General features: G+C 60.5%; 49 protein-coding genes and 6 pseudogenes. 33 read left to right on the top strand and 22 right to left on the bottom strand.

The annotated features are described in order from the left end of the window. Positions 1-573 (top strand): zinc-binding dehydrogenase (locus NKH03_RS24605; RefSeq protein WP_502913557.1); only part of this gene is annotated, 573 nt, incomplete at its 5' end. 40 nt (positions 574-613) lie between these two features. On the opposite strand, the gene NKH03_RS24600 is transcribed toward NKH03_RS24605, so the two are convergent. The 3 genes from NKH03_RS24600 to NKH03_RS24590 all read right to left on the bottom strand — a co-directional run bounded on the left by NKH03_RS24600 (position 614) and on the right by NKH03_RS24590 (position 2,945). Next, on the bottom strand, positions 614-1,033 hold the full coding sequence (locus tag NKH03_RS24600) for a GlcG/HbpS family heme-binding protein (RefSeq protein ID WP_352872548.1): 420 nt from the start codon (positions 1,031-1,033) through the stop codon (positions 614-616). A gap of 38 nt (positions 1,034-1,071) precedes the next feature. Continuing rightward, positions 1,072-2,112, bottom strand: a complete 1,041-nt coding sequence (locus NKH03_RS24595; protein WP_352872549.1) for a LacI family DNA-binding transcriptional regulator — start codon at positions 2,110-2,112, stop codon at positions 1,072-1,074. Between the two features lie 470 nt (positions 2,113-2,582). Next, entirely contained in the window at positions 2,583-2,945 is a 363-nt protein-coding gene (locus tag NKH03_RS24590; RefSeq protein ID WP_352872550.1) for a helix-turn-helix domain-containing protein, read from the bottom strand. Between the two features lie 214 nt (positions 2,946-3,159). Here NKH03_RS24590 and NKH03_RS24585 point away from each other — a divergent pair, with 214 nt between their 5' ends. Together NKH03_RS24585 and NKH03_RS24580 are read left to right on the top strand one after the other, a co-directional pair. Further along, positions 3,160-3,651, top strand: coding sequence for an ATP-dependent DNA ligase (locus tag NKH03_RS24585; RefSeq protein WP_352872551.1), 492 nt, complete (start codon positions 3,160-3,162; stop codon positions 3,649-3,651). 32 nt (positions 3,652-3,683) lie between these two features. Continuing rightward, positions 3,684-3,833 carry a hypothetical protein gene (locus NKH03_RS24580; RefSeq protein WP_352872552.1) on the top strand — a complete coding sequence of 50 codons (150 nt, stop codon included), beginning with the start codon at positions 3,684-3,686 and terminating at the stop codon, positions 3,831-3,833. A gap of 363 nt (positions 3,834-4,196) precedes the next feature. Here NKH03_RS24580 and NKH03_RS24575 read toward each other — a convergent pair whose 3' ends face one another. After that, positions 4,197-4,388: a hypothetical protein gene (locus NKH03_RS24575; protein ID WP_352872553.1), complete on the bottom strand. Its 192-nt coding sequence runs from the start codon at positions 4,386-4,388 to the stop codon at positions 4,197-4,199. Positions 4,389-4,758: 370 nt separating this feature from the next. Here NKH03_RS24575 and NKH03_RS24570 point away from each other — a divergent pair, with 370 nt between their 5' ends. Then, positions 4,759-5,019, top strand: a complete 261-nt coding sequence (locus tag NKH03_RS24570; RefSeq protein ID WP_352971100.1) for a hypothetical protein — start codon at positions 4,759-4,761, stop codon at positions 5,017-5,019. 166 nt (positions 5,020-5,185) lie between these two features. Here NKH03_RS24570 and NKH03_RS24565 read toward each other — a convergent pair whose 3' ends face one another. From NKH03_RS24565 to NKH03_RS24555, 3 genes are all read right to left on the bottom strand, one after another. After that, the gene (locus tag NKH03_RS24565) at positions 5,186-6,847 is read right to left on the bottom strand and encodes a DNA polymerase/3'-5' exonuclease PolX (RefSeq protein WP_352971104.1); all 1,662 of its coding nucleotides are present in this window, start codon (positions 6,845-6,847) and stop codon (positions 5,186-5,188) included. Positions 6,848-6,955: 108 nt separating this feature from the next. Beyond that, a complete protein-coding gene (gene ligD / locus NKH03_RS24560; RefSeq protein WP_352971098.1) occupies positions 6,956-8,869 on the bottom strand; it encodes a DNA ligase D in 1,914 nt (637 codons plus the stop codon). Positions 8,870-9,253: 384 nt separating this feature from the next. After that, positions 9,254-12,115, bottom strand: coding sequence for an ATP-binding protein (locus NKH03_RS24555; protein ID WP_352971096.1), 2,862 nt, complete (start codon positions 12,113-12,115; stop codon positions 9,254-9,256). A 405-nt stretch (positions 12,116-12,520) separates the two neighbouring features. Between NKH03_RS24555 and NKH03_RS24550 the strand changes: the two genes are divergently transcribed. From NKH03_RS24550 to NKH03_RS24515, 7 genes and pseudogenes are all read left to right on the top strand, one after another. Further along, positions 12,521-12,937, top strand: coding sequence for an organic hydroperoxide resistance protein (locus tag NKH03_RS24550; protein WP_352971093.1), 417 nt, complete (start codon positions 12,521-12,523; stop codon positions 12,935-12,937). A gap of 67 nt (positions 12,938-13,004) precedes the next feature. Further along, positions 13,005-14,066 carry an alpha/beta fold hydrolase gene (locus NKH03_RS24545; RefSeq protein WP_352971091.1) on the top strand — a complete coding sequence of 354 codons (1,062 nt, stop codon included), beginning with the start codon at positions 13,005-13,007 and terminating at the stop codon, positions 14,064-14,066. Positions 14,067-14,090: 24 nt separating this feature from the next. Further along, positions 14,091-14,603: a cytochrome P460 family protein gene (locus NKH03_RS24540; protein WP_352971089.1), complete on the top strand. Its 513-nt coding sequence runs from the start codon at positions 14,091-14,093 to the stop codon at positions 14,601-14,603. A gap of 510 nt (positions 14,604-15,113) precedes the next feature. Beyond that, positions 15,114-15,887, top strand: coding sequence for an alpha/beta fold hydrolase (locus NKH03_RS24530; RefSeq protein ID WP_352971086.1), 774 nt, complete (start codon positions 15,114-15,116; stop codon positions 15,885-15,887). Between the two features lie 15 nt (positions 15,888-15,902). Beyond that, a pseudogene (locus NKH03_RS24525) lies at positions 15,903-16,065 on the top strand (SAM-dependent methyltransferase); the annotation flags it as partial. Positions 16,066-16,176: 111 nt separating this feature from the next. Beyond that, the gene (locus NKH03_RS24520) at positions 16,177-16,548 is read left to right on the top strand and encodes a nuclear transport factor 2 family protein (protein ID WP_352872561.1); all 372 of its coding nucleotides are present in this window, start codon (positions 16,177-16,179) and stop codon (positions 16,546-16,548) included. Positions 16,549-16,988: 440 nt separating this feature from the next. After that, positions 16,989-18,881 (top strand): ABC transporter ATP-binding protein, encoded by a 1,893-nt coding sequence (locus NKH03_RS24515; protein WP_352872563.1) that lies wholly within the window; start codon positions 16,989-16,991, stop codon positions 18,879-18,881. Positions 18,882-19,234: 353 nt separating this feature from the next. Here the strand turns inward: NKH03_RS24515 and NKH03_RS24510 are convergent, their stop codons facing one another. The 3 genes from NKH03_RS24510 to NKH03_RS24500 form a co-directional block, all read right to left on the bottom strand. Beyond that, on the bottom strand, positions 19,235-19,747 hold the full coding sequence (locus tag NKH03_RS24510; RefSeq protein ID WP_352971084.1) for a DEAD/DEAH box helicase family protein: 513 nt from the start codon (positions 19,745-19,747) through the stop codon (positions 19,235-19,237). A 143-nt stretch (positions 19,748-19,890) separates the two neighbouring features. Continuing rightward, positions 19,891-20,277 (bottom strand): hypothetical protein, encoded by a 387-nt coding sequence (locus tag NKH03_RS24505; RefSeq protein ID WP_352872597.1) that lies wholly within the window; start codon positions 20,275-20,277, stop codon positions 19,891-19,893. A 233-nt stretch (positions 20,278-20,510) separates the two neighbouring features. Then, positions 20,511-20,723 (bottom strand): hypothetical protein, encoded by a 213-nt coding sequence (locus NKH03_RS24500; RefSeq protein WP_352872566.1) that lies wholly within the window; start codon positions 20,721-20,723, stop codon positions 20,511-20,513. A 567-nt stretch (positions 20,724-21,290) separates the two neighbouring features. Between NKH03_RS24500 and NKH03_RS24495 the strand changes: the two genes are divergently transcribed. From NKH03_RS24495 to NKH03_RS24485, 3 genes are read left to right on the top strand one after another with little or no spacing between them, the layout of a single operon-like run. Further along, on the top strand, positions 21,291-22,319 hold the full coding sequence (locus NKH03_RS24495; protein ID WP_352872567.1) for an ABC transporter substrate-binding protein: 1,029 nt from the start codon (positions 21,291-21,293) through the stop codon (positions 22,317-22,319). 54 nt (positions 22,320-22,373) lie between these two features. Continuing rightward, complete coding sequence (locus NKH03_RS24490) at positions 22,374-24,611, top strand: ABC transporter permease (protein WP_352872569.1); 2,238 nt, start codon at positions 22,374-22,376, stop codon at positions 24,609-24,611. Then, complete coding sequence (locus NKH03_RS24485; RefSeq protein WP_352872570.1) at positions 24,611-25,687, top strand: ABC transporter ATP-binding protein; 1,077 nt, start codon at positions 24,611-24,613, stop codon at positions 25,685-25,687. The genes NKH03_RS24490 and NKH03_RS24485 overlap by 1 nt, the downstream gene beginning before the upstream one ends. Here NKH03_RS24485 and NKH03_RS24480 read toward each other — a convergent pair. The 3 genes from NKH03_RS24480 to NKH03_RS24470 all read right to left on the bottom strand — a co-directional run bounded on the left by NKH03_RS24480 (position 25,677) and on the right by NKH03_RS24470 (position 27,174). Further along, positions 25,677-26,471, bottom strand: coding sequence for an inositol monophosphatase family protein (locus NKH03_RS24480; protein WP_352872571.1), 795 nt, complete (start codon positions 26,469-26,471; stop codon positions 25,677-25,679). The genes NKH03_RS24485 and NKH03_RS24480 overlap by 11 nt on opposite strands. A gap of 303 nt (positions 26,472-26,774) precedes the next feature. Continuing rightward, positions 26,775-26,954, bottom strand: a complete 180-nt coding sequence (locus NKH03_RS24475; protein ID WP_352872573.1) for a hypothetical protein — start codon at positions 26,952-26,954, stop codon at positions 26,775-26,777. Next, entirely contained in the window at positions 26,923-27,174 is a 252-nt protein-coding gene (locus NKH03_RS24470) for a hypothetical protein (protein WP_352971080.1), read from the bottom strand. The genes NKH03_RS24475 and NKH03_RS24470 overlap by 32 nt, the downstream gene beginning before the upstream one ends. Before the next feature lie 393 nt (positions 27,175-27,567). Here NKH03_RS24470 and NKH03_RS24465 point away from each other — a divergent pair, with 393 nt between their 5' ends. After that, positions 27,568-28,092, top strand: coding sequence for a hypothetical protein (locus NKH03_RS24465; RefSeq protein ID WP_352872575.1), 525 nt, complete (start codon positions 27,568-27,570; stop codon positions 28,090-28,092). A gap of 115 nt (positions 28,093-28,207) precedes the next feature. On the opposite strand, the gene NKH03_RS35065 is transcribed toward NKH03_RS24465, so the two are convergent. The 6 genes from NKH03_RS35065 to NKH03_RS24440 all read right to left on the bottom strand — a co-directional run bounded on the left by NKH03_RS35065 (position 28,208) and on the right by NKH03_RS24440 (position 32,158). Further along, complete coding sequence (locus tag NKH03_RS35065) at positions 28,208-28,375, bottom strand: sunset domain-containing protein (protein WP_502911050.1); 168 nt, start codon at positions 28,373-28,375, stop codon at positions 28,208-28,210. Positions 28,376-28,647: 272 nt separating this feature from the next. After that, positions 28,648-29,079, bottom strand: a complete 432-nt coding sequence (locus NKH03_RS24460; protein WP_352971078.1) for a Ros/MucR family transcriptional regulator — start codon at positions 29,077-29,079, stop codon at positions 28,648-28,650. Positions 29,080-29,356: 277 nt separating this feature from the next. Continuing rightward, positions 29,357-29,704 (bottom strand): PAS domain S-box protein, encoded by a 348-nt coding sequence (locus tag NKH03_RS24455; RefSeq protein ID WP_352971076.1) that lies wholly within the window; start codon positions 29,702-29,704, stop codon positions 29,357-29,359. Positions 29,705-29,903: 199 nt separating this feature from the next. Further along, complete coding sequence (locus tag NKH03_RS24450; protein WP_352971101.1) at positions 29,904-30,386, bottom strand: GNAT family N-acetyltransferase; 483 nt, start codon at positions 30,384-30,386, stop codon at positions 29,904-29,906. Then, positions 30,289-31,095: a tetratricopeptide repeat protein gene (locus NKH03_RS24445; protein ID WP_352971106.1), complete on the bottom strand. Its 807-nt coding sequence runs from the start codon at positions 31,093-31,095 to the stop codon at positions 30,289-30,291. Before NKH03_RS24445 ends, NKH03_RS24450 begins: the two co-directional genes overlap by 98 nt. After that, on the bottom strand, positions 31,079-32,158 hold the full coding sequence (locus NKH03_RS24440) for an adenylate/guanylate cyclase domain-containing protein (protein ID WP_352971074.1): 1,080 nt from the start codon (positions 32,156-32,158) through the stop codon (positions 31,079-31,081). Before NKH03_RS24440 ends, NKH03_RS24445 begins: the two co-directional genes overlap by 17 nt. 285 nt (positions 32,159-32,443) lie before the next feature. On the opposite strand from NKH03_RS24440, the gene NKH03_RS24435 reads away from it, so the two are divergent. The 4 genes and pseudogenes from NKH03_RS24435 to NKH03_RS24420 form a co-directional block, all read left to right on the top strand. Then, the gene (locus NKH03_RS24435; RefSeq protein WP_352971072.1) at positions 32,444-33,355 is read left to right on the top strand and encodes a tyrosine-type recombinase/integrase; all 912 of its coding nucleotides are present in this window, start codon (positions 32,444-32,446) and stop codon (positions 33,353-33,355) included. A 10-nt stretch (positions 33,356-33,365) separates the two neighbouring features. Next, positions 33,366-34,220 (top strand): annotated as a pseudogene (locus NKH03_RS24430) (IS91 family transposase); the annotation flags it as partial. 71 nt (positions 34,221-34,291) lie between these two features. Beyond that, positions 34,292-35,461: an IS110 family RNA-guided transposase gene (locus NKH03_RS24425; RefSeq protein WP_352971070.1), complete on the top strand. Its 1,170-nt coding sequence runs from the start codon at positions 34,292-34,294 to the stop codon at positions 35,459-35,461. Positions 35,462-35,771: 310 nt separating this feature from the next. After that, positions 35,772-36,134 (top strand): annotated as a pseudogene (locus NKH03_RS24420) (transposase); the annotation flags it as partial. A gap of 537 nt (positions 36,135-36,671) precedes the next feature. Here NKH03_RS24420 and NKH03_RS24415 read toward each other — a convergent pair. Further along, positions 36,672-37,706, bottom strand: a complete 1,035-nt coding sequence (locus tag NKH03_RS24415) for a LacI family DNA-binding transcriptional regulator (RefSeq protein WP_352872582.1) — start codon at positions 37,704-37,706, stop codon at positions 36,672-36,674. Positions 37,707-37,897: 191 nt separating this feature from the next. Between NKH03_RS24415 and NKH03_RS24410 the strand changes: the two genes are divergently transcribed. From NKH03_RS24410 to NKH03_RS24350, 13 genes and pseudogenes are all read left to right on the top strand, one after another. After that, positions 37,898-38,992 (top strand): sterol desaturase family protein, encoded by a 1,095-nt coding sequence (locus NKH03_RS24410; RefSeq protein WP_352971068.1) that lies wholly within the window; start codon positions 37,898-37,900, stop codon positions 38,990-38,992. A gap of 62 nt (positions 38,993-39,054) precedes the next feature. Beyond that, positions 39,055-39,999, top strand: coding sequence for a sugar ABC transporter substrate-binding protein (locus NKH03_RS24405; protein ID WP_352872599.1), 945 nt, complete (start codon positions 39,055-39,057; stop codon positions 39,997-39,999). A gap of 68 nt (positions 40,000-40,067) precedes the next feature. After that, positions 40,068-41,150 carry an ABC transporter permease gene (locus NKH03_RS24400; RefSeq protein ID WP_352971067.1) on the top strand — a complete coding sequence of 361 codons (1,083 nt, stop codon included), beginning with the start codon at positions 40,068-40,070 and terminating at the stop codon, positions 41,148-41,150. Next, positions 41,150-42,169, top strand: coding sequence for an ABC transporter permease (locus NKH03_RS24395; protein ID WP_352872600.1), 1,020 nt, complete (start codon positions 41,150-41,152; stop codon positions 42,167-42,169). The genes NKH03_RS24400 and NKH03_RS24395 overlap by 1 nt, the downstream gene beginning before the upstream one ends. A gap of 122 nt (positions 42,170-42,291) precedes the next feature. Then, a complete protein-coding gene (locus tag NKH03_RS24390) occupies positions 42,292-43,137 on the top strand; it encodes an ATP-binding cassette domain-containing protein (RefSeq protein ID WP_352971065.1) in 846 nt (281 codons plus the stop codon). Between the two features lie 85 nt (positions 43,138-43,222). After that, positions 43,223-44,227 (top strand): Gfo/Idh/MocA family oxidoreductase, encoded by a 1,005-nt coding sequence (locus NKH03_RS24385; RefSeq protein WP_352872589.1) that lies wholly within the window; start codon positions 43,223-43,225, stop codon positions 44,225-44,227. Next, a complete protein-coding gene (locus tag NKH03_RS24380) occupies positions 44,224-45,183 on the top strand; it encodes a sugar phosphate isomerase/epimerase family protein (RefSeq protein ID WP_352971063.1) in 960 nt (319 codons plus the stop codon). Before NKH03_RS24385 ends, NKH03_RS24380 begins: the two co-directional genes overlap by 4 nt. 11 nt (positions 45,184-45,194) lie before the next feature. After that, positions 45,195-45,503: a MocE family 2Fe-2S type ferredoxin gene (locus tag NKH03_RS24375; protein ID WP_192180180.1), complete on the top strand. Its 309-nt coding sequence runs from the start codon at positions 45,195-45,197 to the stop codon at positions 45,501-45,503. Positions 45,504-45,509: 6 nt separating this feature from the next. Continuing rightward, a pseudogene (locus tag NKH03_RS24370) lies at positions 45,510-46,291 on the top strand (TIM barrel protein). 136 nt (positions 46,292-46,427) lie between these two features. Then, the gene (locus tag NKH03_RS24365) at positions 46,428-47,252 is read left to right on the top strand and encodes a 3-methyl-2-oxobutanoate hydroxymethyltransferase (RefSeq protein ID WP_352872591.1); all 825 of its coding nucleotides are present in this window, start codon (positions 46,428-46,430) and stop codon (positions 47,250-47,252) included. A gap of 582 nt (positions 47,253-47,834) precedes the next feature. Beyond that, positions 47,835-48,595 (top strand): annotated as a pseudogene (locus NKH03_RS24360) (DDE-type integrase/transposase/recombinase); the annotation flags it as partial. A gap of 449 nt (positions 48,596-49,044) precedes the next feature. After that, complete coding sequence (locus tag NKH03_RS24355; RefSeq protein ID WP_352971060.1) at positions 49,045-49,197, top strand: hypothetical protein; 153 nt, start codon at positions 49,045-49,047, stop codon at positions 49,195-49,197. A gap of 1,228 nt (positions 49,198-50,425) precedes the next feature. Continuing rightward, on the top strand, positions 50,426-50,725 hold the full coding sequence (locus tag NKH03_RS24350) for a DUF1236 domain-containing protein (RefSeq protein ID WP_352971057.1): 300 nt from the start codon (positions 50,426-50,428) through the stop codon (positions 50,723-50,725). A 34-nt stretch (positions 50,726-50,759) separates the two neighbouring features. Here the strand turns inward: NKH03_RS24350 and NKH03_RS24345 are convergent, their stop codons facing one another. Both NKH03_RS24345 and NKH03_RS24340 read right to left on the bottom strand, forming a co-directional pair. Further along, on the bottom strand, positions 50,760-50,903 hold the full coding sequence (locus NKH03_RS24345) for a helix-turn-helix domain-containing protein (RefSeq protein WP_352971054.1): 144 nt from the start codon (positions 50,901-50,903) through the stop codon (positions 50,760-50,762). Beyond that, positions 50,890-51,423 (bottom strand): annotated as a pseudogene (locus NKH03_RS24340) (Dyp-type peroxidase); the annotation flags it as partial. The pseudogene NKH03_RS24340 and the gene NKH03_RS24345, both read right to left, overlap by 14 nt. Before the next feature lie 824 nt (positions 51,424-52,247). Here NKH03_RS24340 and NKH03_RS24335 point away from each other — a divergent pair. Further along, positions 52,248-53,390: Ig-like domain-containing protein (locus NKH03_RS24335; RefSeq protein WP_352872596.1), on the top strand; the 1,143-nt coding region annotated here is incomplete at its 3' end.

The raw sequence follows: 53,390 nt of genomic DNA, 5'->3' as shown, positions 1-53,390 counted from the left end.
TGGGGGGGCCCGCGGACGCCCACCACGCGGGCGGCGGGGTGGGGGGCAATCGGGTTGCGGGCCCGGGGTGGGGGGCCTTTGGGGGCGTTTTCCTTGGGCCCGGGGCCCCCCCCGGGGGCGCGCGAGATCGTCGCCACCGATGTCATGGACGGCGTGCTGGCGAAGGCGCTTGAGATCGGCGCCGACCGCGCGATCAATGTCGCAACGAACAGCGAAAAGCTCGCCGCCTATAATGTCGATAAAGGTACCTTCGACGTGATGTTCGAGGCCTCCGGCAACGAGCGCGCCGTGCGGGCCGGCCTCGATGTTTTGAAGCCGCGCGGTGTGCTGGTGCAGCTCGGCCTCGGCGGCGACGTGTCCCTGCCGCAAAACCTCATCGTCGCCAAGGAGATAGAGATGCGCGGGAGCTTCCGCTTTCACGAGGAGTTCGCGCTCGCCGTCGACCTGATCAACAGCCGTCGGGTAGATGTCAAACCGCTGCTGACCGGCGTCTACCCCCTCGACCAAGCGGTTGCGGCTTTCGAGATCGCTGGAGACCGCAGCAAATCCATCAAGGTCCAGATCGCGTTCTGAAGATCCTTTGGTTGCACCGGAGGCGCATCGGCAGATTGCCTTAAATGACGTCGGCGCCGATCGCCGCCAGCGCGGCGCGTGCCACGTCGGAATCCTGCTCGCCGGTTCCCGAGCCGACACCGATGCCACCCGCCAGGCGTCCGCCGAAGCGGATCGGCAAGCCGCCAGGCAAATTGGTCACACCGCCCTGTGAGGCGATCGCGGCCGAGAGCGCCGCCTCGAACGCCATGCCGCCGGTGGCAGCATTGATTGACGCCGCCGTGCGCGCCTTTGCCTGCGCCGTGCGCAGGCTCAAGAAACGTGCGCCGTCCATACGCAGGCTGGCGAGGGTCTCACCGCTCGCATCGACGACCACAAGACATTGCGGCACGCCCATCGTGACGGCGCGCGTGGCTCCGGCAGCGACGGCTTTCAAGGCGCCGTCATATGTGAGACTGATGGTCTCTCGAAACATCACCATTGGAGCCGCCTTCGCCGTCTCAGATTTTGATGCAGGGCTCAGGTGCTTTCGCGCTCGACGACGCGATAGCCTGTGAGGACGATTTCCTGTTGGTGCTGCTTCTCGCCGCCGCGGATGATCTGGATAAGCCTGCGGGCAGCCTGTCGCCCGATGCCATAGCAGTCCACGTTCACGGTGGTGATGCCGGGATGGCAGAAGGCGGCAACCTCATAGTCGCCAAAGCCGGCAATGGCGATGTCCTGCGGGACCCGCATTCCACGACGCTTGCATTCCATCAGCGCACCAAACGCCGAGAGATCCGAAACGCATAGCACTGCTTCGGTGTCCGGCCAGCGTTCCAGCATGCTGACAACCGCCTGGCCGCCTTGTTCGATGGAGATCGGTGGCACGCCAAAGGAAACGAGGCGGCCGGTCGGCAGGCCGAGTTCTTCGATAGCTCGAATGAAGCCTTCGCGCCGCTGACTGCCGCGTGTGTCGCGCGAGGTCGTGCCACCGATGTAACCGAATTTATGATAACCCTTCTTGGCGAGCGTCTTGACGAGAAGGCCCATGGCCTCTTCGTTGGAGAATCCGACCACCTGATCGATGGGCTTCGCGGGCAGCTCCCAGGTTTCGACTACAGGGACGCCAGCGTTTTTAAGAAGCCGACGGGCGCGCTCCGTATGGGCGCCGCCAGTCAGAATGATGCCTTCCGGCCGCCGACGGAGCATCGCTTCGATTAGCTTTTCCTCCTTCTCGACCGTATAGTCGGTGTAGCCGAGCAGAAGCTGGAGCCCCGTGCTCTCCAGTTCATCTGTAATGCCGCGCGCCGTATCGGCGAAGTTGGAATTGTTGAGTGACGGAACCATCGCGGCGACAAATCCAGTCTTGCGCGAGGAAAGGCTGCCGGCCGATTGGTCGAGCACGTAGCCGAGGTCGTTGACCGCGACCATGATCTTTTCCCGCGTCGCCTTGGAAACGCGACCCCCTTCCTTCAGGGCCCGCGAGACCGTCATGGTCGACACGCCCGCCCGCAGCGCCACGTCGACCATCGTCGGGGCGTAGCTCTCGCCCGGTCTCGATGAGGCTGCCTTGGCCATCAGCGCTCTCCACCGGCCGGCCGCGTCGATCTGACCGAGGCAAGCGCCAGACACTCAGTTACGAGGTTTATCTGGCGTCCTGCCGCGTTCATGAGCCACCTCTTAGAATCGGATCGAGTTCGATATGTTATCGATATCACCGAGAGCTGGCAACAACCAGGTCGTCAGGTCCGCCTTTGGTTCCGGTTCGTGGAAACTTCTCCCAATTCCAGATCGCGGTGCGGTGCAACTCAAGAACCTCGCCGATCCGGTCCGAGTTTATTCGCTGCAAGTCGGAATCCCCGCTCAGGCGAAGCCCGCGCCGCCCCCGGCGGTACCCAGACAGAAGAAAGAAGTTCGTCCACCTGCCATCCAAATTCGATCTCAGCGAAGCGACCGAGAAATTCCCGGCGGCGTCGAAGGTCGATAGATCAGGTCGGCGTACTGGTATGCGGACATGCGACCGCTGTCCCTATCACTGACTCGAGAAATTAGTTGCGATCGACAGGCTTCTGCCAAATGCGGCCTACCTCGTTGAGCCGATCACGCCGGACATCATCTTCAGAGAGATTGGCGAGCGACGGCCCTTCAGAGGTAAAGACCACACCTGCGGCTTCCAATGCTCGTCGCATGCGAGTGAGGTTGCCGGCGCGCGGAACTCTGTTGCCATTCTCAAACTCGCGGATGGTGTCTGCGCTCACATCGGACCTGCCGCCTAGTCGCACACGGGACCAGTTCAAGAGGGCTCGTGCTGCTCGCGACTGCTCTGCTGTGAGGATTTGCAAAACGACCCTTCTCGCTACTGACTTCCCGCAGAACAGCGTGACGGACCGAAGGTTCCGATAGAATTTCATCAACTGCTAATGGAACGGCAACTCCGAGTTTTATGGCCTCTATCGCGTTGGGAGGTAGCCATGCCTTCGGTGAGATTGCGAGACTTAAGTCCTGTGCTGAACGGCAAAGGTCCCAAGCGCGAAACATTTGGCTCGGTCACTCATTACGGGGCTGCCGGCGAACATCTGTCCCTTCATCGTCGGTTGATGAGCGCCCGTCCTTGTAGCACGCCTAGTGGCGGCTGCTCATCATCGGGAGGTTGGACATGGGAAGCCGCCGGTCAGCGACGACTGGATCCACAAAATCAAGTATGACGGCTTTCGCACCCAGATGGTGCTCGATTGGGCCGGCGGTCGCGCTTTTACCAAGATGGGGCACGATTGGTCCAAGCGCTATTGGCCGATCGTCACGGCGCTGGAAAAGCTCAAGGCGAAATCACTGATCCTCGACGGCGAGATGATCGCGCCCGAGGAGGGCGAGGATTTGCGCCCGCGGCCGGCGATCGAGCGCAAAGCGATCCTGTGGGATCTGATCAAGCCGGCTGACGGCATTATCCAATACAGCCAGCATGTCGAGGGCGGCGGTGCGGAGTTCTTCGAGGCGGCCGAGAAGATGGGTCTCGAGGGCATGGTTTCGAAACAGTACCGCAAGGGCGTATTGATGCTGGCCGCTGCCTTGTTGCTTGCATCGGCTGCGTTCGCGATCTGGTGGGCCATCTTTCGATGAGCACGCGCCGGGTCAACTTTCTGGACAAATGGATGGCAGAACATCTTCCAAACGCCATCACCGACGATCCTGTGGCCATCAGCGACCTTGCAGACGAGGCGATAAAGGCGGCCGACAGAGAAGGGATTCCCGCCGACGAAATCAACGAAGAAGTCTTGAGCGTGCTCGAGGTCATTTTTTGATGCCATGCAGCATCGCGGCAGCATCGCGCCGACGGCTTGGCAGGCTGATGGGCACGGCAGGGAAAAGCCGGCGGACGTCGTCTTAGGGAAGGCGTCGCCGGCAAGTGGCAGGCAGTTGGGCGGGGTGGGCGGTAGCCTGCCAATTCATTCGCGCCGGCACTATGATCTCAACTGACCTGCTTAGCTAGTGGTAAATTAGCGCGGCCCATCTGGTCTCAGATTGCCGGGACAAAGTGCCCGAGAACTCCTCCCCGGCCATGCGGCCCGACACCCTTTTGACAGAGGGAATGCCAACAAGGCGCCGGGCCTAGCCGACGAGCTGTCTGCGGAATCGCCCGCCGCCATGCGCTGGTCGGTCACGCCCTACAGCCGGACGAACTCGTCGAGCTGCAGGCGTATTCGCTGCCCTTCCGCGAAGGCTAGGGCGAGCGATTCCAGTTCGAATGACCGGGTTAGTTCCTGGTCTTCCCCGACCACCCGGACGAACCATTCGCCACAGGCTTCGACCACTTCGATGCAAGGATGCCTCTTGCCGTTTGGTATGTCACTATCCATCGCATTGCCTCCCGCAACATGAGGACAATCGCGAATTTATATGAGTGCTCAAATCGACCACAAGGCTTGGTACAGATCGTACAAATCGTAGGGAGCGCAACCCCTGGCTCCCGATCGAGGACGTCGGCCGGCAATTGGTACCAACCCGTCCGCTGGAACAAGAAGGCGGCTCCGAGATGGGCATGTCGAGTGACCATGTGCGGTCCTCAGCGATGGTCAGTGTTCGGTCACCGTGTGCCTCAGTCCATAGGAACTCGACGATCTGCCCGGCTCGACGGCCAGCTGATAGCAGCCGTTGTCTTGCTTCTCGTCGCCGGCTAGGAGGCGGAGCGCCCAGCCATCGCCTTGCGCCCCGGCGATGACGCGCTCGATGGGCCTCGGGGCTGTCGAGCAGCGTCGGGTTCATTTCGTCAAGCCAGGCGACAGGGAGCCACCGCCGGCCGCGCACGCCCTCGTCGGCCGCGACACAGGCCGAGCACAAATCGTGCTCGACCCAATGGCACGCTATGCCGTCCGTGACGCAGGCGTTGTTTTCGGTGCAGCCGCACATCCGGCAGGCGCGGATGTGCTCGACCACGACCTGGTTACGGTCTGGCGCGAACAGGACGCAGCGACCGCTGCCAGAGAATAGGCGGCGAGCCGCGAGGGAGGCCGCTAAGAAACATGCTAAGAAGCGGGCCCGGACCTGCAGCTTCAGTTGGCTATGGCCCCGATGAGAACTCGCACTCCAGATTGCGCGGCTGGTAAGATTTGAGAATGACGGACTCCGGCGCTGATAGGCCGGGCGTACAAGCAGGTTAGAACGTTTGCCTGCGGCGTGCGAGATGCGCAAGGAGGGCCGTCAAATGCATCGCATTCAGGACCCGCTTCGCAGGGACTCCGCCCTTGCGCCCCATCTCGACACCCCAATGCATGTGGTCGAGCTCGCGGATCGAATGAGCATCCGGATTGATGCTGAAGATGCAGCCCTGATCGAGTGCCTTTTGATGCCAGCGCCAGTCGAGGTCGAGTCGCCACGGATGTGCGTTGATTTCGACAGCGACGCCGTGTTTCGCACACGCTTTGAGGACTTTGTCGACGTCAAGATCATAACCGGGCCGGCGCAACAGTTGGCGACCGGTCATGTGCCCGATGATTGTCGTCCGAGGATTTCCGATCGCCTCAATGATACGCTCCGTCTGTTGTTTCTTTGGCAACTTGAAGCGGCTGTGCACGCTCGCGACGACGAAATCGAACTGCTCCAGGATATCATTCGGGTAATCGAGCGAGCCATCCGCCAGGATGTCCGCCTCGATGCCCTTCAGTATGCGAAATTTTCCATTGTATGCCTTGTTCAGCCGGTCAGCTTCGCGGTGCTGTTCAGCAATCTCCTGCAACGAAAGGCCGCCTGCGTAGTGAGCTGACTGCGAATGATCGGCGACACCATAGTATTCGAAACCGCGCTTGCGCGTGGCTTCAGCCATTGCCTCAAGCGTTTCAGTACCATCGGATGCGATCGTGTGAGAATGCAGGATGCCATGCAGATCTTCATCCCGAATGAGGACGGGTAGCTTCTGCTTTGCCGCTCGCTCAATCTCGTCCCTGCCCTCGCGCAATTCAGGCTCGATAAACTGCAAGTCTAGAGCTTGGTAGATTTCTTCTTCTGTCGCTGACGCGATCAGCTTTCTCCCGCGATGAAGCCCGTCGGCGTTTAGGGTGAATCCCTTGTCGGCGGCGAACGTCTTCAGTTGTTCGAGGTGGTCTGCCGAGCCGGTTGCTTCGAGCAGGCTCGCGCCAAAGTGCTTCCTGTCCGTGACAACAAGCCTGAGGGTCGTATCCTGGATACCAGTCGACTTTCTGGCCTGCGCTACCAGGGCGAAGTCGGAAACGAGCTCGCAACCGCGCCGGAAGTCACCGGCAATTTCGACGCGCGAAAACTCTGGATGCTCTTGCTTCACCGATATGACCGCATGTTCGAGAAGAGCGGCGGCCTTATGCAGGTGAAGTTGCGGTTCGCCGCTTCGTACGATGGCCAGGTTCTGCAGGAGCTTTGTCTGAAGCGCGGCGCCGAGGCCTTTGACTGGGCGTATGCGGTCTTCTCTTGCTGCCGCCTCGAGCTCCGCCAGCGAGTTCACGCCGAGCGCCTGGTGAAGCTTGAGGATCTTATCGGGACGAAGCCCGGGAATGGCAAACAGCTCCATCACGCCCGCTGGAACATCCTCGCGCAGCTTCTCAAGGCTTGGGTGCGTGCCGGTATGGTAAAGCTTGGTCACGATGTCTGCGATCGCGTCGCCGATCCCCGGGATCTTGGTGAGGGCGCCGGCGGCGATGATCCGATCAAGCGGCTGCGACAGCGCCGTCAGACTGTCCGCCGCGCGCAAGTAAGCCTTTATGCGATAGGGATTGTCGTCGCGCAGGGACGATCGTTGCGCGTATTCCCTCAAAAGACTGGCGACGGTCCTCGCATCGATTTTTGCCATGGCTTCAGCCAAACGAGGCCGATCTCCGCAGGTTCCAATCAGGCAAGGCCATGAGCGCCGCGTTGCCCTTTGAAACCCTGGCTTTACTGCCTCTTCCCGTGTCGGATGCTACAGATCGGGCAAGGATTGGTCAGCGCGACCCCATCCCGCCAGAGCTTTGGAGGCTGCGCGTTTCTTTAATTCAGGGGCATCGCCCACATGGAAATGAGAGGGCGCATCTATTGTCTTCATCTCCGCCCACGTGATCGGTGCCGCGACAGGAGCGCCCGGACGTGATCTTGCGCTGTAGGGCATGATCGCGGTCGCCCCGCGCTGATTGCGTAGATAGTCCACAAAGATGCGACCCTTGCGGCGCGCCTTTGACAACACGGCTGTGAAATGCGCGGGATCGCTCTGGGCAACCGCTTGCGCCAGGCGAGACGCGAAGTCCTTCACCTCTGGCCACTCGGCGTCAGGGGTGAGTGGCGCGATGACGTGCACTCCTTTGCCTCCCGTCAGCATCGGGAAAGTCGTAAGCCCCAGCGATTTAAGGATGGCGCGGAACTGAAAGGCAGCTGCACGAACGGCCTCAAAATCGAGGCCCTCATCGGGGTCGAGGTCGAACACGAGGCGGTCGGCCTTTTCGACATCTTCGATCCGAGCCCCCCATCCATGCAGCTCAATCGTTCCCATCTGGACGCAAGTCATCAGTCCGTCGGTATCGTCGATATAAAGATATGATTCCTCGTGCCCATCCTTCTCCGTGATGCCGACGTGGTGGACTTTGTCGCCAAAGCTGCCGGCGTCGTGTTTTTGGAAGAAACACTTCTTCGCGCGGCCCTGTGGGCATCGAACCAGACTGATCGGCCGGCTGCCGACCCAAGGAAGCATGATCGCCGCGACCGCTGCGTAATGGTCGGCGAGCTGTCCCTTGGTGATGTTGGACTCCGGATAGATGACGCGTTCACGGTTACTTATCGCGATGGCGGTTGTCGCAGACGCGGCGAGATCGGCTGCATGACGTTCCGTCTCAAGCACGACCGCCTCCGGCTTCTTGTCTTCGCGGAGACCAAGGTAGCTCGGATGTCGTAACGTCCCTTCATTTGTCATTTCGGTGAAGGCAATCTCAGCGACCAGCTTCGGACGGAGCCAGTGTGCGCCGCGCACTTCGGCGCGTGGTGCGTCGACGGTCGCTGCCTTCTGCTCAAGCGGCGCCATGATCTTCAAGAGACGAAGAAGTTCAGCGGTATCGAAGCCGGTGCCGACTTTGCCGGCGTAACGCAGCTTGCCGCCGTCATGAACGCCAAGGATCAAGGACCGAAACGCTCGGACCTTGTCCGACGGCGTCCAGCCGACAATCACAAATTCCTGCCGCCTGACGCATTTGATCTTCAGCCAGCTTGCGCCCCGGGACGCCACATAACTCGAATCCGCAAGCTTTGAGATGACGCCCTCAAGACCGGCTGCGCAGAAGCGATCGAGCAGCTCTTCTCCGCGGCCGACGATATGGTCGGAGTAACGAAGGACCGGATTTTTCGCTGGCAAGATCGCCTCCAGCTTCGCCTTGCGCTCAAGAAGAGAAAGCCTTGTCAGATCCTCGCCGTCGAGTTGCAGCAGATCGAACGCATAAAAGTCGATAGTCGTTGGGGCACCCTTCAATGCATTCTGAAGCGCCTGGAAGTTAGATCTTCCTTCCGCATCGACAACCACTGCCTCGCCGTCAATCAGGGCGGAGCGTACCTTCAGCTTGCGAGCCTCGGAGAGGATCGAGGGAAACCGGCTAGACCAGTCCAGACCAGATCGAGTGTAGGCTCGCGCCTCGCCACCGCCGACGGCAACGAGAATACGATAGCCGTCGTATTTCATCTCATGGATCCAACGATCGCCGGCAGGGACCGTGTCCACGAGCGTTGCAAGCTGCAACGGCCGGAAAGCGGGCGGCGCTAAAGTGACCTCGTCACGAGCGGGCGACTTCGCTTGACTAGCGCTCGACCCATTGATTGCCTTACGCGACGTCGGCTTGACCACTCTGACCTGAGCCATACTCAGACACGAAATAGCGTTATCAGCGTCCAACGCGCGACCAATGCTTTAGTTTCGCTGCAGGCCGTATTGCTTTTCGCGATCATTGCCGATCCGCTTGATTAGCGCCGCGGCCTTAAGGCCTGTGCTTCCTGCCTCCGGCCCTTCCAACTTCCCGATTTGCGCGCACTGCTCACTGCCAATAATCAAGAGCAGGAACGCGCGCCCCTTCTGCCATCGGCTTTAGAAGCCCGACATTCCGGTTCCTGCCCCCTAAACGGCCTGTCAACTTTGCGCCCAATTCTCTGCCGTTGGTTGCAGCTTGGTGCTTCCTGAAAGCAGACACGTCCCGGCGACCACGCTGGAGTGTAGTCGCGCTGAAAGCGGCTTGGCAGCCAAGCTGTGCTAGTTCAGCGTTGCCAGCAAGCGTGCGGCCGCCTGGAGATCTGCTGTCTGCAGGCCCTCCCTGAATTGCTCGAAAATCGGGTGGAGAAGGGCCCGAGCGTCCTTGTGTCGTCCACGAGCGGCCCACAGAGAAGCAAGATCGACTGCTGTTCGCAACTCCCATGCTCGTGCCCCCTGATGATCGCTAAGTTGAAGTGACCGCCGATAACAGAGTTCTGCTTCTTCGGCGGCGCCAGGTTGCAAAGCTGCAAGAACAAGGTTGCCTTTTACGCGCAGCAGCTCCGGCAAATAGCAAAGATCGCCGTTTGCATCGACCTGCCTGATCGTCTCCTCAATCAGGGAGAGCGCTTCCGCTGACCGGCCCGTCGTGGCGAGGCCCTGAGCGAAGGAGGTGTTGAGCGATGTGGTGAGCATTTCATAGGGGGCGGCGTGGAGCTCGGCGAGTGAGTATCGAAAACTTTCGACACCGTCGCTCGCATTGCCCTGACGGGTGGCAATCTCCCCTCTGAAACCTCGCCCCAGCGCGAGATAAGGCCCGAGGGAATGAAATTCGGCCCGGGAGAAAAGCCGTTCGATGTGTTCTTCCGCGCTCTTCGTGTCTCCGACCCACAGGAACAGCGAAACCGCCCAGACAAGTGCGATGGAGAGCGTCAGAGGATGGTCTAGAATCTCCGCTTCCCCGATCGTCATCAGCGCGCGCGCCACTGCCCGATCGGGATGGCCTTGCAGCCAGAGTGTCCTTGCCAGGATCGCACCGGCGAGAATCCTGCCGTCGAAGCCGAGATAATTCGTCGTGGTTTGGTTGGAACGCGGCCCGTGCCGCAATGCTGTTTCGAGCGCGGTCCGGGCCCGATCGAGTTCTCCGCTGAGGTGAAGTGAAATCCCCATCAGGGAATGCGCCAAAGTGGTGGAGACATGGTCCTCCAGGGTTTCGGCGATGACGGAACAGCGTTCCGCATAGTGCAGCGCGGTTCTGAATTCTCCCGTACGCATATGGAACATCTGCATCGGACCTAGAATCCGAAGCTGGTCGAATGCGTCGCCACGCCGATCGGCAATGGCGAGACTTCTGTCCAAAGCCACGCGCGCCGCATCTCTTCCACCGCGCGTGAACATCAGCGAAACGCCGAGCGCTGCCTGAAGATGCATCTCGTCCAATCCGCCGCTGGTGGTATCGTCGAGGGCAAGCATCGCCCGCGACGCCCAGCGATGACATTCGGTGAGCAAGGACATCGACAAAAAGAACGGCGCCGCGGCCGCAGCCAGCCGGACACCCAATTGCGTATCGCCGTCGCGTCCGAAACACCAATCCAGAGCCACTCTCACGTTGGCCAGGCCAGCGAGGTGAAGCGACCGTTGCGTGGCGGTTGCCAAGCTCGGCCACTCGGCTCCCGTTTGCTCCAGCCAGTGCAGGTAATGGGTCGCGTGACGTGCGGCCAGGGTCGCGAGCTCAGTCTTGTCGGCATTGAGGCGAAGGGCGTAAGCCCGGGTCGTGTCGAGCAGGCGATAGCGCATCGTTGCCCCGGCAGGCCTGACCGCTACCATCGACCGGGCGACCAGGCTGTCTATGGCGCCAAACACGAGATCGTCATCGACGTTTGCGCTTGTCACGACCTCGAGGACCGCATCGATCGAGAAATGGCCGACGAAGACCGCAAGCCGACGAAGCAGATGGCGTTCGAACTCGGACAACAGCCCGTAGCTCCAGTCCAAGGTGGCCTGGAGGGTCTTCTGCCTCGGCGGCGCGGTCCGTTGTCCCGGCCACGATAGTGTTAGCCGCGCGCCGAGAAGTTCGGCGGTTTTTTGCAGGCCGTAGCTGGCAACCCGCGCAGCCGCCAGCTCGATCGCGAGCGGCAGACCGTCGAGCTTACGGCAAATGTCGGCAATGATGGCTGCATCCGCGTCTTCAACCTCAAGGCGAGCGCCGCTGGCTGCAGCGCGTTCCAGAAACAGCTGGGTCGCCGGGTAGCTGTTCACCAGGGTCACGGTGAGGTCCGGATCGTCCGGCGCGCATGCAAGCGGCGCCAGCCTGTGAACGTGCTCGCCTTCGACCTGAAGGGGCTCCCGGCTCGTTACCAGCAGGTGGACTTGCGGCGCAGAGGCGAAGATGCGCGCCGCCAGGTCCGCCGCCGCGTCGATGACATGCTCGCAAGTATCGAGGATCAGGAGGATCCGACTGTCGGCCAGATAGGCTGTCAGACTGGACGCCGGGTCGTCGGATGGGAGGGAAAGCCCCAGCGTCGAGGCTATGGTCGTCGCAATCAGGCTCGGATCGCTCAGCGCCCCGAGATCGATGAAATGCACGGCGCCCGCGAATGCTTCGACCAGGTCATGACCCACCGCCACGGCAACGGTGGTCTTGCCGACACCGCCGGCGCCGACGATCGTAACGAAACGCGCGCCGGCCAATTGCGTTGAGAGGGCGGCGGCATCATCGGTCCGGCCCACCATCCGGATCAGGCGGCTTGGCAGATTGGCCCGCGGATAGCTGGCGGCGATCTCGCTCTGTACACCGTTTTGACCACCCGATCGAGAGACAGGAGCTACAAAGCAGTAGCCTCGCCCCGTCAGGGTGGCGATGTAGCGCGCGCCGTCCTTTCCGTCATCCAACGCCTTTCTGAGATTGGCCATGTGAAATCGCAGACTGCCTTCTTCGACGGTAACGTCGGGCCAGACATGGGCCAGTAGATCCGCCTTGCTGACGATCTCGTTGGGACGCACAGCCAGGGTTGCCAGTAGATCGAAGGAGCGCGCGCCCAGGTTTACAGGCATGCCTTGCCGAAGCAGGAGCCTTTCGCCCAGCGCTAACGTAAAGGGACCAAACAATATCTTGTCGCTCGTCTGCGCGGCCGGCAATCTCATGACATCATTCTTCGCTGCATCCTGAAGACTTGGGAATATCCGGGCTGAGGTCTAAGACCTGTACCGCATAGCCGCCGGCAAGCGCGGATTTCGTCGCGTCGACCAGCGATTCGAGGCGGGACGTCAGGGCAATCCTGCCCCAAGAGGTGCGGTTACTGGCGGGCGCTAACACTCCATCACAGTGCATAACGGGCGCCCCAGGCAATCTTTCTCTATGTGTCGAGGCAGCAGAAGCCTCTGCTGGCCGGCGCAGGAGAATGACCATGCCTGAAGTGTCGTCGTTGCTCACAAGGCGAAGCCTGCTTCGGCTGCAGGTTTCATCGCACTTGCGCGCTTACCGGTAGCAAAGCCACACCCCGATCTCCCAACGATTTTCCAGGTACCCTTCCAAGGAACATAGACATCATGACCCAATCTGAAAAGCTATTGTACACCGCCAAGATCCGCACCACTGGCGGCAGGGATGGCACGTCGCGCAGTTCCGACGGCCGACTGGACATCAGGCTTTCCACGCCGGGCGGCCCAGGTGGCGGCACCAATCCGGAGCAACTGTTTGCAGCCGGCTGGTCGGCCTGTTTCGAGGGCGCAATGGCAATCGCTGCCCGCAAGATGAGCATCATGCTGCCTGCAGGCCTCGCAATCGACGCGGAAGTGGATCTGAACGTCGCCGACGGCGCCTTCTTCCTTGGCGCACGGCTCAATGTGAGCCTGCCCGGGCTCGACCGCGACATTGCCCAGGCCGTCGTGGACGCAGCGCATCAGACCTGCCCCTACTCGAAGGCCACGCGCGGCAACATCGACGTCGCGATCAACCTGATCTAGCCCGCCGATCATATTAACCGATCGGCGCAACCACTCTCGGCAAATGTCGTCACGACAAGGTGCACCAATGGACGCATTCAAGACCCCGGAAAAAATCGACCATCATCGTCGTCATCTCTTCGGCATCGCTGCCGCGACGGTCGCGGCAGCGCAACTCGGCGCGATCGGCATTGCGCAAGCACAGGGCGGCGGAACGGAAACGACCGCTTCCCCCACACCAAGGCCACGCAGCTCTTTCTCCTCGATGAAGCAGATCGACGCGGGCTTGCTGAACGTCGGATATGCCGAGGACGGTCCCGCGGATGGCGCCCCGGTCATCCTCCTGCACGGATGGCCTTATGACATCTACAGCTATGTCGACGTCGCGCCACTGCTTGCAGAGGCAGGGCACAAGGTCATTGTGCCGTACCTGCGCGGCTACGGTACGACGCGGTTCCTGTCGGACGTAACGCCCAGGAACGGTCAGCAGGCGGCGCTTGCGTCAGACATCATTGCCTTGATGAACGCGCTGGACATCCAGAAGGCAGTCGTCGCCGGCTATGACTGGGGTGCGCGGACGGCCAACATCATTGCCGCGCTCTGGCCTGAGCGCTGCAAGGCGATGGTGTCCGTCAGCGGCTATCTCATAGGCAGTCAGGAAGTGAACCGGACGCCGCTGCCGCCGGAGGCAGAACTGCAATGGTGGTATCAATATTACTTTGCCACCGAACGGGGACGAGCAGGTTACGAGAAATACACCCGGGATTTCGCTCGCCTCATCTGGGAGCTTGCCTCGCCGAAATGGGCTTTCGACGATGCCGCTTTCGAACGCTCCGCAGCTGCATTCGACAATCCAGACCACGTCGCCATCTCGATCCACAACTATCGTTGGCGGCTCGGCCTGGCGGCAGGCGAACCCAGATATGATGCCTTGGAAAAGAAGCTGGCGGCGTTTCCGGAGATCGGGGTGCCGACGGTGACCATGGAAGGCGACGCGAACGGCGCGCCGCATCCCAATCCAGCGACCTACGCCAAGAAGTTCTCCGGCAAATACGAACATCGGCTGATCTCGGGCGGCATTGGCCACAACCTGCCGCAGGAGGCCCCGCAGGCCTTTGCGCAGGCGGTCATGGACGTCGACAAGTTCTGACGGCCAGTCAAGCGGAGCTTTCCGATGAACCCTATCTACCTCGTGCCGTGCGTGTTTGCGATCCTTGCGTCATCCGGCCTGGCGGCTGTGGCCGTTACAAATGAAGATGCGAAGCCGCGGGCTTCATCGCCGATCTATGGCGTCACGATCCCCGATGGATATCGGCAATGGGAACTGGTCGCGCCGGCCGAGGAAGCAGAGCCCCTGAACGAGCTTAGAGCGGTCCTCGGCAACGTCGTGGCGATCAAGGCATACCGCGACGGAACGTTGCCGTTCCCTGACGGGACCGTTCTCGCAAAGCTTGCTTGGAAGCATATCCAGTCGCCCGAATTCGAATCCGCCTCCGTTCCCGGCGCCGCCACGACCGTCCAGATCATGGTCAAGGATTCGAAGAAATACGCCGCCACCGGCGGATGGGGATTCGGCAGGTTTGTCGATGGCAAACCGGCCGACGAGACCCAGCATCGAACCTGCTTCGCCTGTCATGAGGCGCGCGTCCAGGGACTTGACTACGTCTTTACGCGGTACGCGCCTTAACGGGCTCACTGGAGTCCGGCCCGAACGCCCCTGCGGGGTTAGGCAACCTATGGAAGGAGACAGCCATGTCCCAAAGATGGCTTATCACTGGAAGTTCGCGCGGCATCGGCCGTGCCTTGTCGGAAGCGTCCTGACCCCCGGCGTCGTCTGGTGGCGACCGCACGCGTGCCCGCGCATATGGCCGAGCGCGGAGCGCTACGGCAACGCCGTCCGAACGGCCGCACTCGACGTCACAGACCCGGCCGCGGCACAGACAGCTATCCTGCGGCTCTCGCCGCGTTGGATCGTGCGCCTGCCGCTCGGAAGCGATGCTGTGAAGATCATCGGGCAGGCCGACACCGCGAGGCTGGAGGAGCTTGAGAGATGGCGCGAGTTGAGCGCGTCCACGGATTTTCCACCGACAGGCAACGCCGCCCAGGTCCAGTTCAAGGAGACTCCGGAACATCTCCGTTCCTCGCCTGCGTCAATCACGATAAAGCCGCACCAATCAAGATCATCGAAAGGATATGTATGATGAAGAAATTACTTGCAGGGCTGGCGATCGCCGCAACGATATTCGGCAGTGCGCATGCGCAGTCCGAGAAGCCCACCGTCGTTCTGGTTCATGGCGCCTTTGCCGACACCTCGAGCTGGAACCGTGTCATCGAAATCCTCGAGAAGGATGGTTATCCCGTCGTAGCCGTCGCCAATCCCTTGCGGGGCGTCAGGAATGACGCCAAGTATGTTGCCGATATCCTTTCTGGCATTGGATCACCCGTCGTCCTGGTGGGGCATTCCTATGGCGGGTCGGTCATCAGCGAAGCCGCCAACAGCGATGCCAACGTCAAGGCGCTGGTCTATGTAGCTGCGTTTGCACCGGAAGCTGGCGAAACAGCTGCCGGGCTGTCCGGCAAGTTTCCCGGCAGCACGCTCGGTCCCACCCTTGCTCCACCGGTTTCGCTTTCAGGCGGCGGCAAGGATCTCTACATCCAGCAGGACAAGTTCCACGATCAGTTCGCAGCGGATGTCTCCGATGCCGAGGCGAAGCTGATGGCCGCGACGCAGCGGCCCATCACCGAAGCGGCGTTGAACGAGCCCCAGACCGCGCCGGCTTGGAAGACAATACCAACGTGGTTCATCTATGGCGACAAGGACAGGAACATCCCCCCGCAGGCTTTCGCATTCATGGCCGCGCGGGCGCACTCGCGACAGACCGTCGTGGTCAAGAGTGCCTCGCATGTAGTGATGGTATCGAACCCCGAACCCGTCGCAAGGCTGATCGAGAGTGCAGCCGCGGCAAAGTAGCCGGTGCGCCCGCCGGAGGGCGGCTTTCCTGAAGGCAACGTCAAGGTCCACGGCTGGGGCAACAAGGCCTGCACCAGGACCATATCGGTGGCCCGTGCGCGCCTACGGCCTGTGGCGGGATCTCAGCAACGACGAGGAATACCCGCTGATGGTCTGGGCGTTCGCCAAGAAGGGTTGAGTGGCGGAAGCTGCGCTTCATCGCGGTCGTGGCCAGGGGGGCTTGAAAGCTTGGACACTTGACCGGGTCCGCCGCCAATGACCTACTTCGAATTCGAGGAGGCGTTGGCGAATGGACATTCGAGCGACACTGACGGAGATATGCGAAGCCTTCAACGCGCACGATCTTGATCGCATCATGGCGTTCTTCGCCGACGACTGCGTTCTGGAGATGCCGAGGGGACCCGAGCCCTGGGGAACTCGTTGCGAGGGCAAGCGCAGCGTAAGAGACGCGCTGGCGACGCGCTTTGAAGGCTTGCCCGATGTCTATTACGGCAAGGCTGAGCATTTTGCGGACGAGGCTGCCGACACCGGCATGTCGAAATGGGCCCTCACCGGCACCACCCGTGAGGGCACGAGAAGGGAAGTCCAAGGTTGTGACTTCTACACGTTTCGCGACGGAAAGGTGATCCGCAAGGACTCATACTGGAAGATCGTGGAGTAGGAGTTGGCATTCCTGTCTGATCTTTTCGTCGCCCCAAATCCCACCACTAAGTGGGACTACGCGATGCGCCTTGCCGCTCTCTTCTACGAGATGCCAATCAAGCGCGGAAGACATTCGAAGCCGCTGCCAGGAAAGATGTTCCTCCCTCATGGTTGGGTCTCCTGGACCAAGCCCGACTTTACTCCATGTCCGGCACGTCGCCACCAAGGTTGTCAGCTCGCCATATTCACCCACCGAGGGGCTAGCTTGAGCTGACCTTCGCGTTGTGGCCGCGTCCGCGGACAGCCGATGCCGGACCGCTTTGGTTATGGAAAGGGTTGATTTTCGATGGAGCGCATTGCACATTTCGCCCCGTCGCAGGCGTCCGAACGGGGAGAGCACGATGAGAGCGTTCATGTCCAACAAGAATGGAGCTGATCACAAACAGGACATGAAGCGTAATGCAAACACGACTCCGCAGCGCCGCCTTGCAAGCAGGCACGCCCCGTAGCGACCGGAAACCCTGGCTGCCGAGTGCAGCGAATATCGGCCCAACGGCTGAAATCGATTCAACTGATAACCCGCTTCCCAGAACGCGACCTACTCGCAGCAAGCCGTATTCGCGTGCCAGGAAGTTCCTGTCCTATTACAGGCCGCATCTGCCGCTGCTGGCGGCCGATCTCGCCTGCGCGCTGCTGGTTTCGGTGACAGCGCTCTTCCTGCCTCTCTGCGCCAGCTACGTCACCAAACATCTGGTCCAGCTTCCCGGCGCACCGGAAGCCCTCAATCAGATCTATTTGATGGGCGGGGCCATGCTCGCCCTGCTGGCGGTGGAAGTGCTCGGCAGCCTGTTCGTCGACTATCAGGGCCACGTCATGGGCGCGAAGATCGAGAGCGCGCTGCGTAAGGAGCTGTTCGAACACTGCCAAAAGCTCGCGTTCAGCTTTTACGATCGCCAGCGGGTCGGCCAGTTGATGAGCCGCATGACCAACGACTCATTTTCGTTGGGCGAGCTCTTCCATCACGGGCCTGAGGATATGGCGATCGCGGTTTTCAAATTCGCGGGCGCAATTCTCCTCCTGGCCTATATCGACCTGCCGCTCACCTTGCTTATCCTCGGGGCTACGCCCTTTGCAGTGTTCTACGCGTTGCATTTCAACCGCCGCATGAACCGGGCGCTAAGGCTCAGCAAGGAGCGGATCGCGGCGGTCAATGAACGCATCGAGGATTCGCTTGCCGGTATCCGCGTTGTCCAATCCTTTGCCAATGAGGACCTCGAGATCCGCCGCTTCGACGAGGAGAATGCCCGTTTTCTTCAGAGCCGTAGGGAAGGCTACAGGAGCGAGGCCTTCTTCTCGGTCGGGAACACGACCTTCGCACAGCTTATCACGGTCGCCGTCATCGTCATGGGCGCCGTCAGGGTCGTCAATGCCGAGCTCGGCGTTGCGGATATGATGACCTTCCTTCTGTGCGTCGCGGTGCTCGTCGATCCCGTCAAACGCCTGGCAAATTTCGTGCGGCTCTGGCAGGAGGGTTACACCGGCTTCAGTCGGGCGATGGAGATCTTGGAGGTGGAGCCGGAGATCGTGGATCGGTCGGCTGCCTCCGACATCTCCCGCCCGCGCGGCGCCCTGGCGTTTCGCGATGTCGGCTTCCGTTACGAAGAGGACGGGCCACATGTTCTCAAAGAACTGTCCCTCGATATTGCTCCCGGCGAGTTCGTGGCCCTCGTCGGCGCCTCCGGCGTCGGCAAGAGCACCTTATGCGCGCTGATCCCGCGCTTTTATGAGGTGAGTGAAGGCGCGATCCTGATCGACGGTGCCGACATCCGCGACATCGGCTTGAAGTCGCTGCGGCAAAGCATCGGTGTCGTGCAGCAGGACGTCTATCTGTTCGCCGGTACGGTGGCGGAAAACCTCCGCTACGGGCGGCCGGATGCGTCGGAAGCCGAAATCATCGCGGCGGCAAAGGCGGCCAACGCTCACGATTTCATCATGGCGCTCCCGAATGGCTACGCCACGGATATCGGACAGCGCGGTGTGAAACTGTCCGGGGGCCAGAAGCAGCGCCTAACCATCGCCCGCGCGTTCCTCAAGGATCCAGCAATCCTGATCTTCGACGAGGCTACGAGCGCGCTTGACAATGAAAGTGAGCGGGCCGTCCAGGCCGCATTACTCGACCTTGCCGAAGGGCGGACGACGATCGTCATCGCCCATCGGCTTTCGACCGTTCGCAATACGGACCGGATCCTGGTGCTGACCGAACAGGGGATCACAGAACAGGGGACCCATGAAGCTCTCATCGTTGCCGAAGGAGCCTATGCCCACCTCTACAAGGCGCAGGCCAGCATCTAATCGGCGTGCGCATGGAGGAGCGCGAAAGAACGACCCCGCCGCGGACTTCCGCTAGCCCATAGATCTGGTCCAGCCGAACGAACATAATCTTGCGGCAGGTTGCGGAGCGGCCACCACCCAAGTCGACGCACTCGATGCGCGCCTTGACGTTGAGGTTGAGGGTCTTGATGGCATGGACATCCCATGCAGGCTGATTTCGGCGGCAGCGGATAGTCGTGCATCTTGAGCCAAGCGATGCAATCGGTCCGGCTCTTGCGTATCTCGATCAGCGAGAAGCGCTTGACATGCCAGGCTTCGAAGCTGGCTTGTCGTGGATGGTCGAGCCCCATCCCATTCGCAACACTTTCAAGGCCTTAGGCCAGCCGAACAAGGATATCGTCGACGACACTCGGGACGGTGCCGGCCGTGTCGATATTGATCCCGACGGGAAGGTATTCGCGGGTCCCATGATAGCGGAGTACCAACGCACGCTCGTCTGGCTCGAAACCCGGCTCCGTTGGCCGTCCATCCAGACGTCGGTTCAGCGTCTCGACATCTATTTCGAGCACGAAAATCTTGTCGAATAGGTGCAGGAACTTATGGAAGTTACGGGAGCCGCCGCAGAAGAAGGTGACTCGGTGGGTGGTGTCGGCGACCAAGGATCGGACCTTGTCGACAGGCCAAATCCAGTGCGCGTAACTCCAGGCGATGCGGTCCGCGACGCCTTCAGGTGGTCCGGCCAGTGCCTGGCCTGTCTCGGGGTCGCCGACATAGGCCAAGACCCGGTCACCATGAATGACGTGGTAGCCGCGCCGTTCCAGCTCGGTAGCGACAGACGTTTTTCCAGTGCCGGATCCGCCTTCGATCAGATAGTTCCTGATGCCCATGGGCGCCGTTTACCACGGCTTTCAATTCGGTGAGAAGAGACTCTACTGCGGACGCTTCACCAACGAATTCACCTAATCAGAGGCAGCTTGGTGTCGGAGACGTCACCGCCTCCTTGCCGTCGCGCCGGCGAAGCGGCGCTCAGCTAGAAACAGGCGAAGTGATTGGAGCTCCGAAGCTTGGCTAGCAGGATGATGGCCGCTCCGCGGGGGTCAACCTTCGCTTGCTCACTCAGCGGAGACGCATACCAGGCAGCCAATTCTGCCACCAAAACAGCGATGTCCCCGTTTACCGATGCGCATTTAAGTTGTCCGTTCTTCGCCATCACGATTATTGCTGTGCCCGTGACGCCATACCCAATCGCGGCCATCCGCTGAACGCAGCTATCGCCGTCGACACGAACGTCGAAAAGAACCGATCCTGCGGTTTTCTCCGCAGCGTCAGCCACACGATCACAGAACGGCCGATGCAGGCCTTCGATGTTGCCAAGTGACTGCTCAAACAACGCCAATTCAACATGTTCCGCCACCATCGCCACGAAAATGCGCGTCGGCTGGCACAATCGGCAATCCAGGTCTGATTATCCCCACACCAACCGCCCTCCCGATTCGTTCCACGTTGCCTCTTTATGCAACTTTCGAAGCACAAATCATGAACAAGGGATGACGGGGCATTCGGTTCAAATTCGCCGCTAACGTCGGCTTCGCGCCCAATGTCCGGCCGCAATAGATCAGTTTGCGACTTCCCGAAAGCAGACCTTCGTCCTTAATGCCCTTTACGATTCGGATCGCGGCGCTGAAGATCAGATGGGTCCGCGAGAGGTGGTCGACGCGCAATAGCAATGGTCTCGTAAGGTGCCACGTACGCCATCTCAAAGGCTCCGCCCAGAACCTTGGTCATCGCAAACAGTGCGGCACCGATGCCTAGTTTGGGGAGCAGTCTTGAATGGGTGACTAGGTGGGTGGCGATATCGGCCATGGCGTCCTCCTGTAGCCATGAGCATCGCCTAGGTTGACGCACGGGTCCTTGGCGCGAACCTGAAAAATCCTGAACAACACTGAAGTTCGCTTTCGCCGTGGCTTCAGCTAAGCTGCAGTACTCGGACGCGACAACTGTCGAATGGGCATCCACTTCGGACCTTACCAGATGAAACGCGCGGAACGGCAATTGCTCGGCCCGGGCGGGCCGATAGAGCTTCCATCGCGTTGCTTCGATATCCTTGGCGCGTTGCTGAAAACGCCGGAATCGGTGGTCGGTAAGCTCGAACTCTTCGACAGCGAATGGTGGTGGGGGACAATACCCTGCAGGTACAAATGTCTGCGCTGCGCAAGGCGCTTGCTGGCGCCCGGGTGCTCGAATTGCATCCCACGTTTCGCTACAGCCGCCAGTGAGCAGGCGGCCTCAGTAAGATGGAAACTGTGAGTTATGCGCAGCGCCATCTATGGAAAGCGCTGCAACTCGGTCAGGCGGGTGCTAGCTTCCAACTTGTATTTTCCGCCTATCTGGGTTTCATAAGTCGGCAAATAACTTAGGGAGGAATTCAACATGATAAAAAGGGCAATTCTCGGCGCCGGTATCCTTGCCGCCGGCATGTGGAGCGCGTCGTCATCGGCGTCCGCCGAAAGCCTGACCATGTATTGCGGCGTCGACGAGGTCTGGTGCCAGCAGACGGCGCGGGCCTTCGAGGAAAAGACCGGCATCACCGTCGACATGACCCGCAAGAGCGCCGGCGAAATCTACGCGCAGCTGCGCGCCGAGGCGGCCAATCCCAAGGGTGACATCTGGTGGGGCGGCACCGGTGACCCGCACCTACAGGCGGCCGAGGAGGGTCTGACCGAGGAGTACAAATCACCCCTGATCGATCAGTTGCAGCCCTGGGCGATCAAGCAGGCGGAAACATCCGGCCACCGCACGGTCGGCATCTACTCCGGCGCACTGGGCTTCGGCTATAACAAGGATCTGCTCGTCAAGAACAATCTGCCCGAGCCGAAATGCTGGGCCGATCTGATCAAGCCGGAATACAAGGGACAGATTCAGGTCGCCAACCCGAATTCCTCAGGTACAGCCTACAACATGCTGGCGACGATCGTCCAGCTGTTCGGCGAGGAGAAGGGCTTCGAGTACTTGAAAGCCCTGCACAAGAACGTCAACCAATACACCAAGTCGGGCTCGGCGCCGATCAAGGCCGCCGGGCTTGGTGAAACCACGATCGGCATCGTCTTCATCCACGACGCCGTGTCGCAGGTCGTTGCCGGCTTCCCGATCGTTCCGGTCACCCCTTGCGAGGGAACCGGCTACGAGATCGGCTCGGAATCGATCATCAAGGGCGCCCGCAACATGGAAGCCGCGAAAAAATTCTACGACTGGGCGCTCGAGGCCGATGTCCAGTCTAAGGCGCAGGATGCGGGGTCATTCCAGGTTCCGTCGAACAAGGCGGCAAAAACCTCCGACAAGGCGCCTGACCTCTCTGCCATCAAGCTGATCGACTACGACTTCAAGAAGTATGGGTCGAGCGAAGAGCGCAAGCGCCTGCTGAAAAAGTGGGACGAGGAGGTCGCGTCGCTGCCGCAATAGCAGATGCGCTTTCGTCAAACCCGCTGGCCCCTTGAACCGACCGCCGTCCTTTGGATGGCGATCGGATGGGTGGGGTTTGCCTTGCTGCCCTGGTACGGCATCGAGGACGGGTTCTTCGGCCTTTCCTGGCTGTTAGACGGCTACCCGTTCGAAAGCAAATTCGCACCGGCGCTGGTTCTGGCCCTCAAGGGCGGGAAACTGTGGTTGGCGCCGCTCGGCTTCCTGCTGGCGGCGCCGCTGCTTCTGTGGGGTCGCAACAAATCCGATCCGTTTTTCGGCCGGCTGCTCGTCATTGTCGGCGCTACTGGATTTGGCTGGCTTCTGTTCCAGGGCTTCGCCATCGGATTGCACGGCTGGCAGTTCAGCTGGCTGACCAGCCTGTTCGGCGATCTTGGCGACCGCCAGTTCGGCATGGGTTACGGCGCCCTGCTGGTCAGTGGCGCCTTTCTGTTCCTGTTCACCCTGGGTATTGCCGCACGCGGTGCCGTCGGCGGCGACGTATTCGTCGTCAGCTCAATCGGCTTTGTCGTCGCGGTGGTTTCCGTCTTCATCTTCATGCCGATCCTGATGATGCTGGCCAACGCCATGCAGACCGACGACGGAGGCTATTCGCTTGTCGCGTTCCTGGCCAAATTGTTCAGTTCGCGCCTCTGGAGCCTGGCTTGTCTGGCCGGCGGCAGCCGCTGCGGCGTTGCCTGGAACTCGCTGCTGCTCGCTGTACTCGTCGGTCTGCTGACCATGTTTCTGGGGCTGGTGTTCGCGCTTGTCGTGACACGCACGGGTTTCCGCCACGGCAAGCTGCTGCGTGCGCTGACCGTGTTGCCGATCATCACGCCGGCCTTTGTCATCGGCCTTGCCATCATCCTGTTGTTCGGACTGTCGGGCGCAGTGACACAGAGCGTCGCCGGCGTCTTCGGCATCCAGCCAACACGCTGGGTATACGGACTTCCCGGCCTGCTCATCGCCCAGGTTCTCGCCTTCACCCCGATCGCCTTCCTGGTTCTGATCGGCGTTGTCGAAGGCGTCAGCCCGTCCATGGAAGAAGCCTCGCAGACGCTGCGCGCCAGCCGCTGGCAGACCTTTTGGACCGTATCCTTGCCGCTGATGAGGCCAGGCCTCGCCAACGCCTTTCTGCTCGGCTTCATCGAAAGCATGGCCGACTTCGGCAATCCGCTGGTGCTGAGCGGCAATTACGATGTCCTGTCGACGGAAATCTTCTTCGCCATTGTCGGCGCGCAGAACGATGCGGCACTTGCGGCGATCTTGGCACTGGTGCTGCTAGGCTTCACGCTTGGCGCCTTTTATGCGCAACGCTTCTGGATCGGCAGGCGCTCCTATACCACTGTCACCGGCAAGGGCGACGCCGGCGTCCATCCACGCTTGCCGGAGGGGCTGACACACGCGCTATATATCATCGCTGGGATATGGACGGCGTTCACCGTGCTGGTCTACGCGGTGATCTTCTATGGCAGCTTCGTCAAGCTGTGGGGCGTCGATCAGAGCCTCACATTGCAGAACTACAAGAAGGCATTCTCCATCGGCTGGAATGAATTCGGCATCCATTGGTCGGGCTCGGCATGGAGTTCGTTCTGGACGACGATGGAAATAGCACTGATATCGGCGCCGCTGACCGCAGGGATAGGACTTCTGACCGCCTACCTTCTCGTTCGCCAGAACTTCCGTGGCAAGAATGCCTTCGAATTCGCGACGATGCTGTCGTTCGCGATTCCGGGAACCGTCATCGGTGTCAGCTACATCATTGCCTTCAACGTACCGCCGATCGAACTGACCGGAACCGGCATCATCCTCGTGCTGTCGTTCATTTTCCGCAACATGCCGGTAGGCGTGCGGGCCGGCGTCGCCTCCATGTCACAGATCGACCGCAGCCTGGACGAATCCTCGCTCACACTTGGCGCCAACTCCTGGCAGACCTTCAGACGCGTCATCCTGCCATTGCTGAGATCGGCAATGCTGGCGGCGCTTGTCTATTCCTTCGTGCGTGCGATGACCGCAATCAGCGCCGTCATCTTCCTGGTCAGTGCGCGCTACGATCTTTCGACCAGCTACATCGTCGGACGTGTCGAGAACAATGAGTACGGCATCGCTATCGCCTATTCGACGGTACTGATCGTCGTCATGCTGGTGGTCATCGGCCTGATGCAGCTGGTCGTCGGCAGCCGCAATATCGGCCGGCGCGGCATCCAGGGGGGCGACGGCGGCTGGAGCGTACGCACCAATGTCAGCCTGCCCGCAACGCCAGGCGGCCAGACGACAATAGCAGGAGCCGGGTGATGGCCGAAATTCGCGGCAATGCAGCCTCGGTGACTTTCGAGCATGTCACCAAGACTTATCCAGGTGCCAGTACGCCGGCGGTGAACGACATCTCACTTGCAATCGAAGCCGGAAAGCTGGTGACACTTCTCGGACCTTCCGGCTGCGGCAAGACGACGACGCTGCGCATGATAGCCGGCCTGGAAATGCCGTCCAGCGGCCGTATCCTGATCGGCGGCGACGACGTGACTCGGCTGCCGGCCACCGACCGCGACGTATCCATGGTGTTCCAGTCCTATGCGTTGTTCCCGCACATGACGGTGATGGAAAACGTCTCCTACGGTTTGCGCTTCTCCGGCCATGGCAAGAAGGAGGCCGCGTCCCGCGCCCGCGCCGGGCTGGAGTTGGTCGGCCTGACCGGTTTCGAGGCGCGCCTGCCCAGCGAACTGTCGGGTGGTCAGCAGCAGCGCGTGGCGGTGGCGCGCGCGCTGGTGCTCGAACCGCAAGTGCTGCTGTTCGACGAGCCTCTCTCCAACCTCGACGCCAAACTGCGCCGGCACGTGCGCGAGGAAATCAGGGAGATCCAGATAAAGCTCGGGCTGACCGTGGTCTATGTCACGCACGACCAGGAAGAGGCGCTGGCGGTTTCGGACCGCATCATCGTCATGAACAAGGCAGTGGTCGCACAGGACGGCACGCCACGCGAACTCTACGATGCGCCAGCCGACGCTTTCGTTGCCGACTTCATCGGTGAAGCTAATATACTGCATTGCGAGGTGGTCTCAGTGCAAGGGGACGAAGCGGCCGTTCGGCTAGGTTCGCTTACCTTGAAACTGCCGGCGCGTGGGCACCGGGCCGGCCCGGCGAAGCTGGCCGTCCGTCCAAGTCGCATCGAGATCGGTCCTGCCGGCGCGCCGCAGACGATCGCAGGTACGGTCGTAAAGGTCACCTATGCCGGCAGCCATCTCGAACTGGTCATTGCCACGGCGCTTGGCGACGTGTTCGTGTTGTCGCGCAACGTCGATGAGCCGTTTCAGGCGGGCCACAGTGTCGGCATCGGCTTTCCGGAGCGCGGCCCGGTTCTGATCAAAGCTTGAAGGGTTCGACGCAGAGGTCGCGAATCTGGGCGAACACACCGTTGCCGGCGCAGATCACCAGCGTGCCTTTCTCCAGAACGGTCCTCGGGTCCGGCTTGACGATTGTGCCGCCGGCTTCCTCCACCAAAAGCATGCCGGCCAGGCAATCCCAAGCGTTCATGTGCTCCTCGACATAGCCCAGCAACCTGCCGGCAGCGACATAGGCGAGCATGAGCGCACCCGAAGCGTTGCGGAAAAACACGCCGCCTTCGGCAACCAGAGAGCGGATGAGCGTAACGATATTTTGCATCTCGGCGCGGTTGGAGAAGCCGATGCCGACCGAACCTTCGGTCAGGCTGGTGACGGCACTTGTCCTGATCGGCTTGCCGTTGAGAAACGCACCACCGCCCTTGCGGCAATGGAAGGTCTCGCCGGTGGAGGGCTCGTGGATGACGCCGACCACGGTATCACCATCCTTGGCGCAGGCGATGACCACGCACCAAGCCGGAATGCCGCGCACGAAATTCGCAGTGCCGTCGATCGGGTCGATCACCCAGACATGCCCGGTCGATCCGGCGACCGAGGCATGTTCCTCGCCGACAATGCCGTCGTCCGGATAGGCAGCTTTCATCGCCGCGCGGATGAACAGCTCGACCTCTCGGTCGGCCTGCGAAACCATATCCTGATGGCCCTTGCTCTCAATGGTAAGGCTGTCGAGATCGCGGAAATATTTCAGGCCGAACTCACCGGCGCGTCGCGCGAGATCGATGGCGAAATGTTCACGCGCTTTGTTATCGGATGTCATGGGTCCTTCAGAATATGAACGCGGGCTGGAAACGGGCTGGGTGGAGAAACGTAGCGGTAGAGATGACAGGGTGCAAATGATGAGCTCTGCACCTGCGCGAAATCGTCGTCGTTTGTACGGTCAAGATGTGCGCTACTGCGTGGAGGGCTCGCCTGATTGTCTTGCTCGCCGGTCAGCCCTGACTATCCCGCATGAGCTGACCGACCACGACCAGCGCGCCATCCAGGTATGCCTCAGTGATGGAAGCCGTTGCGCCGAAGGTGGGCAAGCGCGGTCCTTTACAAAAAGCAGGTAGCTAAGCGGTTACCTGCCCGTCACGGCGTCCTTGTGGACAATCCAGCGCTTCGGTGCCTGCGCTTCCCGGATGATCTTGGCGGCCTCGTCTCTAGTGATGCCAACCTTGCGGGCATAGTAGGCTGCCTCCGCTTCAAGCCCGCCCTCTAACGGCGCATCAATCGCCTGCTTTGCCTTCTTCTTCCCCATGAGGCGAATCATACCACATCTCGATGCTTAGCTGAACGGTCGCTTCTGAGGTGTCTAAAATTTCAAACCGAGACACTAGCGCCATCCACCAATCCTTGACGAGATAGGCGCCGATCTTGCCGGCAAACGAATCGACCAGACCTAGCCAAGGTCCAGGCGCTCGGGCATCGCCGCCGCCGAGCGCCCCACGACCCATCTCCAGTAGGTTGATCGTCTGCAATCTTCCTTGCAGAGCCAGAAGACGACATCCGCTTCCGGTCCAAAGTTGTCTTCGGGCAGCAGCCAGTGGGTGAGTTCCCAGAGGAAGCCTGATGGACCATGACACCCTCGAAAAATTGAATTTGGAAGAGTGCTGGAAAAATCTGACAGGGTTGGGAAAACAGGATCTGACACGCGGGACCGCGTCGGTTCGCCCCAGCAGTCGACGCTTTTGCTGGTTGTTGCCGCGCTTCCGGGCACGTTCTCATACTGGCAGTGCCGCTCGCTGAAATTGCCAAACCGGCAGGTCGCTGGTTTTCTTTTGCACTCACTCCGGGAGTTACTGTGATCGAGGTTGACTGTGACGTGGAAGCGAATCCTTGGAGGGCTCGACTCGGTCAACCGGCTTCAGTTCATGCTGGACGATGGTATCTTCCAGCCGAGTTGTTCTGGCGTATTCCACAACGTCTGGCCGACGTCGGACGCGACCTGGCATCAGCAGGATGAACTCCTGGAACTGCTGCAGTTCCATCAGCCGATGGAGGATTTCCTGGAAGGCCAGGATCGCGTGTTCTACGATCAGCTACCCGATGTCATTCAGATCTATCGTGGGTGTAGCAGGGATCGCCTGCACGGCCTGTCTTGGACGACCGACCGACGGATTGCCGAATCCTTCGCAAGGGGCCATCGCGGCGTCCCGGTGCCAGAGCCGGTCGTGGCGCGAGTGAGCATCCCCAAATCAGCGGTCCTGGCAATCTCAATCGAACGAGGTGAAAGCGAGTGCTTGTCGATCCGGATAGCATTTCGGCCAACGCGATGGAATTGGCGTGACGACACGTCCGGATCGGCTCCGCAGCGAAACGCCATTGCACTCAATCTTGTTGTCGCCACTCGTCACTCGTTTCAGGCGAAGGCACGCTCTCCGATCCTTCCGGCGTGATCTGGATGCGCCCGGCCGGTTCTCTGGATTCACGGAGTGAAGACGGGCCGGGAGAGCCATGAGGGCTATTCGCGGCTATCAAGGGCAATGAACAGGTCCAAGGCGGTCGCCACCATCACACCTTGGCTTTCCGCCAACCGGCCCACCATGCTTGCCACTGCGAGCAGAACCAGCGCTCGCCTCGGGCCGGATTCACGCGCGTTGCCGAATAATATGCTTGGCCGGCGATGTGATAGATGCGCTCGCCGCGCTCGTTAATGTTCCCCTTGATGTCGCAGCCCATATTCCGCGCCGCGACATAGCTCGGTGAAGTGCCGGACGAATGGACCCGCGGGAGCTGGCGCTGATCGCCGCAAGCAACGGACGTAAACCCAAGTAGTACAAGAACCATTACGAGGTGACTGGCGCGATGCGAGTGCCACCATGGCCTTCGTCGTCCTGTCCATTTGAGATGAACTGCTTTGCCCATCGCCCTCTCCCAGGAGGGAGAATGCGTCCGTTAGGAGCGGAAGTCTAGAAGTTACAGATACCGAGGGACGCCTAAGCTTTTCGCCTTTACGCTTTCCTCAGCGGCGTTTTCGCAGCTGCCTTGCGGCCAAGGCCCATGGATTTTGCGAGCGCTGATCGCTGGGCCGCGTAGCTCGGCGCCACCACAGGATAGTCTTTCGCAAGACCCCACTTAGCTCTGTACTGGTCCGGTGTCATGCCCAGCAAACCTAGGTGGCGTTTCATAGATTTGAACTTGCGCCCATCCTCGAGGCTTACGATGTAGTCGGGAAACACCGACTTATTCGGATTTACCGCTGGAGTCAGCACTGGTGGCGGTGGGGCGACGGGCTCTATTAACCCTGACAGAGCAGAATTGACGCTGAGGATCAAATCCGAGAGACCCGACACCGGAGTCGCGTTGTTCTGAACATAGGCGGCGACAATGTCTGCGGTCAGCCCCAACAGATCGATGCCCGACTGCTCGCCTGCGTCGTCCATAGTTCGGTCTCCTTGTTGACTATCTCGCTCCTACGCGGGAAGTTCAGTGAGCGCAATCACTGCACTGTTAACACCAACTATCCGTGCTGGTGTTAACAATGAGCCTCGGCGCCATCGCATGACCAACGGTGTGCTGAAAAGGGGCGTGACGCAGGCCTGCCGGCGCTCATGGTTTCACCGCTTTCGCTCTCCATGCGTATGTCATACGAGCCTCGACGACGTTCGGAACAGTTCGGTCGTTGTTTCCGCTAGCCGTGGTTCGATCGGTATGCCTTGCTCACTGCTCAAGCGCTTCGATATTCGCGAGGACGCGCTGGAGCAGCGACACGAGTGTGTTCGCATGGCAGTCTGCTCTGTGCGACGCCCGAGCAACGAGCGGGACGCCACCCGCAAGATAGGCCGCAAGCCCGTCTGCGTGCGCCTTGCGCAGATGCGGCGGGACGATGAGCTCCGAGATCTGTCTGCCGACCGCTTCAGCGCGCGAATAGCCGGAGGTCTCCTCGGCCGCCGGGTTGAATTCCACAACCAATCCGGCTTCGTCCGTGACGATCACGCAGTCGAGCGATGAGCGAACCACCGAAGCGAGGATCGCCTCTTGGACGTTTCTGGCGTCGTCTTCTTGCAAGAGCGGGCACTCCGTGACGACCGGTCGGAACGCTGGCCGTCGGGCTGGCAAGGATGACGATTATCGTGAGTTCCGGCAAGATGCCTGAATCCGACTGCAGTACGGTGCGGAGGTGGGGAAGCGCTCGCACCAGCAGGACAAGAAGCGCCACATCCGGACATTGCACACTTAGGGCTGCGATGCGCCTGGACCAGGGCAATCAGAGCGTTCGGTGCATTACCAGCGTGTCCACAAACCCCGGAACCGGGTGCTCGAAACCTTGCGGAATCGTTCCGACAACGTCGAATCCAAGATGACGCCAAAGCTTAACCGCGCGTTCGTTGGTGCTGACCACACAATTGAACTGCATGGCCCGGAAGCCTCGCGCAGCCGCGTGAACCAGAGAGTGCTGGCACATCGCTGTTGCAACACCCCGGCCGACCGATTCCGGCGCGGTGATATAACCGCAGTTGGCGACGTGGGCGCCGCCGCCCCGTTGATTCGCGTGCAGATAATAAGTTCCCATCACCAGTTCGTCCGTCTCTGCGACGAACACCTCGTGATCCGGGGAAAACCAGTATGCCAGCGCGTCGGATCTGCTCCAGTCACGCGGCAGCGCGTAGGTTTCGCCTGCCCGCAAGATGGGCTCGAGTATGCTCCAAATGGCGTCTGCGTCGGCAAGTGTGGCAGTGCGAATGGTCAGCAAGGCTAATATCCAAATTTGCACGGATGAGGTTGCGGCCGCGTCCAACCCTACCGTGGCAGGCCGGCCTCTTCATAGCCATCGATGAAATGCTGTCGATCAACCTCGTGCCGGAACGGTTGTGTGCTGGCCCAGTGCTGTATCGAGAAATCCGGATTCGAGGCGAGAAATTGCCTTGCTTCTTCCCTGGCGTCTTCCATATGCCCCAGCCGCGCCAGACTTGCAGCCAAGATACGTTGCGAGCCGAGCCGGTGCGTTGACTCATGCCGGAGTGTTTCGACGGCATCGGCGTATTGACCCGCTGCGTATTGGGCGAGCCGAGAAGCCAGTAGTACCACCCTGGTGGGTGCGGATTGAGGCGAAGGGCGTGGCGCAAATGTCCAATGCCCACGACAGCCTTTCCCTCGAATGCCTTCAGTTGCCCCAGGAATGCCCAGGCATCGGCATGATTGGGATTGATTCGAAGGGCAGTGGCCAATTCCGCCGCGCCTTCATCCGGCTTGCCGTCGTAGATCAGCACGTCGCCGAGAATTGCATGGGCCACGGCATTTTCCGTGTCACGCGATACGGCGCATAGGGCTGCCGCCAGAGCCAGCGAATGATGGCGCTCCGGAGCATCCAGCCAGTACGCCCACGCGAAATGATGGCTCATCGCGAGCCAAGCGTGAGCGTCGGCGAAGCGGGAATCAAGCTCAATTGCCTTTTCCAAGAGGGCGGGAGCGGCCCTGTTGCTCTCGGGGGATTGAGTCACCAGCGCCCGGCCGCGGACGAAGAGATCGTATGCTTCTAGCCGCCCTACGCGTGCCTGAAGGCGCAGCGGCCGGCAATACACCAGACAGGGCACTTACAATCGTACCGACGACCTCGTCCTGCAATAGGAAGATGTCCGCCAAATCGCGGTCGAAGCGATCAGCCCAAAGGTGACTGCTGTCCGTCGCGTCGATTAGCTGGGCATTGATCCGCACCCGGGCCTTGTCTCTGCGCACACTTCCTTCAAGCACATAGCGCACCCCGAGATCCCTGGCGACGGAGCGGACATCGACGGACCTCCCCTTGTAGGCGAATGTGGAATTCCGTGCGATCACCAACAGACCAGGCACCTTCGACAAGTCAGTGATCAAGTCTTCTGCCAGACCGTCAGCGAAGTACTCCTGCTCGGGGTCGCTGCTCATGTTCGTGAATGGCAGAACGGCAATGGAAGGCTTGTGGGTGATCGCCGTGGGTGCGGAAATCAAAGTAGGCGGCGTGCTGGAAACGCGGTAGATGCGAACTGGCAGGGCAATGTTCTTCACCGTCTGGGCACCGAGATCATCAAAATCAACGTCGATCTTGTTCCGGACTTGGTCGTAGATCGTTCCGGAGATGAGGACGCCGCCCGGCTCGGCGGTGGTTTCTAGGCGCGCAGCGATGTTGAGGCCATCGCCATAGAGGTCGCTGCCCTCGACCATCACATCACCTAAATTGACGCCGATGCGCAGCACAATATGGAGCTTCTCAGGCAGAGCGCCATTGGCGGTAGCCATTGCATGCTGCACATCTAACGCGCATTGCAAAGCATTGACGGCGCTGGCGAACTCCACCATCACGCCGTCGCCGGTCACCTTAAAGACTCGGCCATGGTGCCTGGCGACCAACGGCTGCAGCACTTGCTTGCGTCTGGACTTGAGCGCGGCCAGCGTGCCGGCCTCATCCTCTTCCATGAGGCGGCTGTAGCCAACGACATCGGCCGCCATTACGGCGGCGAGTCGACGCTGGATGCGTTCGTCGGTCATTTTGAAAGCAGTCCTGCAGTGTACCGACGCTCCGTGAAGGAGTCTATCAGCCTGGATTTCCCCTTGCCTCGGGGAAGGTCCGGAAGGGGTCATGGGCGTGAATTTGGCCGGGGCGAATGAGCGTCCGCTTGGGATCAGAGAACGAACCCGCTCGCGGGAGGGGCGCGGGCTTTGGGGTGTGTGCTTCGTCGGCAGCGTCGGTGAGGCTTTGATCGATCAGGGGTGACGGACGGCCATCGGCCTCCGAGCATGAAGTGTCAACCTTCAGCTTGAGAGGAGCATCCGATGACCGTCCCTACGCATCCATCCAGCAGCGCGCTTCGCGAGCGCATGATCGAAGACATGTCCATGCGCGGCTTCACCGAGGATACGCGCCGTGACTATATCCGTTGCGTGAAGGCGTTTGCAGCCTTCATCGGGCGCTCGCCCGACACGGCAACGACTGAGGATCTTCGCCGTTTCCAACTGCACCAGACGCAAGCCGGCATGCGGCCGCCCGGCATCAACAGCTCGGTCTCGGCGCTGCGCTTCTTCTTCACCGTGACGCTCGACCGGCCCGATCTTTCCCGCCGTCTCACGATCATCCACGAGCCGCGCAAGCTGCCGCTGGTGCTGAGCGTCGAGGAGGTGGCGCGGCTGCTCGAAGCCGCACCGGGTCCGAAGTACAAGGCCGCCCTCGGCACGGCCTACGGCGCCGGGTTGCGGGTGTCGGAGATCGTGGCGCTCAAGGTGACCGACATCGATAGCACACGCATGCTGATCCGCGTCGAACAAGGCAAGGGCCGCAAGGACCGCCACGCCATGCTGTCGCCGCAACTGCTCGGCCTGCTGCGCACCTGGTGGCGTGAGGGCAAACGCCGCGGCGTGATGTTGCCGAGGGGCTGGCTGTTTCCGGGCCGCAACCCGATCACGCCGCTCTCCACGCGGCAGATGAACCGCGCCGTTCATGCCGCAGCCGAGGCCGCCGAGATCAAGAAGCGGGTGACGCCGCACACGCTGAGACATTCCTTTGCCACCCATCTTTTGGAGCAGGACGTCGACATCCGCGTCATCCAGGTCCTGCTCGGACATGCCCGGCTCAATACCACCGCGCTCTATGCCCGCGTGGCCACCAAGACGATCCACACCGTGATAAGCCCGCTCGACCGGATCACGCTGCAGGCAGAGGCAGACGAGGAGACGAGACCGGACGGCTGACGCGGCGGCGGTGCGCCGCCCGTCCCTGGAGGTCGCCGACATCTTCCTTCGCCACGGCGCCGCCTGGCGCGCAGCCCAGGCCGGCCACTTGAGCCTCGGCCAGCTGAAGGTGATGTCGGCGATCGAGACCTGCCGCACCGCAGCCCTCGGCGGTCATGTCGAGGCCTGCGAGGACTGCGGCCACAGACGGATCGCCTTTAATAGTTGTCGCGACAGACATTGCCCCAAATGCCAGGGCGCGGCGGCCAGGGAATGGCTTGCCGCGCGCGAGGCCGAGCTGCTGCCCGTCGGCTACTTCCACGTCGTCTTCACCCTGCCGGCCGAGATCGCCGATATCGCCTATCCCAACAAGGCGGTGATCTACGACCTGTTGTTTCGCGCCGCCTCGGAAGCGATGCTCACCATCGCGGCCGATCCAAAACATCTCGGCGCCCGCATCGGCATCACCGCCGTGCTGCATAGCTGGGGCTCGGCGATGACCCATCATCCGCATGTCCATATGATCGTGCCCGGCGGCGGCATCGCGCTCGATGGTGAGCGTTGGGTGTCCTGCCGGCCCGGCTTCCTCCTGCCCGTGCGCGTGCTCTCAAAACTGTTCCGGCGGCTCTTGCTGGCGAAGCTTACTGATGCCCATGCCGCCGGCCGGCTGAGGTTCTTCGGCGACAATGCTGGCCTTTGCGACCACCGCGCTTTTGCTGCCTTCCTGGCACCGCTCAGACGGAAGAACTGGTTCGTCTATGCCAAGCCACCCTTCGCCGGACCCGAGGCCGTGCTGGCATACCTGTCGCGCTATACCCACCGCGTCGCCATCGCCAACAGCCGGCTGATCGCGCTCGACGAGGCCAGCGTGACGTTCCGATACAAGATCCCATGAGGTGTGAATAGCGGCCGGGGCTGTAAAAGAGCGCGGTTGCTTGAACTCTCTGGAGACCGACCATGCCTATCTCAACTGATCAATCTGCAGCGCCTGCCGCTATCCGTGTCGAGCTTGACGCGATTTTTGTCTCTTTGGAATTGAGCAAATCAACCTGGCTGGTCACCTCGCTGTCGCCGGGTGCTGCCGATAAGATGTCCCGGCACACGATCGTCGGTGGCGACATTGCCGGGTTGTTTGTACGTATCGGCGAACTTCGTTCCAAGGCGCTGGCTAGGACTGGCAGGCTCTATCGAGTGGTATCAATTCACGAAGCCGGACTTGATGGATTCTGGCTTCACCGCTTACTCGGACGCGAAGATTGGATAGAAAGCCATGTCGTGGACGCCGCCTCGATTGCCGTCTCGCGTAAGCGCCGGCGGGCGAAGACAGACCGGATCGACGGCGAGACGCTGATCCGGACGTTGTTGGCCTACAAGCGAGGGGAGCCCCGCGTCTGCTCTATGGTGCGGGTTCCAACCCCGCAGGACGAGGACCGTCGCAGGATCGGTCGCGAGCGCAAGGTTCTCGTCGACGAACGAACGCTCCATATCAACCGCATCAAGGGTTTGCTCTTTAGCCAGGGCATTCGGGGGTACGAGCCTGGGCGCCGCGATCGCCGCGAGCGCCTTGAGGAGCTCCGCACGGGTGATGACCGCGACCTGCCCCGGCACATCAAGGCCCAGCTTCTTCGCGAACTCGTCCGCCTCGAATTACTGATCGAACAGATCAAGGCGGTGGAAGCCGAACGTGACGCGGTTCTGGCGCAGGAGAAGGCGGCCATGACCGAACCCGCAACAATGTTGCTCGGCATCAAGGGGATCGGCCCAGAATTCGCCAATGTCATCTCCAGCGAATGCCTGTCCCGGCACTTCGACAATCGAAGACAGGTCGCATCCTATGCGGGACTTGCCGCAAGCCCCTGGCAAAGCGCTTCGATCAATCGTGAGCAGGGTGTCTCGAAGGCAGGCAACCCACGTCTTCGAACAGCGATGGTCCAACTTGCATGGCTATGGTTGCGTCACCAACCGAATTCGACACTGAGCCGCTGGTTCCAAGAACGGGTGAAGCACAATGCCGGAAAGCGCAAGGCGACGACAATCGTTGCCCTGGCCCGCAAACTGCTGGTCGCGTTCTGGAAATATGTGACGCTCGGCGTTCTCATCGAGGGAGCCGCCATCAAAGCCGCCTGATGCGACAACAGCCGTGAAGCTATTCCCATCCCCAGGGCCTGATCAGCCCTGACGGATCCAGGGGGACGAACCGTGGTAGTCCTTGGCTTAAGGCAAGCCGCCTACAAGAATGGTCTCGTCCTTCTGAGCCCTTGCCCGCCGAAAGCGGGATAGTGGTGCAGCCGCTACGGGCGGCGACCGGATGTGAGGTTGATCAGGCCCGGATACGGGGCCGCGTCATGCAACCGGGCTCAGACCGTGGATGCCGTCTCCGAATTAGGAACGCAAAATGTCGCCATGACGCCCCGACTTGACGTGATGACCCTCATGTGAGGACTACCGCCGCAACGGGGAGGAGCGCTACCGGACCATGACGCTCGAGCCGGCCGAGTTCATGCGCCGCTTCCTGCTCCATGTCCTGCCCAAGGGCTTCCACCGCATCCGCCACTATGGGCTGCTTGCCAGCGCCAACCGCAAGGCCAACATCGCGCGCGCTCGCGAACTGCTCGCCGCACCCCAGCCCAAGGACGAATGCGGCGGATCCAATAGCGCCGATGCGACCGCCCCAACCGACTGGCGGCCGCCATGTCCGTGCTGCGGCGGTCGCATGATCATCATCGAAACCTTCGAGCGCGGCAGCGATGCCAGAGCACCCCCGTCCGGCAGCTCGACAAGCGGAGCCCGAGCATCATGACCGGGCCCCGCTCATCACCGCGCATCATCTCTGCCGAGGGACCTTATCGTCCCCGGATGAACGGCTTCGCGCGCCGCCGCCCAACCGCACCGAAATCGCCCGCTCTTCAACCGCCACACCGCATCATGCGCCGCCTCGGCCGGCCGCGCGCGCCCGTCAACCTGAGCAGTCCCACCTGTCAGGCGCATCAGTGCACCCACCGCGGACCAAGCGAAACCGTCAAATCCCCATAGCGCCGAAACCGAGCCTCCATCCCGCGGGTTCTTTCCCTGGAGGCTTTCGGACGCCGGCCCGTCGCCAAGCCAACATGTTGTTGGCCGGCATCCGTAACCCTACACAGATCGCGTCGATGCATGGGGGCGCCTGAACGTGCGCTTCTCACAGTCCCAAGCCACAAGTCCGCTTCCGGCCCCATAGGCTGCCGAGCAGCAAAGCGCAGCATGTCGGTCGTTGAGGTCGGCTTGTGAGTGAACTGAAAGCGGACATTCTGAAGGGTCGTAGAACGCCCGAAGGGGCGACCCCTAGCTGACATTTGCCTCAGATATTTTCCGGCGTGACTATTTCGAAAGGAATTGACCGCTGAAGGGTGGCGAACGGTGCTTGTGGTCCAATGACATCAATCATGGTTTGGACAAGAAGGGCCGAGGTTGCGTCGAGCGGATGACAGAGAGCTGCAGTGATCAACCCTTCAGACAGTCCCTTTCGGGTTTCGGGTCCAATATCACGGCAAACCAGCTTGATCCCCGAGCGCTTTTCGAGAGTTGCCTCCCTTAGCGCACGGAGGACGCCGGTTATTCCGCCGCCGACGATCAGAATGCCAACAAGGTCGTCAGTCGCCTTCAGCAACTCGGCCACCATGCGGTACGCCTCACTCGATTCCTCATGGGTCGGACGACTTTCCTCCACTGTTAGCCGCGGAGCATGCTCGCGCAAATAGGACCGGAAGCTGGCGTCTGCGACGTCCTGGCATTGATAGCGGTGGTTCCCTATGAACACCGCAATGCGACCAGGGCCATGTGTGGTCTGGGTGATCAGGAAGGCTGCGGTGCGCCCCAGCTTCCAGTTGTCGGTGCCTACATACGCCGCCCGTTCCGGCGCTGATTGGTCGGTAATGTAAGAGATGACGGGTTTCCCGATCTCCTTCAGAGAACGGATGGCCTGGCCAATGATCGGATGATCTGCGGCGACCACAGCGACAGCGTCGCACGACTCGCCGAGCGCGACGAGGCGGCTCGAGATAGTCTCCGGTGTCAGCAGATCCACAAAGTCGATAACCGGCTCGATCACCTCGTCCCGGCGATCGCGACAGGCGGCAACGATTTTCTTGCCGAACAGCTGGTAGAGATCGCGAGTGGACTGCTGGAGTAGGAAACCCAACCGATAATGCGGCGATATCTGACGGGCTCGGTTATCAATCGCGCCGATGCCGTAGAACCCTATTTCTTCAGCCGCGCTTTGAACGCGCTGGATGGTTTTCGGACGTACGGAAACCGAGCCGCTCAGAATTCTGTTTACGGTCGCTGTGGATACGCCTGCGGCAGTAGCGAGATCGCGAATTGTCGGCCGAGTCATGAACCTCACCTTCGTTTGTATCATGATGATTGAGCCGAAATGATACAAATGTCATTTTGATATTATTTTCGACTACTACAAATATCAACCCTCCGATATGAAATGTGCCAGCTAGGGTGTGATCTGGTGATGGCTCTCGGCGGCTAGACCCACACGCTCAAGACTGATCCGGGCACGGAGGTGCTGTTACGATGGATGACCTTCAGTATGGGACACGCGACAAGCGCGGCAATTGGGCGCCGCACCGCCGCGCCGAACCGGCGCCGTTGTGGCATCGTCCGTTCAATGCAAGAAAGGTCATCGCCTGGCTCCCTGATTTTTTTTGGCCGTGGAATGCTTTCCACATCGCCACATCGCTCCTCTGGGTGAATTTTCTCATCCCGAACTGGCAGAGCCTGGCAAGCTTGTCGCTGCTCAACTATTTTTGGCTTTACGGTCTGAACGCCGCCGGCATTTTCCTGTTTTATGGCTTCTTCGAGCTGCGCTTCTACGTTCATCGTCGGCAGGGCACGCGCTTCAAATACAATGCCAAATTTCCGTCTGATGTGCCGTCCGACGTTTTCTGGTTCCAGCGCCAGAACCTAGACAATTTCCTCCGGTCCTTCTTTGTCACCATTCCGCTGTGGACGGTGGTCGAAATCGTGATGCTGTGGGTCTACGCCAACAGCTGGGCGGTCTGGCTGCCCTGGACGACCAATTGGCTCTACTTGTCTTTCCTGGTGTTGCTCGCGCCGTTTGTTCACGAGGTTTATTTCTTTCTGCTGCACCGCGCGATCCACTGGCCACCTGTCTATAAGTGGGTCCATTCGGTTCACCACAATTCGATCAACCCCAGCCCATGGTCGTCTCTTTCCATGCACCCAGTGGAAGGCTTCCTGTATCACGCCGAGGCGTGGCTGCACCTGCTGATCCCATCCAACCCGGTCTGCGCCTATTTCACGCTGCACGGCGCCGGCTTTGGCGCGGTCAACGGTCATCTTGGCTTCGAAACATTCGAACTGACCGACAAGATGAATCTCGATAGCCATTCTTATGTGCACTACCTGCACCACAAGTACTTCGAGGTGAACTACGGCGGAGACGGTCTCGTGCCGCTCGATAAGCTGTTCGGTACCTGGCACGACGGCAGCAAGGAGGCCGACGACGCGATGAAGGCGCGCTTCCTCAAAAAGAAAGAGAAGCTACGCGCCAAGCAGCAAGCCCGTGGCGCAGGCTCGGGTATGCCGGCGGAGAGACGGAAAGGCATCAGCGCCTATGAGGAGCGGGCGCGGGGCAGCAGAACTTAATTTGAACACCTGCAGGGCGGGTGAAACCTGGGAGGACTACTGTGAAGCTTTTAAAGACACTCATATCGGCAACGGTTCTGACTGCGTTCAGCACCGGCGCGACGCTCGCCGCCAACATCTTCGTGATCGGCGGCAAGCCGGACGATCCGTTTTGGTCGATCGTCAAGCGGGGTGCCGAAGACGCCGGCAAGGTGGTCGAGGCCCAGGGCGGCAAGGTCACCTGGCTCGGTCCCCAGAACTATGACAATCTGGGTGTGGACGCTGCCGAGCTGATCCGGCAGGCAATCGACCAGAAAGCCGATGCCATTGTCGGTCCGGACTGGGTGCCAGAAGCAATGGATCCTGCGTTCAAGGCCGTCAAGGGTGCCGGCATTCCGCTGGTCATCTACAATGCCGGCGGGTTGAAGGCGGCCGATCGCCTCGGCGCGCTGAACTACGTCGGCTCTGACGACTACAGGGGTGGCGTCGCGGGCGGCGAGTACCTGGCCAAAGCCGGCAGCAAGAAAGGCGTCTGCATTAACACCCTCCCGGGTGCAGCCAATATCGAAGCTTATTGTGGTGGCTTCAAAGAGGGGATGAAGAATGGCGGCGGCGAGGCCGACGTGTTGCCCTTGCCCGCCACGTCGTTCGGTTCAGCTACAGCTGTTGCGCAGGCTGTGAAGGCTTATTTGCTGCAGCACTCGGACGTGACCGCCGTGTTCACCATCGGTAATATTGACGCCAACTCCGCCATGAACGGCCTCACCCAGGCTGGAAAAAGCGATAAGGTTCGTCTCTGCGGCATCAACTTCGACGAGACCATCCTGAACAACATCAAGGACGGGAAACAGGCCTGCGCGATTGATCAGCAAGGCTACCTGCAGGGCTACCTCGCCGTGGCGATCCTGAACGGCAATGTAAACTACGGCCTCACCGTGCCCACTCGTGAGATCCTGACCGGACCCGGCATCATCGACAAGGCTTCCGTGGATGCTACCATCGCTGGTGTGAAAGCCGGGACGCGATAGCCCTTTGTTCAGTGCCGCCCTCGCATGGAGCGGGGGCGGCCATTCCATCTCCCTGCGGCGGCCTGATCGTGGCCGGCCGCCCGCTCGCGGATTACCCAATGGCACATCCCGTGACTTCCACATCGATCCAGGCGGGGGACCCCACGCGGTCCGGACTCGCCCTCGGCCGGCTGGCGCGTCGACTAGAGTCGGGCTCGTTCCTCGGCCTGGTCGCGGTTCTGCTTTTCTTTGGCCTGTTCGGCGGAAGCGGCTTCCTGTCGGCAGCCGGCACGGCCAGCTGGTTGAACATCGCGTCCGAGATTGGGATCATCGCAATGCCGATAGGGTTGCTGATGATCGCCGGGGAACTCGACATCTCGGTCGGCGCCGTGATCCCCGCAGCGTCGCTTACCGCTGCCATCATCTCGGGTCACTATGGGCTGCCCGACTGGCTTGGCATAACGGCCGCGCTTGGCCTCGGCCTCGCTGTCGGCCTCCTCAACGGGCTCTTCGTGACGAGAACGACCATCCCGTCACTCATAATCACAATCGGCACCATGTTCCTCACGATGGGCCTGACGCTAGGTCTCACCGTCAAGATCGCTGGCAGCACCGGCGTCTCGCTTGTGCCGGACCCGCTTACCAAGGCAATCTTCGGCGACTATCTCGGCGGCATGTTCCAGGTCACGATCCTGTGGTGGGTGCTGTTCGTGATTGGCCTGTTCTGGCTGTTGCACATCTCCCCCCTGGGCAACTGGATCTATGCCCTCGGTGGCGACAAGGAAAGTGCGCGCAACGTTGGCATTCCGACCAAGCGGCTGACCATCGGTCTGTTCATGCTATCCGGCTTCAGTGCCGCTTTCGTCGGGGTCAGCGAGGTGATGGTCTACCAGAGTGCGCAGGTTCTGGCTGGTCAGTCCTTCATCTTCAATTCCATCATGTGTGTGGTCATCGGGGGCGTTCTGCTCACGGGTGGCTTCGGCTCGATCGTTGGCATCGTGTTTGGCACGATTACTTTCTCGATCGTGAACCAGGGCATCTACTTCACCAGCCTGGATCCCAACATCGGCAGCATCATAATCGGCGCGCTTCTTTTGATCGCGGTGCTGACAAACGACACCTTCCGGCAATTGGCACTCAGCTATTCGCCGAAGAAGGGGCCGCAGTCATGATGGACGCAATCAAATCGGTGCTGCGTCGTCCCGAAGCCGGCTCGATCCTCAGTCTTATCGGTGTGGTGCTGTTCTTCGTTCTATTCGGCGGCGCCAACCTGGACACGCTCGTTGGCGCGGCCAGTTGGGTCAATTTCGCGGCCAATCTCGGTATTGTCGCCATTCCCGTTGGGCTGCTGATGATCTCAGGCGAACTCGACATCTCCATCGGCGCTTTGATCCCAGCCGGTTCCATGACAACCGCCATACTCACCGGTTACTACGGACTGCCCATAGGGGTAGGGATAGCTGGGGCGCTGGCAATCGGCGTGGCGGTAGGCCTGGTCAACGGTCTGCTGACGATCCGCACCTCCGTGCCCTCGCTCATCATTACTCTGGCCACGCTGGTCGCTATGCAGGGGGTTGTGCTCAGTGCTTCGGTGCTCCTAACCGGCAACGCCAGCGTTGCCCTAACGGCGCCGGACTGGGCGAAATTCCTGTTCGGACAGTTGATCGGTGGTAGCCACCAGGTCATCATCGTCTGGTGGATCGCATTCGCCGCTGTCACAGGCTTCGTTCTGCACAAGACCCGTTACGGAAACTGGCTGTTTGCAATGGGCGGCGACCGCGTCAGCGCCCGCAACGCCGGCATTCCGACAGACCGCGTGACCATTGCGCTGTTTGTGTTGTCCGCAGTCAGCGCCACCTTCGTCGGGATCTGTCAGGCGGTCCTGTTCAATTCCGCCCAGGTCTCCGGCGGCATGAGCTTCATCTTCAATGCCATCGTCTCCGTGGTGGTGGGCGGTGTGCTGCTTACCGGCGGTTTCGGTTCGGTTATTGGTATCTTCGTCGGCACCGTCACCTTCGCCATCGTCAGCCAGGGCATCTACTTCACCCAGATTGACCGGAACTGGTCGAACCTGATCATCGGCGTGATGCTTCTGGTGGCGGTGATGATGAACCAGTCCTTCCGCGACCTGGCTCTGTATTTCAGGCCGCGGCGCGAGCGAAGCGTGCCGCGGGAGCCAGCAAACCCATGAAAAATGATCTGCTACAGCAGCCAAGCAATGGGCTCGCATCGATCAACGAGCATCGACCTTCAATTTCCTCGCCTATCAACAGTGTCAGGCCAGCCGGATCGCAGATGGGAGATGAGCCCGCCATGAACGATAAACCTGCCATTCTCGAACTGAGAAACGTCAACAAGTCCTTCGGACCAATCGACGTCCTGCATGACATTTCGCTGACGGTGCGCGCCGGCGAAGTGCTTTGTCTGCTCGGTGACAACGGCGCCGGCAAGTCGACCCTCATCAAAACGCTCGCCGGAGTCCACAAACCCACCAGCGGCCAGATACTGATGGACGGTCAGCCGGTTACCTTCTCTGGACCTCGGGAGGCCCAGGCACAAGGAATCGCCACAGTGCACCAGTTCGGCGGCACCTTCCCGCTGATGAGCATCGGGCGGTCCTTCTTTGTCGGCGTAGAGCCGACCAAAGGCTGGGGACCGTTCAAGGTGTACGACCGCAAGCGCGCCAACGAGATCGCGGTGAAAGCGGTACGCGACTTCGGAATCACACGCATCGATGATGGTGACCGCCTGGTTGGGGGGCTGTCCGGCGGCGAGCGCCAGTCGCTCGCCATTGCTCGTGCTGTGTATTTTGGAGCGCGCTTGCTGATCCTGGACGAGCCGACCGCGGCGCTCGGCGTCAAGCAGGCTTCGCATGTGCTGCGTATCGTCAATGAGGCGAAGAGGCGCGGCCTGGCCGTCGTCTTCATTACCCACCAGGTCATGCACGCAATGGCCGTCGGCGATCATTTCGCGGTGCTGATCCGCGGTGCCATCGCCGCGGATTTCCACAAGGGCGACAAGTCACGCGAGGAGATCACAGATCTGATGGCTGGCGGCGAGACCATGGCCGACCTCGAAGCCCAGGTCGAGGGTTACATGGAAACGCATGAGGGGCATCCGCCGTCCCTCCAGGTGGTGGGGGGCCCAGCCGCTCAGTAGACGCTTCCCTGGAGGCCCAGCAAGTCGGCTGCGCATCACGGCGCGCCGCTGCCCGTAAATTCGAAACACAAAGAATAGGACTGAGATGACAATCCGCATTGCGGTGATCGGCGCCGGCTTGATGGGCGCGGACCATGCCAAGATAGTTGCCGAGGAGCTTCCCGGCGCAAAGCTCCAATTGGTCTGCGACATGGATGAGCAGCGCGCTCGTCTGGTCGCCGATGAAAGTGGTGCCTTCGACATTGCCACCGACCCCAAGGGCGCCATCGCGCGACAAGACGTGGACGCCGTGATTATTGCGAGTCCCGATTTCACGCATGCGCCGCTTTCGATGGCCTGCATTGCCGCCGGCAAGCGCGTCCTATGCGAAAAACCGCTGTCACAAGCATCAGCTGACTGCATCGCGGTGATGGAAGCCGAACGGAAAGCGGGGGCGAAATTCGTCCAGCTCGGCTTCATGCGGCGTTACGACCGATCCTATCAGGAAATGAAGCAAGCGCTCGATAATGGTCATCTCGGCCGGGCGCTGATGATGCACAATTTTCACCGCAATGTTGAAACGCCTGCGGCCGACTTTACCGGCGCGATGGCTATCACCAATTCGGCCCCGCACGAATTCGATGTGGTGCGATATGTGCTCGGCACCGAATATGCTGCCATCTCTGCATTCCAGCCAAGCCGCTCGGACGCGCGTGTGGCACCTGTCGTCATGGTGTTGGAAACCGTCGACGGGCAGCTCGTCAATATCGAGATCAACAACAACGCCGCCTACGGCTATGACGTCCGCGCCGAACTGATCGGCGAGCGCGGAGCGGTGGCGACGAAGAACATTGCCTACACCCGCAGGGAGTCGGCGCTTGCCCAAAGCACAAGCTACGACGCCGACTGGCGGACCCGGTACTACGATGCCTATCGCCGCCAGAACCGCGACTTCCTTCGCTTTGTCATGACCGGTGAGTTCCCCGCGACCGCCTCGGATTGCTGGGACGGCTACTGCGCCGCCGTCGTTGCCGAGGCCGGCGTGGTAGCGCTGAAGGAAGCCCGTCGTACGCCTGTCCAGATGATTGCAAAGCCGGAGTTCTACGCGTGAAGCTGGGTTTCGTTTCAGACAGTCTCGGCAATCTGCCGTTCGAGGCGGTGCTTATTCATGCCCAGCGCATGGGGGTATCCGGCATCGAGGTGAACACCTGCGGCTGGTCGACCGCCCCGCATTTCCGGCTTTCGTCCATGCTGGGTAACAGGGAAGCGCAGAAGCGGATTGCTGCAGCTTTCGTGGAACGCGGCCTGGAGATCATAAGCCTCAACGCCAACGGCAATCCGCTGCACCCAACCGATCCGGCCCAAGGCCAAGGGTTGAAAGACACGATCCGCGTCGCCGGCGAGATGGGCATTCGCACCGTCTGCACCATGAGCGGTCTGCCGGCTGGCAGCGCTGGCGACAGCATGCCGAACTGGGTCGTCTCGTCCTGGCCGCCGGAAACGCAGACCATCCTTAAATATCAATGGGAAGAAAAGCTGATCCCGTTCTGGACCGAGATCGTGGCGCTGGCGAAGGAAAACGGCGTCGAGCGCATTGCGCTCGAGCTGCATGGCAATCAGTGCGTCTACAACGTGCCTTCGCTGCTGAAGCTGCGAGACGCGGTAGGACCTGTCGTGGGCGCCAATCTGGATCCCTCGCACCTGTTCTGGATGGGCGCTGACCCGCTCGTTGCCGCCGAAGCGCTGGGGGCGGCCATTTATCATGTCCATGCCAAGGACACGATGCTGAACCCGCCAGTCCAGGCAACGACCTCGCTGCTTGAGAATGGCAACCTGATGGATATTCCGGCCCGCTCGTGGAGCTACATCACTCTTGGGTTCGGCCATGGTGAGGAGTGGTGGCGGCAATTCTGTTATTGGCTCAAGATGGCTGGCTACGACGGCTGGCTTTCCATCGAGCACGAGGACGTACTTCTGAACTCGCTGGAGGGGCTCGAAAAATCCGTCGCGCTCCTCCAGAGCGTGATGCCGTCAGCTTCCGCAGACTTCAAACCGCAAGATATCTGAGGAGAGACTCAATGCCCTGGGTTGACGCTTGTGCCGCTGACGAAATCGAAGCCGAGGAAGCCAAGCGCTTCGAGAATGGCGGCCGTACCTTCGCGATCTTCCGCAACGACGCGGATGAATACTATTGTACAGACGGGCTGTGCACGCATGAGAAGATCCACCTGGCGGACGGTCTCGTCATGGGTAATACGGTTGAGTGCCCCAAGCACGCTTCCGTTTTCGACTTCACGACCGGCGAAGTAGAGACGCCCCCGGCCTGCGAGAACCTCAAGACTTACAAGACGAAGGTCGAGAACGGCCGCGTCATGGTCGAGGTTTGAGCCGTCATGAGCGAACCCCTCCAGTTGGCCGCCTGCGCCGAGATGCTTTGGCTTGATCGTCCGATGGCTTGGCGCGTCGCACGTCTGCATGAGATGGGTTTCGGCGTCGGATTGTGGAATTGGCCGGACCATGACCTCGCAGCGCTCGAGAAGTCGGAGGCGACTTTCACGATCATGAACGGCTACCTCGAAGGAAGGCTCGCCGACGACGAGGGCGCCGACATGCTCTTGAAGTCCGCCCTGGAGACCGCAAGAGTCGGAAAGCGCCTCGGGATTGCCAGGCTCAACCTGCACGGCACCGGGCTCGGCGACGGCGGTATTCCTATTGTGAAGTCCGAAGTCGAGACCGGCCCCATGTGGCTGAAGGCGCGGGACACCTTGAACCGCATCTGCGACATGGCCGAGGCCGAAGATGTCGTCTTCACGCTTGAAAACCTGAACCTGCTTGACCACCCGGGCTGCCCCTTCGGCTCGACGGCAGCGGTGCTGGCATTGGTGTCATCGATCAATAGACACCCAACTGCGGATCAATCTCGACCTTTATCACACTCAGATCGGCGAGGGCGATATCGTGCGCTGGTGTCAGAAATGCCTGCCCTTCATCGGCGAGGTGCAGGTGGCCGACAATCCGGGTCGTTGCGAGCCGGGAACAGGCGAGATGAACTGGCCCTACATCGCGAGAGCTCTGTTCGACATGGGGTATCGCCGGGCCGGTGGGTCTGGAAGTCTTTGCCCAAAACGATCCGGAGGCAGCGCTGGTCGCTTTCCGGCGGGCTTTTACGGTGTGAGCCATGCGGGGATGCTCATTGGCGCGATGCGGGGCGGGCGTCATAATCAAGGGCGGCCCTGTCCGACCATGCTTTCCGATCGAGCGCTGCTCGCAGATTCCTTTCAAGTTCATCTGACCTGCAGTGGAGGCTAATTATGGCCATGTATCACAACCGTCCTCATGTCGAGGATATCCGAAAGATGAAGAGGAATGGACAGAAGATATCCATGCTCTTCGTCAGCACGCCCGACGAGGCAGCCGCCGCTGCCGCGGCAGGCATTCACATGCTCTCCATCGAGGGCCGATACTTTGACCAGGAAATGCGACAGGCAGCCGGCGACTGTTTCGTTCAGGTCGGTCTGCCTTACGGCGGCTGGGGCAGCTTTGCTGGCCGTCCGCTGGCTACGGCAGAGGACTATCTGCGTGCGGCTTTCCACTTTGCTGGCATTGGTGGCGACGCCTTCTACTGCTCCGCGTCCTACGACATCCAGAAGGCGCTCTGCGACAACCACCTCCCTGTCGTCGGGCATATCGGCCTGATCCCTTCGTACATCACCTGGACCGGTTGGCGCGCAGTTGGAAAGAGCGCGGAAGAAGCGATACGCCTCTGGCGGCACACCCAGAAACTCGAGGAGATCGGTGTCTTCGGGGCGGAACTGGAAGTCGTGCCCGACCGGGTGGCGAAATTCCTGACCGAAAACTCGTCGCTGGTCATGCTTGGCATGGGCGCCGGCGAGCATGCAGATGCGCAATACCTCTTCACAGAGGATGTCTGCGGCTATGGCAAGAACCATAAGCCGCGGCACGGAAAGGTTTACCGGAACCTCGGCCCTGAGCTGCAGAAGATCCAGGACGAGCGCGTGGCGGCTTTCAGGGAATACAAAGCCGACGTCGATTCCGGGCGGTACCCCGGTTACGAGCACACAGTTCCGATTGGGGACGCTGACTTCGATAGCTTCATGCAAGCAGCCAAAAGGTGATAACCATGCGTGCGGGGGGACCCGATCCCTCACGAGCGGGTGTCAGACAAGTCGTAGTCCGCAACACAAAGGCGCCAACGCTCGATGAAATCAAAACGCTGATTGCCAAGAGGGAACTCATCCTTTCGGCGAAGCTAGAAACTGTTGCCCGCGTGATGTTTGCAGAGCCGGATTACGTCGCCTTCGAGAATTCTGCCTGCATCGCTCGCAGGTGCAACGTGTCGACAACAACTTTATCTCGCCTCGCTCCGCGCCTTGGCTTCAGGTCTTTCAAAGAAATGCAGAACTGCTTCCGAAATCAGATCCTTGATCGAAGGGCCAAGCGCAAGCCGAGCGGATAACGCGGCACATCGATCACTGAGAGTCAGATCCGCGCCTCGAGCAAGCCCGCGGGCCAAAGTTCAGCGTTCTAGCCCGGTATTCCCAGAAGCTGACTTTCTGCTTACCGGCCCCATTTCAGTCATCCGCAGGCACCGTTCCTGAGAGCAACACATCGTTTCAGCGAGCAGCGATTGCCGCTCCGGCAGCGGGTTAATCAAAGGGTGTAGTGGCGCGAAATCGACGCTGCATTGTTGGGCAGGGAAGACCGTGCGCTCGACCGTACTGACGGCCGAGGAAGAGGCGATGGTCGTCGCCCTTTCGCAAGCATACGCTGTTGCCTCTGGATGATTGTCTCTATGCGCTGCAGGCGACGCACCTGACGCGGTCGTCCTTGCCCCATTGCTTTCAGCGCCACGGGGTCAGCCGCCTGCCCGAGGTCGCCGCCAAGCGGCCCTTCAAGTGTTACCCGATCGGCTACTTCCACATCGACATCGCCGAGGTCCGAACAGAGGAGGGCAAGCTCCACCTCTTCGGGGCGGTGGACCGGACCTCGAAGTTCGCCTTCGCTCGGCTAATGCAGAAGGCGACAACGTCACCGCCAGGACTTTCCTCGAGGAGTTGGTCGAAGCCGTCCCCAACAAGATCCACACCGTGCTTACCGACAATGGCATCCAGTTCGCCGACTGCCCAAGAACCGGGACGGCCCAACCGCAAGCTGGCGCGCGGCCATCCTTTCGATCGGGCATGCGGCGCTTATGGCATCGAGCACTGCGTCACCAAGCCTAACAACCCCTGGACCAACGGTCAGGTCGAATGGATGAACCGAACGCTGAAGGAGGCAACCGTCCGGCGATATCACTACGAGACCCACCGTCACCTCGAAAATCACCTGCCGCCTTTCTCGACGGCTACAACTTGGCCAGGCGGCGAGAGACCTTCGCGGTCTTACACCCTACGAAGCCATCTGTACGGCCTGGGCCAACCAGCCAAGCCGTTTCCGGCTTGACCCGGTCCACTGCTAGGCTTTCAGGCGATGGTCGACTGCATGTTGGAAGTAGGCTGGACGCGGAGCGAGACCTTGCGGGCGCTGAAGCGGCTCATTGCCGCCGACAATTGACCCAGAAAGAGAATGCCAGGACGGAAACGCACCTCGCAATTGCGCGGGCCCTGATGCGCGCCGGCCGTTCGGTCTAGGCAGATATTTGAAACAAATGGCCAGCGCGGTTGCCGGTGAAAGTATTGCCTAAAATCGCGCCGACCATTGCGGCTCTTTGAGGATTGGCGCCTGCGAGAGCTAGAGCCCGGCAATAGGCTGACAACCGCTGCTTGCGCCTTGGTTAAAAACGTACAGTCGAGTCCCGTTGAACCCTAGACCAATAGGGATATGAATCGTTACCGTCACCGACTGAGGTTGTGGGCAACGGTGATTGAGAGTTCGTCGTGCTCCCGCCCTTTGATGGGAGTTGGCATCATGGACCAGCCAGGTAATCAGGTATCTGCTTTTGACTGTGATATCCTGCGTAGCACCTTCGTAAAATCCGTCATCGAGCGAACATTCCCGAAGACCAATGGCGGACACAAGCCGCTCTTTGATCCGCGACTTTACGGGCAGCAGCGTCATTGATCCCGAGTTGCTGGAGTGGATCGTGCGGAAGTAGCCGGCGCCAGCGGCTATTGCCTCCAAGGGCCGTGGCCCTCCCGTGCCTTATGATGAAGGGTAGCCACCACGCAAAAGCCCACGCCTCTGGCGGAGAACGCGCGCCGATCAGGTGTGCGTATCCCGATGTTCGGCAGAGATGGGTGAGCATCCCCTGCCGCAAGCGAGAAACTTTCAGAGATGCTAATGTTCATACCCTCCGATGGAAGGCCCGCCGCCCCATTTGCGAAACGACGGTTCCCTGCCCCGCCCCTGGGAACTAGCTCTGGTCGGCAGCCTCGAGAAGATGCCGTCGGGTCGAGCCCCAATCGCCAGAATCCACGGGGTAGACTACTAGAACCGAAACACGATCCCGGCCCGCCTGCGGTAGCACCGGACGCGCCGGCGACCATGTCGCCAGTAACTACGGCAGACCCTTCTCCAGCCCCGCCGGCGGTGGTGGCGGCGGCGATAGTGGCCGTAATCTGGGTCGTAATCTGGGTCGTAATCTGAATCTGGGTCGTAATAAGGGTCGTGGTAGCGCCGATGGTAGACCGGCTCCACTTCCGCCTGAGTACCTTCGTCATCGAAGGTCGGTGAGTCTGGCGCGTCGAGTTCATCGAGAATGCCGCTTTTGGCCCCTGGAACACCTGCCACTACGTCGATAGGCCGAACCGCGCTTGCAAAGGCCGCTGCCCCTGCAATGCCAAACATTGCTCTCAAGAAGGATCGCCGATCCATAGAAAGCCTCCCAGTGTTACACAACTCTAATGGTACCAACGCTTAAGGCGCGCGGCCGGAAAAGGCAGGCCTTGCGCCCGTTCCAAATTGAGGATTCGCCAACCGCGGTGCGGCCCGTGAACCCTATCAGCACAGGAAGGGACCTAGCTGCGCCCGATCTGCAAATATGGCAGCCAAGCACTATTCCGATCACGAAAAAGCTGACGGCGGTCGCGAAAAGCGGTGCGAGCAACCAGCGAGCCTGGCTAACCATTCTATCCATCTGATTTCTCCGAACTTTCCGGAGAAACAATAACCTTGGAAGCAAGCTGTTCCACGCCACATCATGGGTAAGACCATTGCGTTTTACGATCAGACTTAAGTCTTACCCTCTGCCCGACCGAAGCCTCAACCCGGAACGTTTGACGTTGCCCAAGTTCGGTTTGGCGGTCGGCTTGGACGACGTCGTGGTCGCCAGCCGCAAGAGGAGAAAATCATGAGAATGCATCTTACGGGCGCCGCTGCGGCGTTGTTGCTCTTCGCTGGTGTCGGCGCGGTCGCTGCTCAGGACGTGATTATAACGCCTGAGCAGGATACGGTCGTCCATGAGTATGTGAAGAAGCAGCCTTTGGCATCGGTGAAGGTTCCCGGCGTGGAACTCAATATCGGCACAGTGCTGCCCGAGACAGTCGAGCTGCATGAAGTGCCCGACGTCAAATACCGCTATGTCGTGATCGACAACCGGACAGTTCTGGTGGATCCGGGCACTCGCAAGATTATCAAGGTCTATGACTGACCAACCTTTCGGCTGAAGCCCGCCGTCCGTTCGATCACACGACCCCCCAGGCGCGAAACCTTCCCCTGCCCGTCATCTCGCGCAGGCCAAGCTCGCCGGCCAGATGACGAAGATGCCGAATGAGGTCCGCCCGACGGGCACGGGCCTGTGGTCGAGGTGACCACTTACTCCGTCGCAATATTTTGGAGGAATGTCGCCGACGGCGCGAAGAATAAAGCGCCGGTGATGGCGCGGCTAAAATCCAGCAATCGGTCGTAATTGCCTGGCGGTCGGCCAACGAACATGTTCTCCAGCATTTGCTCTATTCTAAGCGGCGATCGGGCGTAGCCTATGAAGTACGTGCCGAACTCACCCTTGCCGACGTCGCCGAAGGGCATGTTGTCGCGCACAATCTGCAACTGCTCTCCGTCCTCGATGATCGTGGTCAGCGCATTGTGCGCCGAGATCGGTTTCACGGCATCGTCGAGCTCGACATCGGAGAGTTTCTTTCTGCCGACAATTCCCTCCTGCTCCTCGATGGGGAGCGCGTTCCATGAGATACTTCTGCCGACGATCGCGGCCTTGACGGCGTCTTGATCCACCGGGTTTTCGGTCCCATCGACAAAACCGATCAGGTTGCGGTCATCGAAGTAATTGAAGCCGTGCACCTCATCCGCCACCGAGACCGCGCCATCGAGCCGCGACATGATCTGTGGCGCCGATCAACGGGATGTCATGTGCACGTTGCCGTGGCGCCGGTCGTCACGCACTCCAGGGAATCAACGCTACGAGCGCCGCGACTTGGTCCGGACGCCGCTTCCACCACACGTCCCTCGCACCCTATGCGGAAGTTCGCGACAGGCGCTGGCACACCCCGAAACACAAATCCCCATAGCTCACCGCGTGCGGCCCGCGGGTTCGTGCATGAGAGACTTTCGTACGCCTGACGGCACCCGCAACCCTTCAGCATCTCAGTCGTTCCGAGTATTTTGGCCTCCGTCCAAAAGCAGACACTATCCAGGGATAGCTGTAGGTCGACGTTGTGCCAGCGCATGTGTGCAGGGCGACTGCGGTGCGGTGTTCAGCCTATGAACTTATCCGCTCGGCTGCCACACCATATGGTTGACCGAAAGGCCATTGTCATGGCTGTGGCTCCTTTATTTTCAACTATTAACTGCTTTGCAAACTTCCCGTTGACGCTTCCGGTCTGCTAGAGTTAATAATCTCCTAATATAAGAATTACCTAAAACTCGTGATCGGCAACCAACGAGTTGAGACGATGCAATTGGGGTGGGGGAGACGCAGCGCGACGACCAATGTCGTCGCAGCCATCACCATCGCGCCACCACCTGCCTGCGAACGGCCAGTTTAAGCGGGCTGCTCGTAGCGTGGCGGCTTCTTGGGTGATGCGCTGACAATCCACCTCCGCCCCAATTGTGTGCGGATCGCGTAATGACTGCTTCGACAGGAGCAGTTGGTCTTTCAGGGCGGTTAATAAACAGATGTTGGGGCGTCTGTTCTTAAACAAACAAGGGGGTTGAAAATGGCTACTTCTCTTATCGGCGGCAGCGGGACCGACGTCATCGTCGCCGGAGGCGGCAATGACTATATTAATGGTGGGTCAGGCGCCGATACGCTCGATGGAGGCAGTGGTTTCGATACCGTCCTGGGCGGATCGGGAGCGGACACGCTTATCTATCGAGCCTGGGAAAATCAGTACAAGATTGACAGCCAAACAACCTTTTCCGGCTACGACGTCTACGACGGCGGGAACGGCAATGCTGCGAAAGGCACTGCCGAGGTCGATACGCTCGCTATCTATCTAAGCAATGATCAACTAGCCAATACGTCATTCATGGCGGCATTTACCGCCGAAATTGCTCAGTTTCGTGCCTTCATTGGTGCGAACTCGAACTCGAATACCGGCCAAGCCGGTCAAGCAGAATTCACATTCACCACGATCAACCTCAAGGTTTCCGCGATCGAGCAGGTTGTCGTTCTCGATAGCAACGGACATGTTCCTGTCTCCGTAAATATTGTCGACTCTTCCTTAAATGATGGTGACAACAACTCGGTCGTGATGTTCACCTTTATTGGCCCGGTGACAGGCTTCGATTCTGCCGATGTTACGACAACGAATGGCACGCTGACTGATTTTGTGAAGATCGATGCTTCTCATTATACGGCAAAGTTCACGGCCGCAGACGGTTTTGGTGGTCTTGGCTCTGTTTCGGTAACGGCCGGCGGTTACACCGACGCTGCCGGCAACGCTGGCGCTACGGGCTCCGATACAGTCGCCATCGACACGCTGCGGCCGACGGCAACCATCGTGGTGGCCGACGCCGCCCTGCAAGCCGGCGAGACCTCGCTGGTGACCATCACCTTCTCGGAAGCGGTGAGCGGCTTCGACAACGGCGACCTCTCGATCGCGAACGGCACGCTGTCGGCGGTGGCTTCGGGCGACGGCGGCGTCACCTGGACGGCGATCTTCACCCCGACCGCCAACATCCAGGACACGACCAACCTCATCACGCTGGCCAACGCCAGCGTCAGCGACGCGGCGGGCAACACCAACAGCGGCACCACCGATTCCAACAATTACGCCATCGACACGCTGCGGCCGACGGCAACCATCGTGGTGGCCGACGCCGCCCTGCAAGCCGGCGAGACCTCGCTGGTGACCATC

The organism is Mesorhizobium sp. M1406 (assembly GCF_040317555.1).
Lineage (GTDB): Bacteria > Pseudomonadota > Alphaproteobacteria > Rhizobiales > Rhizobiaceae > Mesorhizobium.
Note: the sequence above shows the minus strand (reverse complement) of the source record. Positions and strands in the feature narration are given on the sequence as shown.

What these genes read in the sequence shown, in the direction of transcription:
- NKH03_RS24495 (WP_352872567.1), top strand. Translation starts at nt 21,291, where the DNA reads ATGATAAAAAGGGCAATTCTCGGCGCCGGTATCCTTGCCGCCGGCATG.
- NKH03_RS24565 (WP_352971104.1), bottom strand. Translation starts at nt 6,847, where the DNA reads ATGGCAAAAATCGATGCGAGGACCGTCGCCAGTCTTTTGAGGGAATAC.
- NKH03_RS24590 (WP_352872550.1), bottom strand. Translation starts at nt 2,945, where the DNA reads ATGAAATTCTATCGGAACCTTCGGTCCGTCACGCTGTTCTGCGGGAAG.
- NKH03_RS24365 (WP_352872591.1), top strand. Translation starts at nt 46,428, where the DNA reads ATGGCCATGTATCACAACCGTCCTCATGTCGAGGATATCCGAAAGATG.
- NKH03_RS24485 (WP_352872570.1), top strand. Translation starts at nt 24,611, where the DNA reads ATGGCCGAAATTCGCGGCAATGCAGCCTCGGTGACTTTCGAGCATGTC.
- NKH03_RS24515 (WP_352872563.1), top strand. Translation starts at nt 16,989, where the DNA reads ATGCAAACACGACTCCGCAGCGCCGCCTTGCAAGCAGGCACGCCCCGT.
- NKH03_RS24410 (WP_352971068.1), top strand. Translation starts at nt 37,898, where the DNA reads ATGGATGACCTTCAGTATGGGACACGCGACAAGCGCGGCAATTGGGCG.
- NKH03_RS24510 (WP_352971084.1), bottom strand. Translation starts at nt 19,747, where the DNA reads ATGGGCATCAGGAACTATCTGATCGAAGGCGGATCCGGCACTGGAAAA.
- NKH03_RS24540 (WP_352971089.1), top strand. Translation starts at nt 14,091, where the DNA reads ATGAACCCTATCTACCTCGTGCCGTGCGTGTTTGCGATCCTTGCGTCA.
- NKH03_RS24475 (WP_352872573.1), bottom strand. Translation starts at nt 26,954, where the DNA reads ATGGGGAAGAAGAAGGCAAAGCAGGCGATTGATGCGCCGTTAGAGGGC.
- NKH03_RS24500 (WP_352872566.1), bottom strand. Translation starts at nt 20,723, where the DNA reads ATGGCCGATATCGCCACCCACCTAGTCACCCATTCAAGACTGCTCCCC.
- NKH03_RS24385 (WP_352872589.1), top strand. Translation starts at nt 43,223, where the DNA reads ATGACAATCCGCATTGCGGTGATCGGCGCCGGCTTGATGGGCGCGGAC.
- ligD (WP_352971098.1), bottom strand. Translation starts at nt 8,869, where the DNA reads ATGGCTCAGGTCAGAGTGGTCAAGCCGACGTCGCGTAAGGCAATCAAT.
- NKH03_RS24530 (WP_352971086.1), top strand. Translation starts at nt 15,114, where the DNA reads ATGATGAAGAAATTACTTGCAGGGCTGGCGATCGCCGCAACGATATTC.
- NKH03_RS24480 (WP_352872571.1), bottom strand. Translation starts at nt 26,471, where the DNA reads ATGACATCCGATAACAAAGCGCGTGAACATTTCGCCATCGATCTCGCG.
- NKH03_RS24415 (WP_352872582.1), bottom strand. Translation starts at nt 37,706, where the DNA reads ATGACTCGGCCGACAATTCGCGATCTCGCTACTGCCGCAGGCGTATCC.
- NKH03_RS24550 (WP_352971093.1), top strand. Translation starts at nt 12,521, where the DNA reads ATGACCCAATCTGAAAAGCTATTGTACACCGCCAAGATCCGCACCACT.
- NKH03_RS24435 (WP_352971072.1), top strand. Translation starts at nt 32,444, where the DNA reads ATGACCGTCCCTACGCATCCATCCAGCAGCGCGCTTCGCGAGCGCATG.
- NKH03_RS24375 (WP_192180180.1), top strand. Translation starts at nt 45,195, where the DNA reads ATGCCCTGGGTTGACGCTTGTGCCGCTGACGAAATCGAAGCCGAGGAA.
- NKH03_RS24580 (WP_352872552.1), top strand. Translation starts at nt 3,684, where the DNA reads ATGGCAGAACATCTTCCAAACGCCATCACCGACGATCCTGTGGCCATC.
- NKH03_RS24350 (WP_352971057.1), top strand. Translation starts at nt 50,426, where the DNA reads ATGAGAATGCATCTTACGGGCGCCGCTGCGGCGTTGTTGCTCTTCGCT.
- NKH03_RS24505 (WP_352872597.1), bottom strand. Translation starts at nt 20,277, where the DNA reads ATGGTGGCGGAACATGTTGAATTGGCGTTGTTTGAGCAGTCACTTGGC.
- NKH03_RS24555 (WP_352971096.1), bottom strand. Translation starts at nt 12,115, where the DNA reads ATGAGATTGCCGGCCGCGCAGACGAGCGACAAGATATTGTTTGGTCCC.
- NKH03_RS35065 (WP_502911050.1), bottom strand. Translation starts at nt 28,375, where the DNA reads ATGGGCTGCGACATCAAGGGGAACATTAACGAGCGCGGCGAGCGCATC.
- NKH03_RS24600 (WP_352872548.1), bottom strand. Translation starts at nt 1,033, where the DNA reads ATGGTGATGTTTCGAGAGACCATCAGTCTCACATATGACGGCGCCTTG.
- NKH03_RS24520 (WP_352872561.1), top strand. Translation starts at nt 16,177, where the DNA reads ATGGACATTCGAGCGACACTGACGGAGATATGCGAAGCCTTCAACGCG.
- NKH03_RS24570 (WP_352971100.1), top strand. Translation starts at nt 4,759, where the DNA reads ATGGGCCTCGGGGCTGTCGAGCAGCGTCGGGTTCATTTCGTCAAGCCA.
- NKH03_RS24390 (WP_352971065.1), top strand. Translation starts at nt 42,292, where the DNA reads ATGAACGATAAACCTGCCATTCTCGAACTGAGAAACGTCAACAAGTCC.
- NKH03_RS24595 (WP_352872549.1), bottom strand. Translation starts at nt 2,112, where the DNA reads ATGGCCAAGGCAGCCTCATCGAGACCGGGCGAGAGCTACGCCCCGACG.
- NKH03_RS24395 (WP_352872600.1), top strand. Translation starts at nt 41,150, where the DNA reads ATGGACGCAATCAAATCGGTGCTGCGTCGTCCCGAAGCCGGCTCGATC.
- NKH03_RS24425 (WP_352971070.1), top strand. Translation starts at nt 34,292, where the DNA reads ATGCCTATCTCAACTGATCAATCTGCAGCGCCTGCCGCTATCCGTGTC.
- NKH03_RS24465 (WP_352872575.1), top strand. Translation starts at nt 27,568, where the DNA reads ATGCTGGACGATGGTATCTTCCAGCCGAGTTGTTCTGGCGTATTCCAC.
- NKH03_RS24440 (WP_352971074.1), bottom strand. Translation starts at nt 32,158, where the DNA reads ATGACCGACGAACGCATCCAGCGTCGACTCGCCGCCGTAATGGCGGCC.
- NKH03_RS24355 (WP_352971060.1), top strand. Translation starts at nt 49,045, where the DNA reads ATGGACCAGCCAGGTAATCAGGTATCTGCTTTTGACTGTGATATCCTG.
- NKH03_RS24545 (WP_352971091.1), top strand. Translation starts at nt 13,005, where the DNA reads ATGGACGCATTCAAGACCCCGGAAAAAATCGACCATCATCGTCGTCAT.
- NKH03_RS24460 (WP_352971078.1), bottom strand. Translation starts at nt 29,079, where the DNA reads ATGGACGACGCAGGCGAGCAGTCGGGCATCGATCTGTTGGGGCTGACC.
- NKH03_RS24575 (WP_352872553.1), bottom strand. Translation starts at nt 4,388, where the DNA reads ATGGATAGTGACATACCAAACGGCAAGAGGCATCCTTGCATCGAAGTG.
- NKH03_RS24490 (WP_352872569.1), top strand. Translation starts at nt 22,374, where the DNA reads ATGGCGATCGGATGGGTGGGGTTTGCCTTGCTGCCCTGGTACGGCATC.